Origin of the sequence: Streptomyces sp. NPDC018026 (genome assembly GCF_044327745.1) — a bacterium.
Lineage (GTDB): Bacteria > Actinomycetota > Actinomycetes > Streptomycetales > Streptomycetaceae > Streptomyces > Streptomyces rubrogriseus.
Genome location: NZ_JBIRFY010000011.1, coordinates 222908 through 276641, shown reverse-complemented (window position 1 = coordinate 276641; position 53734 = coordinate 222908). Strand labels below are relative to the sequence as shown.

The following is a 53734-nucleotide window of genomic DNA, read 5'->3' as shown; positions in this document are numbered from 1 at the left end:
ATCAGATCTTTCCGATCCGATTTCCTCGGTGCTTTCCAGGTTCCCGCTTTCGCGTTTCCCTTTCCGGCGGTTCCGACTCTATCAGATCCTTTCGGCCCTGATTCCCCGTCAGAGGGGGTTGTCTCCGCGGCCGTTGGGCCGTTTCAACGAGGTGAGACTCTAGCGGACTCCCGGCTCCCGAGCTAATCGGGGGCCGCGTTCTTTCGAACGTGGATTCCTCATTCCGTTGATACGCGCACCGACAGAACGACGACGCCGACAACGCGACTCTCGTCGAAGAGTGGTGAGTACTTGCGGAATCGCTGTCCGGGGACCGACCGGGGTCGGCGCTCACGTCGGACAACTCGGAGAACACTAGGAGGGTGGGAGGGCCGTGTCAAATCCCGGGTCGTACGGCCTCCCGGGGCGTAGTGTGGGGTGCGTGATGACGCGTACGTGTACCCAGCTCTGGTGGGCCGCCTGACGGCGGCCGTACACACGTATGCACTCGACGGCCGCCGCTTCGGCGGCCGTTCTCGTATCTCCCTCCAGGAGGGGCGGCCGGCGGGTGGCGGCGGCCCTGACCAGGAGGTGGAGAGATGACACGGGTCTTCAGTGGGGTCAAGCCGACCGGGCACCTGACGCTGGGGAACTACCTGGGCGCCATGCGGCGGTGGGCCGCGGTGGACCAGCACCGGTCCGACGCGCTGTTCTGCGTCGTCGACCTGCACGCGCTGACCGTGGACCACGATCCGGCGCGGGTGCGCAGACTCAGCCGGCAGGCGGCGTCGCTGTTGCTGGCGGCGGGGCTGGATCCCGAGCTGTGCACCGTGTTCGTGCAGAGTCACGTGGACGAGCACGCCCGGCTGTCGTACGTACTGGAGTGCGTGGCGACCGACGGGGAGATGCGGCGGATGATCCAGTACAAGGAGAAGGCCGCGCGGGAACGGGTCCGGGGCGGGAGTGTGCGGCTGTCGCTGCTCACGTATCCCGTGCTGATGGCGGCCGACATCCTGGCCTACGGGACGGACGAGGTGCCGGTCGGGGAGGACCAGACGCAGCATGTCGAGCTGGCGCGGGATCTCGCGGTGCGGTTCAACCAGCGCTACGGGCACACGTTCGTGGTGCCGCGGGCGACCAGTCCGGCGGTGGCGGCGCGGGTGATGAACTTGCAGGAGCCCGGGTCGAAGATGGGGAAGAGTGACGACACCGGGCCGGGGATCGTCTATCTGCTGGACGAGCCGGACGTGGTGCGGAAGAAGGTCATGCGGGCCGTGACCGACAGCGGGCGCGACGTTGTGTACGACCCGGAGGAGCGGGCCGGGCTCGCCAACCTGCTGGAGATTCTCGCCGCCTGCACGGGTGGGGAGCCTGCGGAGCTGGCCGGCGGGTACGACTCGTACGGCGCGCTGAAGAAGGACACGGCGGAGGCGGTCGTCGAGATGCTGCGGCCCGTGCGGGAGCGGCACAGGGAACTGTCCGCCGATCCCGGGTACGTGGACGGTGTGCTCCGGGACGGGGCCGAGAAGGCCCGGGCCATGGCACGGCCGACCGTGGACGCGGCCTACCGGGCGATCGGGCTGCTGCCCCCGGTGAACGCGGCCCGGTAGGCGCGGGGGCTGGTGGCGAGGCGTGCTGCGAAGTGCTGGCGCATCATGACCTCGCTGCCGAACCCCGCCCGGCGGGCGACCTCGGGCATGGGCAGGTCGGTGCGTTCGAGGAGCTTCTGGGCCGCGGCGATGCGCTGGTCCAGGAGCCAGCGCAGCGGTGTGGTGCCGGTGGCCGCCGCGAAGTGGCGGGCGAAGGAACGCGGGGACATACCGGCGCGGGCGGCCAGGTCGGCGACCGTAAAGGGCTCGTCGAGATGGCGCAGGGCGTGTTCGCGGACGCCGGCGAGGGCGTCGGCGTCGCGGTCCGCGTGGTGGGTGGGGTGCTCGATGAACTGGGCCTGGTTGCCGGTGCGGAAAGGTGCGGTGACCATCGAGCGGGCGATGGTGGCGGCGGCTTCGGCGCCATGGGCCAGGCGTACCAGGTGCAGGCAGAGGTCGATGCCGGCTGCCGTGCCGGCGGCGGTCCAGATGTTGTCGTCCTCGATGAAGAGGGCGTCCGGGACGACCGTGACCCGGGGGTGGTGGGTCCGCAGGAGGTCGAGCAGGCGCCAGTGCGTGATGGCGCGGCGGCCGTCGAGCAGCCCGGCCTGGGCGAGGGTGAAGGCGCCTCCGCACAGGGCGGCGACGGTGGTGCCGCGGTCGTGGGCGCGGCGGAGGGCGGCGAGGACCGGGGCGGGGGCCGGGGTGAGGTGGTCGTCGAGGCCGGGGACGACGACGAGGTCGGCTTCCGCCAGCCAGTCGAGGGGACGGTCGGGGTGGAGGGCGAGGCCGCCGCGCATCGGGACGGCGGTGGTGCCGTCGGCGGCGACGCGGCGCAGGTCGAAGGCGGGGGCACCGCGGTCGGTGCGGTCGGTGTCCCAGACCTCGGTGATGACGGCAACGTCGAAGGCCCGGATGCCGGGGAAGGCGACGAGGGCTACGCGGTAGGGCGCCGCCGGCGCACTTGCTGCTGCTCCTGCCATGGCTGGCAGTAAACCATCGATCGCCGACATTCAGACCTCTGGGGTGTGGCGGGCCCGGGCGGCACGATCGGGGCATGGACATCGCTGAGAACGCAGCACTGGTGGTCGTGGACGTGCAGAAGGGCTTCGAGGAGGTCGACTTCTGGGGTACGCGCAACAATCCGGCGGCGGACGACAACATCGCCGCGCTCATCGACGCGTGGCAGTCGGCCGGGCGGCCGGTCGTCTTCGTGCGGCACGACTCGGTGAAGGCCGGGTCGCCGTTGCGGGAGGGGTACGAGGGCAACGGCTTCAAGGAGTACGTGGAGCGGCGGCGCGGGAAGGGGAGCGGGGCCGAGCTGCTGGTCACGAAGAGCGTGAACTCGGCGTTCCTCGGCGCGCCGGACCTGGGCGACTGGCTGCGGGCGGCGGGGATCCGGCAGCTCGTGCTGGTCGGCATCCAGACGAACATGTGCGTCGAGACGACGGCGCGGATGGGCGGGAACCTCGGGTACGAGGTGGTGGTCCCGTTGGACGCGACGTACACCTTCGACCTGGAGGGGCCGTTCGGCTGGCGGCAGAGCGCGGACGAGCTGGCGCGGGCGTCGGCGGTGTCGCTGCACGGGGGCGGGTTCGCCCGGGTGGTGACGACGGAGGAGGTCCTGGCCGGGTGCTCACCCCGGGTGCGGTGAGCACCCGGCGGTCCGTCGCGGTGTCAGTCAGTCCTTGGTGCCGGAGGCCAGCTCGCGGCTGCGGTCGCGGGCGGCCTCCAGGGCGGCGATGAGGGCGGCGCGGACGCCGTGGTTCTCCAGTTCGCGGATGGCGTTGATGGTGGTGCCGGCCGGGGACGTGACGTTCTCGCGGAGCTTGACCGGGTGTTCGCCGCTGTCGCGGAGCATCTTCGCCGCGCCGATCGCCGACTGCACGATCAGGTCGTGGGCCTTGTCGCGGGGCAGGCCGAGGAGGATGCCGGCGTCGGTCATGGCCTCGACCAGGTAGAAGAAGTACGCCGGTCCCGACCCGGAGAGGGCGGTGCAGGCGTCCTGCTGGGACTCGGGGACGCGGAGGGTCTTGCCGACGGCGCCGAAGATCTCCTCGGTGTGGGTCAGGTGGGCCGCGGTCGCGTGGGTGCCGGCCGAGATGACGGACATGGCCTCGTCGACGAGGGCCGGGGTGTTGGTCATGACGCGGACGACCGGGGTGCCGGGGGCGAGGCGTTCCTCGAAGAAGGCGGTGGGGATGCCGGCCGCGCCGCTGATGACCAGGCGGTCGGCCGGGACGTGCGGGGCGAGTTCGTCGAGGAGGGTGCCCATGTCCTGGGGCTTGACCGTGAGGATCAGCGTGTCGGCGGTCTTGGCGGCCTCGGCGTTGGTGACGGGGGTGACTCCGTGGCGGGCGCGGAGTTCGTCGGCCCGTTCCCGGCGGCGGGCGGTGACCAGGAGGTCGGCGGGCGCCCAGCCGGCTCCGATCATGCCGCTGAGCAGGGCTTCGCCGATCTTGCCGGTGCCGAGGACTGCGACTTTCTGGGTCATGGGTGCGGTGCCCTCCGGAGTGTGCGCGTGGTCCGGGGTCATCCTCGCACTGCGGGTGCGGGTGGGGGTTGCGCGTCCAGTCCGCGGGATGCGGGATGGGTCCCTGGGGGCTGCCGCCCCCAGACCCCTGCCTTCCCCAGACCCCCGCTCTGACTATGCCGTTCGGCGTTTCAGGGTTGCCGCTCCCAGAGCGAGGACCAGGAGGGCGCAACCGGCGACGATCAGGGCGTCGCGGACGAAGGTGGCGGTCATGTCGGTGTGGCGCAGGACCTCGTTCATGCCGTCGACGGCGTAGGACATGGGCAGGACGTCGGAGACGGCCTCCAGAGCCGGGTGCATGTTGTCGCGCGGGGTGAAGAGGCCGCAGAGGAGGAGCTGGGGGAAGATCACTGCCGGCATGAACTGGACCGCCTGGAATTCCGAGGCCGCGAAGGCCGAGACGAAGAGGCCGAGTGCGGTGCCCAGAAGGGCGTCGAGCAGGGCGACCAGGAGGAGCAGCCAGGGGCTCCCCGTCACGTCCAGGCCCAGGAACCAGACCGCCAGGCCGGTGGCGAGGGCCGACTGGACGATGGCGAGGGCGCCGAAGGCGAGGGCGTATCCCGCGATGAGGTCGCCTTTGCCGAGGGGCATGGCGAGGAGGCGTTCGAGGGTGCCCGAGGTGCGCTCGCGCAGCGTCGCGATGGACGTGACCAGGAACATCGTGATCAGCGGGAAGATGCCGAGGAGGGAGGCGCCGATGTTGTCGAAGGTGCGCGGGCTGCCGTCGAAGACGTAGCGCAGCAGGAAGAGCATCACGCAGGGGATCAGCATCAGGAGCGCGATGGTGCGGGGGTCGTGGCTCAGCTGACGCAGGACGCGGGTCGCCGTGGCCGTGGTACGGGAGAGGCTCAGGGGACGGGTGGGGGCCGGGGTGAGGGCGGGTGCGGGGGCCGCGGGGGCCGTGGGGGTGGTCATCGGGTGCTCTCCTTCGTGCGGGCCGCCGCCTTGGCCTTCGCCTCGTCGACCAGGTGGAGGAAGGCTTCCTCCACCGTCTCGGAGCCGGTACGGGTGCGCAGGGCGTCGGGGGTGTCGTCGGCGAGGACCTCGCCCTCGCGCATCAGGAGCAGCCGGTGGCAGCGCTCGGCCTCGTCCATCACGTGGGAGGAGACGAGGAGGGTGGCGCCGCGGTCGGCGGCGATGGAGTGGAAGAGGGTCCACAGGTCGCGGCGGAGTACCGGGTCGAGGCCGACCGTCGGTTCGTCGAGGACGAGGAGTTCGGGGGCGCCCAGGAGAGCCACGCCGAGGGAGACCCGGCTGCGCTGGCCGCCGGAGAGGTTCCCGGCCAGGGCGTCGGCGTGGGTGGTGAGGTCGACGTCGGCGATGACCCGGGTGACGTCCTCGCGGCGGCGGTCGGAGGCCGCCCGGCCGGGGTCGAGGATCTCGGCGAAGTAGTCCAGGTTCTGGCGGACGCTGAGGTCGTCGAAGACGGACGGGGCCTGGGTGACGTAGCCGATGCGGGTGCGCAGGGCCGGGTGGCCTGCCGGGCGGCCGAGGACGTCCAGGGTGCCGGTGACCTTGGCCTGGGTGCCGACGATCGCCCGCATCAGCGTCGACTTGCCGCAGCCGGAGGGGCCGAGGAGACCGGTGATCCGGCCGCGCGGAACGGTGAAGCCGAGGCCTCGCAGGACGGTGCGGGGGCCGCGGACGACGGTGAGGTCTGCGGCGTGGACGGCGGGCGGGGCGGGGTCGCCGCCTTGCCCTTCGGGCGGCCGGGAGGAGTGTTCCGTCGAGTAATTCATCATGTGATGAATACTCCTCCCGGGCGCCCGCGGCGTCAAGCACCCGGCAGGCCGCAGAGCCGTCAGGCCGTCAGGCCGTCGGCTCGGGGGCACCGGGCGTCGTCGGGGTGCTGCCGAGGAGGAGATGGACGTCGTACGTCTCCTCGACGAGACCGTCCGGGAACACGGCGAGCAGGTGGCGGCGCTCCTCGGCGAAGAAGGCCGCGGTGCGTTCCTCGGTGTCGGTCAGGAAGACCGAGTGGCTGCCGAGGTTGGCCAGGTGGGTGTCGAGGGGGACGCGACGGCTCCAGCGGATCTCGCGGTGGACGAAGTCGAGGCTGCCGGTCGGGTCGGCGAAGCGGGCCTCGAACTTCCGTTTCTCGGCGGAGAGGTTCTGGCCGGCGAAGTGCTCGTCGATGCGCCGGGCCGACTCCGCGTTCCACGGCACGTCGAGGGCGTCGGTGTTCCACCACAACGCCAGCGCGCCGCCCGGACGCAGTACGCGCAGCGCCTCCGGGACGGCCCGGCGGGGGTCGGTCCAGTGCCAGGACTGGGCGTAGGTGAGCAGGTCGGCGCAGTGGGCGGCTAGGGGGAGGGCGTTTCCGTTGCCGCGCACCACGGGGACGCCGGGGAGGGTCCGGCGGAACTCGGTGGCCATGCCGGCGCCGGGTTCGACGGCGATCACGTCCGCGCCGCGCTCGTGCAGGCGGGCGGTGGCGAGGCCCGTGCCCGCACCGACGTCCACGACGCGGGAGTCCTTGAGGGGACGGCCGGTCAGCTCCTCCAGCGCGTCGAAGAGGGCGGGCGGGTAGGAGGGGCGGTTGGCGCCGTACTGGGCCGCCGCCGCGTTGAAGGAGTGCGCCCGGACGCCGCGGTCGGCGGCCTGCACGGGCGTGGTGGGGGTGACCGGGGCGTCCGAGGTGGGTGGTGTCGTCATACGGCCATGGTGGCCGGGCGGTCCGGCGCGGGCGCAGGGGGTTCGCCGGAGCGGGCAGGGCGGGGCGGGACGGAGGGAAGGCTCCCCGGAGTCCCGAAGCGGGGAGTTGCGAGTCAGGGAGTCCCGGGTCAGGGAGTCGCGGGTCCCGGTGTCCCCTTCCGGGGTGCCCTCTCCGTGCCCGCGGTTCCCACTTCCGGCCGCCCCGAGCCCGTGCGCCCGCGTGCCTCCGGGCGCGCGTATCCGGACCCGGGTGTGCGGGTTCCGTTACTTGCGGCGGCGCTTCTTCATCGGGTTGCCCGAGCGGCGGATGGTGCGCTTCTCGTACTCCTCGCGGGCCTTGTCGTACTCCGCGCGGTGCAGCTTCTCGCCCGGCGCCTCGGTGAAGGTGCGGAAGAAGTAGGCGAGGAGGGAGCCGACGAAGCCGATGGCGAGCAGGCCGCGCATGGAGGCCTGGCGGTCGGGGTCGGGGCGGCTGGTGAAGCCGGACCAGGTGTGGCGGAAGGCCAGGGCGCTGCAGATCGCGAACATCACGATCATCAGCAGCGACACGAAGCTGCCGATGTCGGCGATCTGGAGGCCCTGGTAGGCGACGCGGAGCACCAAGCAGGCGGCGGCCGCCAGGGCGAGGGAGCCCACGGAGAGGCCCGCCCGGCGGGCGGCGTAGCCGTCGTCGTGGTTCACCCAGGTCGTGCCGTAGAACCGGAGGGGTTCGGGGCGGGGGCCCGCCTGGGTGTCCGGGATGCCGTTCTTGCCGTTCTCTGCGCTCACGCGTCGATTATGGCCCGCGCCTCCCGGGGCGTGCGGCGCGGTCAGCCGCCCTGGCCGGCGCTGCCGAGCGGGCCGACCCGCACCGAGGTGCCGGAGCCGTCCGTGACGGGCAGCGAGGCACCGCCCGGCCAGTCGAGGGTGACCGACTTGGTCTCGTCGGGCGGGGTCACCACCAGGCCGGTGATGCGGACGCCGGAGCCGCCCGTGTCGTTGATCGGGTAGGTGATGCCGAAGGTCACCGTCTCCCCGTCCTTGAGGACGATCCTGGGGGCCGGGTCGCCCGTGCGCTCGGCGGACACGGTGCCGTAGTTCGTCTTCAGGTCGACGCCCGCGTAGCCCGCCATGGAGCAGTCGCGGCCGCCGCCGTTCTTCAGGTCGACCGCGACGGTCCCCTCGGTGTCGCCGCCGACGGTGGCGTCGATCGCCGTGATCTCCAGCTCGTCGGTGCTGCACTTGGCGGCCGTCTTGCCGTCCTCGCCCGCCCCGCCGGTGCCGCCGGAGCCGCCCGTCCCGTCGGTGCCGCCGGTCCCGTTGGGGGACTCCCCCGCGGAGTCCGAACCCGCGGAGTCCGAGCCCGCCGAGCCCGAGCCGCCGCCCGAGGAGGCCTCGGTGGAGGCGGCCGGCGGAGCGGTGCTCTGGCCCGCGGCGTCGTCGTCGTTCTGGCAGGCCGTGAGCGAGAGACCGGCGGCGAGGGCCATGGCGGCGATGGTCAGCTTGCGAACGCGCATCGTTGTCTACCTCAGGATCGGTTGGCGTGCCGGTCCGCCCGTACCCATCGGTGCGAGCGGGCGCTTCTGACCACCAAGAGCCGCTCGGTCCGGCACACCGTTCCCCCCGGCAACCTCCTAGTACGTCCTCAAGACATCCCTGTTACAAGGTCAGCAGCGCGGGGCCACCCAGCCGTCGCTGCCGGTGAGGATGTACGCGTCGGAGACGTACTGACCGCTGCCGATGTTGTCCCAGATGTTCGAGGTGCCGTAGGGGCCGGAGACCCACTGCCCCGTGCGCTGGCAGTTGATCGTGACGCTGGAGCCCTCGGCCAGGACCCGCACCACGGAGTAGTTGGTGCCCGGGCCGCTGCGCACGTTCAGGCGGTAGCCCGGCGCGACCGGGTAGGAGCGCAGGGCCGCCGCCGCGACGACTCCCTCGTCCCCCGTCTTCTCGCCCTCTTCCCCGCCGCCGATGTTCTGGACCTGGTCGACAGACATGAAGAAACTCCCCCCGTTGAACACCCCGCGACTTTCGCGGGGCACCGTTGATACCCCAAGAACAAGCCATGAAACGCCAGTTCGCAAGTCGCACACGCGGGTCGGCAGGCCGCCTCTGTCCCGTACGTCCCATCGACTAGGCTCCGAGCATCGCTCGCGCGAACGAACAGCACGGGGGTGGTTCCATGGCGCCGCAGCGGGATGCCGGAGCGGATGCGGAAGCGGAACTTCCGGAGTACGCCGGCCACTACCGGCTGGAGACCCGCCTCGGCTCGGGCGGCATGGGCGTCGTGCACCTGGCCCGCAGCACCTCCGGGATGCGCGTCGCGGTCAAGGTCGTGCACGCGACGTATGCCAGGGACCCCGAGTTCAGAGGGCGTTTCCGGCAGGAGGTGGCGGCGGCCCGGCGGGTCAGCGGGGCCTTCACGGCGCCGGTCGTGGACGCCGATCCGGAGGCCGGACGACCCTGGATGGCGACGCTGTTCATCCCCGGTCCGACGCTCGCGGAGCAGGTGAAGCGGAACGGGCCGATGGACGAGCCCCAGCTGCGGCGGCTGATGGCCGGACTCGCCGAGGCGCTGCGCGACATCCACCGCGTCGGTGTCGTGCACCGGGACCTCAAACCGAGCAACGTCCTGCTCGCCGAGGACGGACCGAAGGTCATCGACTTCGGCATCTCCCGGCCAAAGGACAGCGAACTGCGCACCGAGACCGGGAAGTTGATCGGTACGCCGCCGTACATGGCGCCCGAGCAGTTCCGGCGGCCCCGGGAGGTGGGGCCCGCGGCCGACGTCTTCACCCTCGGTTCGCTGATGGTGCACGCGGCGACCGGGCGGGGACCCTTCGACTCCGACAGCCCCTACGTCGTCGCCTACCAGGTCGTGCACGACGAGCCCGACCTGACCGGCGTGCCGGACTCGCTGGCGCCGCTGGTGCTGCGGTGCCTCGCCAAGGAGCCGGAGGACCGGCCGACGCCGGACGAGTTGATGCGGGAGCTGCGGTCGGTCGCGGCGGCCTACGACACACAGGTGTTCATACCGGGACCGCGGGCTTCCTCCGAGCCGTCCGGGCTGTCCGGGCCGTCTGAGCCGTCTGAGCCGTCTGAGCCGTCCGTACGGTCTGAGCCGCCCGGGCGGTCCGGGCGGGTCGTGCGGCGGCTGGGGAAGCGGTCGGCGCTCGTCGCCGGGGCGGTGGGTCTCGCCGTGATCGGGAGCCTCGTCGCCGTGCAGGCGTTCGGCGGTTCCGAGCCCGCGGGCACGCCCACCGCGCAGAGTGCGCCGGGCGGGTTCGGGGCGTGGGAGGCGGTGCCCGCGGCGAAGGGCGGCGGGATGCCGCAGTGCTCGTACGCGGGGCGGCGGCTGCTGTGCGCCCGGCCCGGCGTGGTCTTCGCCCTCGATCCGGCCGACGGGAGCACGCTGTGGCGGCACTCCGTCGAGGAGACCGTGCGCAGCGAACCGCCGGTCGTGTCGGGCGGGCTCGTACAGCCCGAGGTCGGCCTGCTGGGCCCGCTGGAGGCGCTCGACCCCGCGACGGGCGAGCCGGCGTGGCAGGAGGACATGCCCGCGTACGACGGACTGCGCACCGTCGGCGACATGCTGCTGCTCACCCGTGCCGACGGGACGGTCACCGGCGTGGACAGCGCCTCGGGGCGGACGAAGTGGACGCACCGGATCCCGGGGCAGGCGGTGCCGTACTTCACCTCGTTCGCCGGGGAGCGGCATCCGGCGGCGTACGCGGCGAGCCGGAGCGCGGACGAGCGCCGGACCCATGTCACCGCGGTGGACCCGGCCGACGGGGACGTGCGCTGGGACGCGGAGCTGGCGGGGGCGCTGACGCCAGTGGGGGCGGCGGACGGTTCCGTGTTCCTCGTCGCCGAGGGGGCGGCCTACGGCGACGTCAAGGCCGTGGTCCGCTACACGCCCGCCACCGGGGCGACCCGGCGGGTGACGCTGCCGATCCCGGTCGAGCAGGCGTCCGCGTCGGCGGGTGTGCGCGAGGACACCGTGTACCTCATGGGCGCGGGCGGGTCGCTGGTCGCCGTCGACATGGCGGCGGGGAAGCAGGCCTGGCGGCTGGAGACGGGCGTCAGCCGGGGCTCGGCGCCGGTCTCCGACGGGCGGCACGTGTACGTCACCGCGCCCGACGGGCGGCTCCTCGGGGTCGACGCCCGCAAGGGCAAGCTCCTCGGGCAGACCCGGCCCCGGCTCGGCGCCGACTCCGACACGGTGCCCGCGTCACTGCCCGCGCCGCTGCTCGCGGGCGGGCACGTGTACGCCGGGGCGCCCGACGGGACGGTGTTCGGGGTGGCGGGGCGGGACCCGGGGGCCTGGTAGGCCGCCGCCCCGGGTCCCCGGTGGGCGTCAGCCCAGCTTGCTGATGTCGCGGACCGCGCCCTTGTCGGCGCTGGTGGCCATCGCGGCGTACGCCTTGAGGGCCGCGGAGACCTTGCGGTCGCGGTTCTTCGGGGCGTACACGCCGTTCAGGGCCTGCTCGCGGCGGGTCAGCTCGGCGTCGTCCACGAGCAGCTCGATGGAGCGGTTCGGGATGTCGATGCGGATGCGGTCGCCGTCCTCGACCAGGGCGATGGTGCCGCCGGCCGCCGCCTCCGGGGAGGCGTGGCCGATGGACAGGCCCGAGGTGCCGCCGGAGAAGCGGCCGTCGGTGACCAGCGCGCAGGCCTTTCCGAGGCCCCGGCCCTTGAGGTACGAGGTCGGGTAGAGCATCTCCTGCATGCCGGGGCCGCCCTTGGGGCCCTCGTAGCGGATGACGACGACGTCGCCCTCCTTGACCTGCTGGGTGAGGATCTTCTGGACGGCCTCCTCCTGCGACTCGCAGACGACGGCCGGGCCCTCGAAGGTCCAGATGGACTCGTCGACCCCGGCCGTCTTGACCACGCAGCCGTCGACGGCCAGGTTGCCCCGCAGGACCGCGAGGCCGCCGTCCTTGGAGTAGGCGTGCTCGACGGAGCGGATGCAGCCGCCCTCGGCGTCCTCGTCCAGGGAGTCCCAGCGCTCGGACTGGGAGAAGGCCTCGGCGGAGCGGACGCAGCCGGGGGCCGCGTGCCACAGCTCGACCGCCTCCTTGGAGGGGGAGCCGCCGCGCACGTCCCAGGTCTTCAGCCAGTCGGCCAGGGACGGGCTGTGGACGGAGTGGACGTCCTCGTTGAGCAGGCCGCCGCGGTGCAGTTCGCCGAGGAGGGCGGGGATGCCGCCCGCGCGGTGCACGTCCTCCATGTAGTACGTGCGGTCCTTGGCGACGTTCGGCGCGACCTTGGCCAGGCAGGGGACGCTGCGCGAGAGGGCGTCCATCTCGGCCAGGCCGTAGGAGACCTCCGCCTCCTGGGCGGCGGCCAGCAGGTGCAGGATCGTGTTGGTGGAGCCGCCCATCGCGATGTCGAGCGCCATGGCGTTGCCGAAGGCGGCGGGGGTGGCGATGTTGCGGGGCAGGACCGAGTCGTCGTCCTGCTCGTAGTAGCGGCGGGTCAGGTCGAGGACCGTGCGGGCGGCGTTCTCGTAGAGCGCCCTGCGGGCGGTGTGGGTGGCCAGGACCGAGCCGTTGCCGGGCAGGGAGAGGCCGATGGCCTCGGTCAGGCAGTTCATCGAGTTGGCGGTGAACATGCCGGAACAGGAGCCGCAGGTCGGACAGGCGTTCTCCTCGATGCGGAGGATGTCCGCGTCGGAGATCTTGTCGTTGACCGCCTCCGACATCGCGTCGACCAGGTCGAGGGTGCGCACCGTGCCGTCGACCAGGGTGGCGCGGCCGGACTCCATCGGGCCGCCGGAGACGAAGACCGTCGGGATGTTCAGGCGGAGCGCCGCGTTGAGCATGCCCGGGGTGATCTTGTCGCAGTTGGAGATGCAGATCAGGGCGTCGGCGCAGTGCGCCTCGACCATGTACTCCACGCTGTCCGCGATCAGGTCGCGGGAGGGGAGGGAGTAGAGCATGCCGCCGTGGCCCATCGCGATGCCGTCGTCCACGGCGATCGTGTTGAACTCGCGCGGGATGCCGCCGGCCGCGGTGACCGCCTCGCTGACGATGCGGCCGACGGGGGCCAGGTGCGTGTGGCCCGGCACGAACTCCGTGAAGCTGTTGGCGACGGCGATGACCGGCTTCCGCCCGATGTCCGCGCCGGGTACACCGGAGGCACGCATAAGGGCGCGGGCGCCCGCCATGTTGCGGCCGTGGGTGACTGTGCGGGACCTCAGTTCGGGCATCGTCGCTCGCTCCTTCGGAGAGTTATGACTGCCGTCGAGCGTACGCCGGTCATCCAGGGGTCGGGACGGGGTGTCCGGAATGCGGGACGCGAGTCTCGTCGTACGCCGTCGTCGGGTGGCCTCCGGGCGGCCTCAGGGGCCGGTGAGGTGGCCCTGTACGACCGGTGCCAGGTGGGCGACGATCTGCTCCGGGTCGGCTGAGGCCAAGGGCTCCACCTTGATCACGTAGCGGAGCATCGCGCACCCCACCAGCTGCGCCGCCGCCAGCTCGACGCGCAGCTCCGCGTCCGGCCGCTGCAGCCGGGCCGCCACGCGCCGCATCAGCTGCGCGGCGATCAGGCGGCGGAAAACGGCGGCGGCGGTTTCGTTGTTGACGGCGGAACGGACGATGGCCAGCACCGGCTTGCGGGTCGTGGGGTTCTCCCACACCCCCATGATGAACCGGGTGAGCTGCTCCCCGATCCCGTCCAGGGGGCCGTCGCCGATCGCGTCGGGGGCCTTCAGGGCGGGTGCGAAGGCGACCTCGATGGCCGCCTCGAAGACCTGCTCCTTGGTTCCGAAGTAGTGGTGCACCAGCGCCGGGTCCACGCCCGCGGCCTTGGCGATGCCGCGCACGGACGTCTTCTCGTAGCCACGCTCGGAGAACTCCTCGCGGGCCGTGATGAGGATGCGCTCGCGGGTGTCCCCGGACTCCGCACGGGGCGGACGGCCGCGGCGGCGAGTGGCCCCCTTCCCGTTGGCGTCGCTCACCGGAGGTCCGTCCGTGCCCCGTGGGCGGCACCCGGTGCCGGGGACACGGTCTGCGCCAGGTGCAGGCGGGTGAAGGCCAGCGCCTCGGCGAGGTCGGCCTCGCGTTCGGCGCCGGACATCGCGCGCCTGGTGTTGACCTCGATGACGACGTGGCCGTCGAAGCCGGTGTGCGCGAGGCGCTCCAGCACCTCGGCGCAGGGCTGGTTGCCGCGGCCGGGGACGAGGTGCTCGTCCTTGGCGGAGCCCTTGCCGTCGGCCAGGTGGACGTGACCGAGGCGGTCGCTCATGCGGTCGATCATGTCGAGGGTGTCGGTGCGGGAGGTCGCGGCGTGGCTGAGGTCGATCGTGAAGTGCCGGTAGTCGTCCTTCGTCACGTCCCAGTCCGGGGCGTAGGCCTGCATCTCGCGGTCGCGGTAGCGCCAGGGGTACATGTTCTCGACGGCGAAGCGGACGTCCGTCTCGTCGGCCATCCGCCAGATGCCGTCGACGAAGTCCCGCGCGTACTGGCGCTGCCAGCGGAACGGGGGGTGCACGACGACGGTGGACGCGCCGAGCTTCTCGGCGGCGGCGCGGGCGCGCTGGAGCTTGACCCAGGGGTCGGTGGACCAGACGCGCTGGGTGATGAGCAGACACGGTGCGTGCACGGCGAGTATCGGCATGCGGTGGTAGTCGCTGAGCCTGCGCAGCGCCTCGATGTCCTGGCTGACCGGGTCCGTCCAGACCATCACCTCCACGCCGTCGTAACCGAGGCGGGCGGCGATCTCGAAGGCCGTCGCCGTCGACTCCGGGTAGACGGAAGCCGTCGACAGGGCGACCTTCGTGTCCTGGATGCGGACGGCGTCGCTTGGTTTTGCCACGGGGGTCAGGTTACGGGGTGGGGTTGGGTGGGTGCGGGGTGCCCGTTCGGCGTTGTGGTGAGTGCCATAGGTGGCATAGGTGCCATAGGTGTGGGCGGCGGGGGGCGGGTCGCGTGGTGGGGGCTCGCGCCTCATCCCTGGCCCATGTGATCCAGCCTGCGCAGGATCACGCCCTCCCGGAGCGCCCACGGGCAGATCTCCAGGCTCTCCACGCGGAAGAGGTCCATCGCGGCCTCGGCCACCAGGGCGCCGGCCAGGAGCTGGTGCGCCCGGCCCTCGGAGACGCCGGGGAGCTCGGCGCGCTCGGTGCTGGTCATGGCGGCCAGGCGGGGCACCCAGGCCTCCAGCGAGGCACGCTTCAGCTCGCGCTGGACGTAGAGGCCCTCGGCGGAGCGGGCGGCGCCGGTGATGCGGGCCAGCTGCCGGAAGGTCTTCGAGGTGGCGACCACGTGGTCGGGGTCGCCGAGGCGGCTGAACTCGCCGACCGTCCGGGCGATCTCCGTACGGACGTGGCGGCGCAGCGCCCTGACGTCGTCCGGGTGGGGCGGGTCGTCGGGCAGCCGGGCCGCGGTGAGCCGGCCGGCGCCGAGCGGCAGCGACACGGCGGCGTCCGGTTCCTCGTCCATGCCGTACGCGATCTCCAGGGAGCCGCCGCCGATGTCGAGGACCAGCAGCCTGCCCGCGGACCAGCCGTACCAGCGGCGGGCGGCGAGGAAGGTGAGCCGGGCCTCCTCGGCTCCGGTGAGGACGCTCAGCTCGACGCCGGTCTCGGCGTGCACGCGCGCGAGGACGTCGTCGGCGTTGCTCGCCTCGCGCACGGCCGAGGTGGCGAACGGCAGGAGGTCCTCGACGCCCTTGTCCTCGGCCGCCTGGAGCGCCTCCCGGACGACCGCGGCCAGCTGGTCGACGCCGTCGGGGCCGATCGCCCCGTCCTCGTCGAGGAGCTGGGCGAGGCGCAGTTCCACCTTGTGCGAGTGGGCGGGCAGCGGGCGGGCGCCGGGGTGCGCGTCCACCACCAGCAGATGCACCGTGTTCGAACCCACGTCGAGGACACCGAGTCTCATGTACGGAACGCTACTGCCGACGGCGCCCGCCGTGGTCCCGTCCTTCCGGTCCGGCGTCTTACCCTGGAGCCGTGCCAAAGACGAAAAAGGCGAAGGACGAAAAGTCGGCCAAGAAGGACAAGAAGCACATCGCGGGCGATGAGAAGGGGCTCGACTTCGCGCGCGCGTGGGTGGAGTTCCCGGATCCGGCGGACGACGAGCAGGTCTTCCGGTGCGATCTGACATGGCTGACCTCCCGCTGGAACTGCATCTTCGGCAGCGGCTGCCAGGGCATCCAGGCGGGCCGCGCGGACGACGGGTGCTGCTCGCTGGGCGCGCACTTCTCCGACGAGGACGACGAGAAGCGGGTCGCCGGGCATGTGGCGCGGCTCACGCCGGACATCTGGCAGCACCACGCCGAGGGCACGCGGAACGGCTGGACCTCCGAGGACGACGAGGGTTCCCGGCAGACCCGGCCCTTCCAGGGCTCATGCATCTTCCAGAACCGGCCCGGGTTCGCGGGCGGTGCGGGATGCTCGCTGCACATCCTGGCGCTCAAGGAGGGCCGGGAGCCGCTGGAGACCAAGCCGGACGTGTGCTGGCAGCTGCCGGTCCGGCGGACGTACGAGTGGATCGACCGGCCCGACGACACGCGCGTGCTACAGGTGTCGATCGGTGAGTACGACCGGCGGGGGTGGGGTCCCGGCGGGCACGACCTGCACTGGTGGTGCACGTCGGCGACCTCGGCGCACGGCGCGGGCGACCCGGTGTACGTCTCCTACCGGCCGGAGCTGGTCGAGCTGATGGGCAAGGCGGGGTACGACCGGCTGGTCGAGCTGTGCGAGGAGCGGCTGGCCTCGCAGCTGCCGTTGCTGGCGCCGCATCCGGCGGACCCCACCGCCGGTCGGTGACACCGGCCGCCCCTTCCGAGCCGGGCTACGAGTCCGACGGGCTCGGGGCGCCGCTGTCACTGCTGCTCGGTGGTGGGGACGAGCCGTCCGTGCCGCCGGTCGGGGACGGTTCGTTCGTCGTCGGGTCCGGGTCGGGCGGCGTCGGCGACGGGTCGTCGGTGGGCGTGGGGGCGGGTGGCTGCGACGTGGACGGGTCCGGGTCCGGGCCCGAGTCGTCGCCCGGGTGGGACGGGGACGACGTGTCGTCCGGCTGGCCGGGGCGCGGGCCCGGGCGGGACGGGGCGGGCGCGGTGCCGTAGCCGTCGATCGCCACTGCGGCGCCGGCGGGTGAGACGGCCACCCGTGCGCTCCACCGGCCGGACGGCTCGCGCAGGTGGTCGACGTACACCCGGACCGTCACGGACTCGCCGGGGCGCAGGGTCCCCGAGGACTGGCTCAGGTAGAGCCAGGAGGCGCCGACGGACGCGGACCAGTGCACCGGGGCGTCGCCGGTCGCGGTCAGGGTGACCAGCGTGGTGTCGCCGTCGTGGCCGGCCGTCACCTCCAGGTGGCCGGCGCCCTTCCCACCGGTGCCGGAGACGCCGACGACCTCCACGGAGACGTCGGCCCCGCCCTTCTCGCCGAAGCCGGTGCCCGGGGTGGTGCTCGTGTTCCCGGCGTTCTCGTAGCCGTAGGCGCCGCCCGCCGACTCGCCTTCCAGGGCGTCCGGGGCGTCCGGGTCCTGCGTCTCGCTGGCGCTGGCCGAGCGGCCCTCCTCGCCCTCGACCACGGGGGTCCCCCGGTAGGCCGCCCACAGGGCGAGCACCGGGGCGGCCACGACGGTGGCGACGACGGTGGTGGTGACGGCACGCGCGCGCAGACGGTCCCGCCGGGCCGCGCGATCCTTGGGGTCCATGGGGAAGCCGCGCCGGTCGAAGCGGGGGGCGGCGCTCCGTGCGCGGGGGGTGTGGGCCAGGGCGACGTGCAGCGCGGTGCGGGGGGCCTCCAGGACGGGCAGTTCGGCTGGGGTGACGCTGGTGCCGGGCCAGCGGCCGGGGATCGCGCGCTCGGCGGTCCGGCGGCAGCGCGGGCAGTCGTCGACGTGCCGGACCAGCTCGCGGCGCAGGGCGCTGCTGAGGACGTAGCGGTTGTCGCCGGTGAGGCGGGCGACGCCGGCGCAGGTGCCGGTCTCCACGACGGCCAGGGCGGCTCGGGTGCGTTCCACCTCGCAGGCGGCCGAGGCGAGCAGTTCCCTGGTGGCGGGGAGGTCCGTGCCGAGGACGGCGGCGACCTCGTGGGGGGCGAGGTGGTGGCGCACGGCGAGTTCGAGGGCCTCGCGCTGCTCGGGGGTGGTGCCGGCGGCCTCCGGCCAGGCGAGGAGGGCGAGTTCGCTGCGGTGTCGCTGGGGGGACTCGTCGTGTGCGGGGGTGGTGGGCGTGGGGCGGCCTGCCGCGTGGCTGCTCGGACGTTTCTGCTTGGCCTCGGCCAGCTTGCGCAGGCAGGCCCAGCGGGCCAGCGCGTACAGCCACGCCCTGCGGTCGGCCGCGGGGCCCGGGCCGCGGTGGCCGCGGCGCTCGGCGATGGCGAGGACGTCGGCCAGGGCGGCGGTCGCGGCGTCGTGGTCGCAGAGCACGGACAGGCAGTACGTGAACAGGCCGTCCAGATACGCGTCGTACGCGGCGTAACGCGCGGGTGGGCGCTGCGCCGGCGGCTGCGCCAGGGGCCTCGCCGCGGTGCGGTCACGCGCTTCCCGGTGCGCCCGGTGTGCGCCGGTCGTGCGGGTCGTGGTTTCCGGACTGCTCCTCATCACTCGGCGACCGTAGGGGGCTATGGGTGGCGCGAACTGGCGCGTTGGGCACTTTTAATCCGTACGGGTGAAACGATCCCTCATAAGGGGACAGGAAGCCGTCCTTCCGTGGCCGGGGCGGGGTGGGAGTCGTCCGTTCGGGGTGCCTGCGGCGGCCTGCGCGGGTTCAGTGGGGGTGCGCGTGGCGCGGTACGTGCGGTGGGTGGGTCGGGGCCGCGCCGGGGGGTGTCCGTCCTCGGAACGGCGCGGAATCGGTCACTTGAAAAGGCTCGGGGCGTTGACGCGCCAACCGCTGCGGGCGGACACCCCCCGACCCGACCCCTTCGCGCCGTACCTACCTGGCTGCGGGCAGTCGTGCCGCTGGGGCGGCACGGGTGGGCGCAGCGGCACCCCGCAACGCCGGGCCGCGTCCCCCTCGCGCCCGCACCCGCCCCGGGTGCCAAGAGCACGCCGGGCCGCGCGACCCACGCCCCCGGGGTGCCGGGGAACGGACCGCGAGGTCGGCTGTCAGTGGGGGCGGTTACCGTTCGTGCATGGCTGCCCGTACGAAGTCCGCCAAGGAACGGCCGTCCTACCGCTGCACCGAGTGCGGCTGGCAGACGGCCAAGTGGCTCGGCCGCTGCCCCGAATGCCAGGCCTGGGGCACGGTCGAGGAGTACGGCGCGCCCGCCGTGCGTACGACCGCGCCGGGGCGGGTGACCACGTCCGCCGTGCCGATCGGCCAGGTCGACGGGCGTCAGGCGACCGCCCGCTCCACCGGCGTGCCCGAGCTGGACCGGGTGCTGGGGGGCGGGCTGGTGCCCGGGGCCGTGGTGCTGGTCGCCGGTGAGCCGGGCGTTGGGAAGTCCACGCTGCTGCTGGACGTCGCGGCCAAGTCGGCGAGCGACGAGCACCGGACGCTGTACGTCACCGGTGAGGAGTCGGCCAGTCAGGTGCGGCTGCGGGCCGACCGGATCCATGCCATCGACGACCATCTGTATCTCGCCGCCGAGACGGACCTCGCGGCGGTGCTCGGGCACCTGGACGCCGTGAAGCCGTCGCTGCTGATCCTGGACTCCGTACAGACCGTCGCCTCGCCCGAGATCGACGGCGCCCCGGGCGGCATGGCGCAGGTGCGGGAGGTGGCGGGGGCGCTGATCCGGGCCTCCAAGGAACGCGGTATGTCCACGCTGCTGGTGGGCCACGTCACCAAGGACGGGGCCATCGCGGGCCCGCGGCTGCTGGAGCACCTCGTGGACGTCGTGCTGCATTTCGAGGGCGACCGGCATGCGCGGCTGCGGCTGGTGCGGGGTGTGAAGAACCGGTACGGGACGACGGATGAGGTCGGCTGCTTCGAGTTGCACGATGAAGGGATCACGGGGCTTGCCGATCCCAGTGGGCTGTTCCTCACGCGGCGGGCCGAGCCGGTGCCCGGGACCTGTCTGACCGTCACCCTGGAAGGGCGGCGGCCGCTGGTCGCCGAGGTGCAGGCGCTGACCGTGGACTCGCAGATCCCGTCGCCGCGGCGTACGACCTCGGGGCTCGAGACCTCGCGGGTGTCGATGATGCTGGCCGTGCTGGAGCAGCGCGGGCGCATCAGCGCGCTGGGGAAGAGGGACATCTACAGTGCGACGGTGGGCGGGGTGAAGCTCTCCGAGCCGGCCGCCGACCTCGCCGTGGCGCTGGCGTTGGCGAGCGCGGCCAGTGACACCCCGCTGCCCAAGAACCTCGTCGCGATCGGCGAGGTCGGGCTCGCGGGAGAGGTGAGACGGGTCACGGGGGTGCAGCGCAGGCTCTCCGAAGCGCACCGGCTGGGCTTCACGCACGCCCTGGTCCCGGCCGATCCGGGCAGAGTCCCCGAAGGCATGAAGGTCCTGGAAGTCGCGGACATGGGGGACGCCCTGCGGGTGCTTCCGCGCTCGCGTCGGCGAGAGGCCACACGGGAGGAGGAGGACCGCCGGTAGACTTTGCCCTGGTCTCGCCCGTCCGTACGACCGAGTGTGCGACACGGGAGCGCCAGAAGAACCTGCGACCGGAGGAGTGCAGTGGCAGCCAACGACCGGGCAGCAGCTCCCGGAAAGTCCGGTGGGAGTGCCGGTGCCGATGGCCTGATGCGCGCCTCACTGAGCGCCGTGGCGCCCGGTACCTCCCTGCGCGACGGCCTGGAGCGGGTCCTGCGCGGCAATACCGGCGGTCTGATCGTGCTGGGTTCCGACAAGACCGTCGAGTCGATGTGCACGGGCGGTTTCGTGCTGGACGTCGAGTTCACCGCGACCCGGCTGCGCGAGCTGTGCAAGCTCGACGGCGGCATCGTGCTGTCCTCGGACCTGTCGAAGATCCTGCGGGCGGGGGTGCAGCTCCTTCCCGATCCGACCATTCCGACGGAGGAGACCGGCACGCGGCACCGGACTGCCGACCGGGTGAGCAAGCAGGTCGGCTTTCCCGTCGTGTCGGTGTCGCAGTCGATGCGACTGATCGCCCTGTACGTGGACGGGCAGCGGCGGGTGCTGGAGGATTCGGCCGCGATTCTGTCGCGGGCCAATCAGGCGCTGGCGACCCTGGAGCGGTACAAGCTGCGCCTCGACGAGGTCGCGGGCACGCTGTCTGCCTTGGAGATCGAGGACCTGGTGACGGTGCGGGACGTCTCCGCGGTCGCGCAGCGGCTGGAGATGGTGCGCCGGATCGCCACCGAGATCGCCGAGTACGTGGTGGAGCTGGGGACGGACGGGCGGCTGCTGGCGCTGCAGTTGGACGAGTTGATCGCCGGTGTGGAGCCGGAGCGTGAGCTGGTCGTGCGGGACTACGTGCCCGAGCCGACCGCCAAGCGGTCCCGTACCGTCGACGAGGCGCTCGCCGAGCTGGACAAGCTCAGCCATGCCGAGCTGTTGGAACTCTCCACGGTGGCGCGGGCCCTGGGGTACACCGGGTCGCCCGAGACGCTGGACTCCGCGGTGTCGCCGCGCGGGTTCCGGCTGCTGGCCAAGGTGCCGCGGCTGCCGGGCGCGATCATCGACCGGCTGGTGGAGCACTTCGGCGGCCTGCAGAAGCTGCTCGCGGCGAGTGTGGACGACCTCCAGACCGTGGACGGTGTCGGCGAGGCGCGGGCGCGCAGCGTGCGGGAGGGGCTGTCGCGGCTGGCGGAGTCGTCGATCCTGGAGCGTTACGTCTGACGCCCGCGGCGGACCCCGGGGGCGCGGCCGCGCCCCCGGTCAGTCGTTCTTCAGGACGAAGGACGTCTGGACCTTTTCGAAGCCCGGCGCCTTGGCCTCGACCAGGTAGGTGCCCGCCTTGGCCGAACCCGCCGGCGGCGTACCGCACTCGGGGGCGCTGGGCTTGCGGTCCCACTTGGTGGTGTAGGTGATGCCGCTGCCCGCGGCGACCCGGTAGCGCAGGCTGCCCGTGCCCTTGACGCAGTCGTCCGAGGCCCAGTAGGCGTCGTCGCCGTCGGCCGGGGTGATGGTGAACACCGCGTGCTTCGGGCCGAGATCGACCTCGCAGTCGCTGCCGGACGTGTTCCGCGCGGTCAGTTCGAACGCGGGGGTCTGTCCGGGCGAGTAGCTGTTGCGGACGCTGCGCAGGCTGAACTTCACCGCGCCGGGGGTGCAGTTGGGCAGGTTCGACCCGGCCGGCAGCGCGTCGCCCGCGCCGACGCCGGTCACGGCGCCGCCCCCGCCGCCTCCGGCGCTTCCCGACCCGGCCGATCCGCCGCCGCCGGACTCGCCGTCGCCGGATCCGGAACCGTCCCCGGAGCCGTCGCCGCCGGAACCCGACCCGGAACCCGAGCCGGAGCCCGACCCGTTGGAGTCGCCGCTCCCCGACTCGTCGCGTCCGCCCGGCGCCTGGCTGATCGCCGGGCCGGACCCCGAGGGGCCCGGAGTGATCGACGGTGCCGGGTTCTTGCCGTTGGCCCCGGCCTCGCGGCCCTTGCCGCCGTCCCCGCCGCCGGAGACCACGATCCACGTGATCAATAGCGCCAACAGGGCGAAAAGAGACAGCAGTACGGCCCTCCGTCGCCAGTAGATGGTGGAGGGAAGCGGCCCGACCGGATTGCGCAGAGATCCCACGGCGCAAACTGTACGAGAGATCGGCGCGTTCCCTTGTCCCACCCGCCGTTTGGGCCGCATCTTTTACGGATCATCATTCCGGAGACCGTCCCGGACCCCGGTCGGCGGGCCGGTGACGGCCGTGGCGGTCTCCGGGTGGCGGTGTTCCCGTGCGGCGGTCCTCCCGTGGCAGGATCGGAGGGACATGACTGCGCCCACGAAGCCCTCGCCAGGCGGACCCTCCGACCCCGCCGCGTCCGGTGTGCCGCTGCACGCCCCCGTCATCGACTGGTTCGACGAGCACGCCCGCGATCTGCCGTGGCGGCGCCCCGAGGCCGGCGCCTGGGGCGTGATGGTCAGCGAGTTCATGCTCCAGCAGACGCCGGTCAGCCGCGTCCAGCCCGTCTACGAGCAGTGGCTGGCCCGCTGGCCGCGCCCCGCCGACCTCGCCGCGGAGGCGCCCGGCGAGGCCGTGCGCGCCTGGGGCCGGCTCGGCTACCCGCGCCGCGCCCTGCGCCTGCACGGCGCCGCGGCGGCCATAACGGAGCGGCACGGCGGCGACGTACCCGCCGACCATGCCCAACTGCTGGCACTGCCCGGCATCGGCGAGTACACGGCCGCGGCGGTCGCCTCCTTCGCCTACGGCCAGCGGCACGCCGTGCTGGACACCAACGTCCGCCGGGTCCTCGCCCGCGCGGTCAGCGGTGTGCAGTACCCGCCGAACGCCACCACCGCCGCCGAGCGGAAGCTGGCGCGGGCGCTGCTGCCCGAGGAGCAGGCGAATGCCGCCCGCTGGGCCGCCGCCTCGATGGAGCTGGGTGCGCTGGTCTGCACGGCGAAGAACGAGTCGTGCCACCGCTGCCCGATCGCGGCCCAGTGCGCCTGGCGGCTGGCCGGCAAGCCCGCCCACGACGGTCCGCCGCGGCGCGGCCAGACGTACGCGGGCACCGACCGGCAGGTGCGCGGGCGGCTGCTCGCGGTGCTGCGGGACGCGGCCGGGCCGGTGCCGCAGGCTGCCCTCGACCAGGTGTGGCAGGAGCCGGTCCAGCGTGCCCGCGCCCTGGACGGCCTGGTGGCCGACGGCCTGGTGGAGCCGCTGGCGGACGGTCTGTACCGGCTGCCGCTGAGCTGACGCGGAGTCCGGCCGGCTATCTGACGGTTCCCCCGGTGGTTCTGTGACGGTTCCCCCGGTGGTTCTGTGACGGCTCCTCCGCCCGACAAATCGCCTGATGTCGCTATCAAGTGGGCTACCGACTTACCCGGTTCCTACTTCCGTTACACAACCGACGGACAGCCGAGGGTTTGCCGCAGGCTGCATCGCACAGCGCCGTGACAACGCTTCCCTACCTTCGTTTGTGTGCCCCCCGGGCACAGCACGACTACGGACCACAGGCAGTGGGCCGGCGGTGACCACCGTCGGAGTACGGGGATCGGAAGGCGGTTGACATGGGCGAGGTGCTCGAGTTCGAGGAGTACGTCCGCACCCGGCAGGACGCGCTGCTGCGCAGCGCCAGGCGCCTGGTCCCCGACCCCGTCGACGCCCAGGACCTGTTGCAGACCGCGCTGGCGCGGACGTACGGGCGCTGGGAGACCATCGAGGACAAGCGGCTCGCGGACGCCTACCTGCGCCGGGTGATGATCAACACCCGGACCGAGTGGTGGCGGGCGCGGAAGCTGGAGGAGGTGCCGACCGAGCAGCTCCCCGAGTCCCCCATGGACGACGCCACCGAGCAGCACGCGGACCGCGCCCTGCTGATGGACGTCCTGAAGGTGCTCGCCCCGAAGCAGCGCAGCGTCGTCGTGCTGCGACACTGGGAGCAGATGTCAACGGAGGAGACCGCCGCCGCCCTCGGTATGTCGGCGGGAACGGTCAAGAGCACGCTGCACCGGGCGCTCGCCCGGCTCCGCGAGGAGCTGGTCGCCCGCGATCTGGACGCACGGGCGCTGGAGCGTGAGGAGCGGGAGCGTTGCGCGGCCTGACCGACGGTCGGACACCCGGGGGGACCCGGAGAACCACGCAGGCGGCGAGTACGGCGGTGGCCGTGTTCGTCGCCCTCGGCGTTTCCCTGGCCGGCTGCGGGACCGGGGGCACCGGCGCCCGGGACGAGGGGCCGGCCCACGCGGACACGGCGGGCGCGGGCTCCCCGTCCCCCGCGCCCGCGGCGAAGGCGTCCCCCTCCAAGGCCCCCGACCGTGTCGACGCGGTGCGGCTCGTCAAGGCCGATCCCAAGGTGTCCCCCGAGGTCAAGCGCGAGCTGAAGCCCTGCGTCGCCGACGAGTACCCGATCGACGTGTCGTACGGGAAGCTGACGGACGGCTCGGCGGACGACGTCGTCGTCAACGTGCTGACGTGCGGTGACGCGGTGGGTGTGGGCAGTTACGTGTACCGCGAGGAGGACGGCGCGTACCAGAATGTGTTCAAGGCCGAGGAGCCTCCGGTCTACGCGGAGATCGACCGCGGGGACCTGGTGGTGACCAAGCAGGTGTACGACAAGGGCGACCCGGTGTCGAGTCCGTCCGGCGAGAACGTGATCACGTACCGCTGGGCGTCGGACCGGTTCACCGAGGAGTACCGCACCCACAACGACTACAGCAAGGCCGCGGGCAACGCGCCCACCCCGGTTCCGGAGCCGGACGGCTGAACCGCCGGCCGTCCCGGGCGGCGTGAACCGACCGGGCCGCTCGCACCGATGACCCAGTGAGCGTGGTACGCGTACCGGCGGCCCGTTCGACCGTTCGACCGACCACACCATGAGGACTGAGAGCACCGGGATGGCAGATCAGACCCACGTCCTGTTCGTCGAGGACGACGATGTCATCCGCGAGGCCACCCAGCTCGCCCTCGAGCGGGACGGCTTCGCGGTCACCGCGATGCCCGACGGACTCTCCGGCCTGGAGTCCTTCCGGGCCGACCGTCCCGACATCGCCCTGCTCGACGTCATGCTCCCCGGCCTCGACGGCGTCAGCCTGTGCCGGCGGATCCGGGACGAGTCCACAGTGCCGGTGATCATGCTGTCGGCGCGGGCGGACTCCATCGACGTCGTGCTGGGCCTGGAGGCGGGCGCCGACGACTACGTCACCAAGCCGTTCGACGGGGCCGTGCTGGTCGCCCGGATCCGGGCGGTGCTGCGGCGCTTCGGGCACGCCGGGGGCGGCGACCGTTCGGAGGGCGCCGGTGCGGCGGCGACCGGGGGCGTGCTCACCTTCGGCGACCTGGAGGTGGACACCGACGGCATGGAGGTGCGCCGGGCCGGGCGGCCGGTGGGGCTCACTCCTACCGAGATGCGGCTGCTGCTGGAGTTCTCCACCGCGCCGGGCACCGTCCTCTCGCGCGACAAGCTGTTGGAACGGGTGTGGGACTACGGCTGGGGCGGGGACACCCGGGTCGTCGACGTGCACGTGCAGCGGCTGCGCACCAAGATCGGCCAGGACCGGATCGAGACGGTCCGCGGCTTCGGCTACAAGTTGAAGGCCTGAGCGGGGATACAGGGACAAGGGATATGCGGGGGTTCTTCCGACAACGACGGAGCGTCTCGCCGCCGGGGCACCCGTACGACCGCACGGGGCCGGGCGAGCACGCGGGGTCCGGCGCGCAGGCCGGGTCCGGCGCGCAGACCGGGCCGGGCGAGCACGCGGAACCGGGCGGGCGTACGCGGGTGTTCGGTGCGCGCCGTCTGCGGGCCCGCGGTATCCGCACCGGGCTGCGCTGGAAGCTGAGCGCGGCCATCGCGCTGGTCGGCGCGCTGGTGGCGGTCGCGCTGAGCCTGGTCGTGCACAACGCCGCCCGGGTGTCGATGCTCGACAACGCCCGTGACCTCGCCGACGACCGGGTCCTGATCGCCCAGCGCAACTACGAGCTGTCCGGGCGGCAGAACTTCCCCAACGCCCAGATCGACGACCCCGCCCTGCCGCCAGAGCTGCGCCGCAAGATCGACGCGGGGCGGCGGGCCACCTACGTCTCCGAGCGGCCGGACGGTGTGACGGACATCTGGGCGGCCGTGCCGCTCAAGGACGGGCACGTGATGTCCCTGCACTCCGGTTTCACCGACCGCAGCGCGGACATCCTCAGCGACCTCGACCAGGCCCTGGTCATCGGTTCCATCGCGGTCGTCCTCGGCGGCAGCGCGCTGGGCGTGCTCATCGGCGGTCAGCTGTCGCGCCGGCTGCGCGAGGCCGCCGCCGCCGCGAACCGGGTCGCGAGCGGTGAGGCGGACGTCCGGGTACGGGACGCCATCGGCGGCGTCGTGCGGGACGAGACGGACGACGTCGCGCGCGCCGTGGACGCGATGGCGGACGCCCTGCAGCAGCGCATCGAGGCCGAGCGCCGGGTCACCGCGGACATCGCGCACGAGCTGCGCACCCCGGTCACCGGTCTGCTCACGGCCGCCGAGCTGCTGCCGCCGGGCCGGCCGACCGAGCTGGTCCTCGACCGGGCGAAGGCGATGCGCACCCTCGTCGAGGACGTCCTGGAGGTGGCCCGGCTCGACGGGGCCTCGGAGCGGGCCGAGTTGCAGGACATCATGCTGGGCGACTTCGTGTCCCGGCGGGTCGCCGCCAAGGATCCCGCCGTCGAGGTGCGGGTGATCCACGAGTCGGAGGTCACCACCGACCCGCGCCGCCTGGAGCGCGTGCTGTTCAACCTGCTGGCCAATGCCGCCCGGCACGGCCGTTCCCCCGTCGAGGTCAGCGTCGAGGGCCGGGTGATACGGGTCCGCGACCACGGGCCGGGCTTCCCCGAGGACCTGCTGGCCGAGGGCCCGAGCCGGTTCCGCACCGGCAGCACGGACCGGGCCGGCCGCGGACACGGCCTCGGCCTGACCATCGCGGCCGGTCAGGCCCGCGTCCTGGGCGCCCGGCTCACCTTCCGCAACGTACGCCCGGCCGGCGCCCCCGCGCACATACCGGCCGAGGGCGCGGTCGCCGTCCTGTGGCTCCCGGAACACGCGCCGACCAACACGGGGAGCTACCCGATGCTGCCGGACCGGCCGAAGGGCGGGGCGACGTCGGCCCGGGAGACGTCCCCGAAGCGCTGAAGTCCTGGGTGGGAGGGTGCCGGACGCCCTTGGCGGCTCGAAAAAACCAGGGGCCGGTTCGGGTCCTGTCGTGGAATGCTTCCCGCCGGGTCAGGAGTGGCCCCGCCGACATTGAGGAGGGCCACGTGGAGCCTTCGGAACTCCGCCGCGCGATCGAGGCGGGCCGGGCGACCGCTGAAGAGCTGGGTCTCGAGGCCACCGACGTGGCCGTCGTCCACGACTCGGACCGGGTCGTGCTGCGTCTGCTCCCCTGCGACGTCCTGGCCCGGGTCGCACCCGTGGGTCATCTGGCCGACTCCGCGTTCGAGGTGGAGGTCGCCCGCCGCCTCGCCGACGTCGACGCTCCGGTGGCCGGGCTCGACCCCCGGGTCGCTCCCCGGGTCCACGTGCGGGACGCCTTCGCCGTCTCGCTCTGGACCTACTACGAGCCGTTGCCCTCAAAGATCGCGCCGACCGACTATGCGGACGCCTTCCGGCGCCACCACACCGCCCTGCGCGGGATCGATCTGACCGCCCCGCACTTCACCGATCGAGTCGCCGCGGCGCTGAGAGAGGTGAGTGACCCGGAGCGGTCTCCCGAGCTGTCCGACGCCGACCGGGCCTTCCTCGGCGACACCCTCGGCGGTCTGGGCGCGGAGATCGGCGCCGACCGGGCCGGTGACCAGCTGCTGCACGGCGAGCCGCATCCGGGCAACCTCCTCAATACGAGGAGAGGACCGCTCTTCGTGGACCTCGCCACCTGCTGCCGCGGGCCGGTCGAGTTCGACCTCGCGCACGCCCCCGAAGACGTGGGACAGCACTACGCGGGGGCCGACCAGGGTCTGATCGGCCGGTGCCGGGCCCTGAACTGGGCGATGTTCTCGGCCTGGCGCTGGCGCCGGAACGACCAGATGCCCGAGCGGGACCACTGGCGGGCGGAAGGGCTCAACCGGGTGCGGGCCTCCCTCCGCGGAGGGTCCGCACCGACATGACCGGATCCACGGGCGGCACCAGCCGCACGGCGGCGACCGCCACGAGGTGCGCCGGGGCGGCGCCCGTTTTCAGGGCGGCCACGTAGTCGACGGCCTGGGCGGGGGTCAGTTCGGGAACCCTTTGCCGAAGAACGCGCGAGGCGTGCACCCGTCCCCGTTCGGCCGTTGCGGCCCGCACTTCGTCGTGCAGATCGTCCACCGCGGTCCGCACGGTCTGTCCCCGGACCCGGACGCGATAGTCGTCCTCCCACGCCCCGGCCATGGCGGAGAGGACGCCGATGGTGTGCAGGCTTCCGTCGCCGCGGTCGACCAGGTAGGGCCCGTTGCCGACCGGCAGGAACCGGCGGTCCCCGGTCCGCAGGTACTCCTCGGTCGTCCAGCCGACGATCCACACCAGTTCGTGCGCCTCCACATCCGCCACAGCCGTCCGCATCGGGTCGAGACCGGCCGCCAGCTCCTTCTGGTAGGTGCGCTCCAGCTCTTCTTCGACGATCCGAATCGCCACATCCCGCTCGATCACGCGTGCGGTACCTCCCACATCTTCCGACGACTCGGGTGTCACAGGGGCAGCGGGCGGGCCTCGACCAGGTTGGCCATGACGAGGGTGGAGCTGAGGCGCTGCACGCCGGGGAGCGAGGCGAGGCGTTCGTCGTAGAGCCGCCGGTACGCCTCCAGGTCGCGGGTGACGACGCGCAGCAGGTAGTCGGGGTCGCCGAACAGCCGCTGGGCCTGGAGGACGTGCGGGATCTCGGCCACGGCCGCTTCGAAGGCGGCCACGGTCTGGCGGTCCTCGTAGCGCATGGTGACGAAGACCAGTGCCTCGAAGCCCAGGCCGAGCGCGGGGGCGTTCAGTGCGGCGTGGTAGCCGGTGATCGCCCCGGAGCGCTCCAGCGCGCGCAGGCGCCGGTGGCAGGGGGAGACGCTGAGGCGGACCCGCTCGGCGAGTTCGGTCAGGGTCTGCCGACCGTCCCGCTGCAGCTCGGCAAGGATCTTCCGGTCCACGTCGTCCATGGGGGAAATTCTTCCACCGTCGCGGCCTGGACGGGGTCATCTTGGAAGCACCTTTCGGACAATCTTCCCTAATCTTCCTCAGGAGGAGCTGGAAGAAGTGTGAGGTGGAGACGGTGGAGATGGCCGGCATCGGGGCCTTCTGGTCGGTGTCCTTCCTGCTGGTGCTCGTCCCGGGAGCGGACTGGGCCTACGCGATCACGGCGGGCCTGCGGCACCGGTCGGTACTGCCCGCCGTCGGCGGCATGCTGAGCGGATACGTCCTGCTGACCGCCGTGGTCGCCGCGGGCCTGGCGACGGCGGTCGCCGGTTCACCGACGGTGCTGACCGCACTGACGGCCGCCGGTGCGGCGTATCTGATCTGGCTCGGCGCCACGACCCTGGCCCGCCCCGCGGCGCCCCGGGCCGAGGAGGGCGGCGAGGCAGGCGGCTCCGGCTCGTGGGTGGGGCGTGCGGCCAGAGGGGCGGGCATCAGCGGCCTCAACCCCAAGGCGTTGCTGCTGTTCCTCGCCCTCCTGCCGCAGTTCGCCGCCCGGGACTCCGACTGGCCCTTCGCCGCGCAGATCGTCGCCCTCGGCCTGGTGCACACCGCCAACTGCGCCGTCGTCTACACGGGCGTCGGCACCACGGCACGCCGGGTCCTGGGCGCCCGCCCGGCCGTCGCCACGGCGGTGTCCCGCTTCTCGGGCGCGGCGATGATCCTCGTCGGTGCGCTGCTGCTGGTGGAGCGGCTGGTCTAGGCCCCGGGGCGTGCCCGTAGCCTGAGGCGCCATGGGGATACAGATCAACGCGAAGGTCGGCTTCCCGGTCAACGACGAGGTGGAGCGGGTGCTCGGGCTCGCCGAGGCGGTGGGCGAGCCCATCACCGTCACGTTCATGTGGGAGGGAGACCGGCCGTCGCAGCGGGCGGTGCTGGTGCCCGCTGCGACGCTGGCGCTCTGGGAGCACTGGGCACCCGCCGCCTACGCGCCGGGAGACCGGGCCCCGATGGAGGAGCCCGAGCTGGCCCACCCCGAGGAGTTCGGCCCGTTCACGCTCTTCCGGCGCCGTGCGGGAGGACGTACGGCGGTGGCCCGCGACGGCGTGGTGGTCGCGGAGCTGCTCGACCCCGGCGAGGCGCACTGGCTTGAGGAACAGGCCCGCAGTGTCCAGCAGGGCTTCATGGATCCGAAGCAGCGGGCGGCGTTCGAGGACTTCCTCGCCCGGCAGGCGGCGCGGGGTGAGCAGTAGCGGGCGGGCGGTTACCGCAGGCCGTCGACGAACACCTGCCAGGCACCGGCTCCGACGGTGACGACCGGCCCGGCCGGGTTCTTGCTGTCCCGGACGGGGACGGCACCGGTGGGACAGCCATCGGCCACTTCGAGGCAGTCGCCACCGGTGTTTCCGCTGTAACTGGACTTACGCCACTGGGTGTTCCTCGGGCTGGGAGCAGTGTCCATAGCGTTCCTCCATCACACGGATGATCAGTTCCGCCGAATCCTCCACGGAGAGGGCGGCGGCCTGCAAGCGAGCGAGCTGCCGGTCCCGGCTGCCGGGGACGCGCTGGGCGAGGGCGGGCGGGGGCTCGTGATCGTCGCGGCGGTGACCGACCGGTGGGGCGTCACGCCGTACCCGGACGGGCGGGGCAAGACGGTGTGGTTCGAGTGCGCCGGCGAGGCGGCTCCGTCGCATCCGGCCCGGCGAAACCGGGTTGTCTCCGGGTGAGTGATCGGCTTGGGTTCGTGGTCGTGACCGACTTGAGTGAACTCGTACGTCCCGACCGCTATCCGCGTTCCTCCCGCTACGACCCCGCGTGGCTGCTGGACCTCGACATGGGGCCCCATCCGCTGTGGCTGCTGGAGGATCTCGCCCGGGATCTGGAGCTGCGGCCGGGGATGCGGGTTCTCGACCTCGGGTCCGGGAAGGGCGCGACGGCGGTGTTCCTGGCCCGGGAGTACGGCGTCGAGGTCGTCGCGGCGGACTGGTGGATCGCGGCCGAGGAGGCGGCGGCCGTGTTCGCGGCGGCGGGGGTCGGGGACCGGGTGGAGGCCGTGCGGGCGGAGGCGCACTCGCTGCCGTTCGAGGAGGGGAGCTTCGACGCGATCGTCAGCGTCGACGCGTTCGAGTACTTCGGGACGGCGGACGGCTATCTGCCGTATCTCGTCCGATTCCTGCGGCCCTGGGGGCAGTTGGGGGTGGCGACGCCTGCTCTCACGCGGGAGGTGCGTGAGCTGGGGGCGGTCCCGCCGCACATCAAGGAGGTGGTGGGCTGGGAGGCGATGGCCTGGCACACCGCCGAGTGGTGGCGTTTCCAGTGGGAGACCACCGAGTTGGTGGACGTCACCTCGGCGCGGCTGCAACCGGATGCCTGGCGGGACTGGCTGCTGTGGGCCAGGGCGGGGGCCGCGTACCGGAGCGCGGACGGCGCGAGTAAGGACACCGCTCGCGCCGAGGGCGACCGGGCCGTCGTCGGCATGCTCACCGCCGACCACGGCGAGTACCTCTCCTTTGCCCTGCTCGCCGCGCGCAGGCGGTGAGCAGGGCAGAGGCCCCCCCGGGGGCCGAAGCCGCCCGGGGGCCCGGGGAGGGGGAAGGCGGCGGGTCGCCGCGAGGTCAGACGGCCTCGGTCACCGGGGCCTTCGCCGTGGCCGGGTCGCCGTCGCCGTCGGCCGGGGCGTCGGCCGGCTTCGGGCCCGCGCCCTTCAGCGGGACCTCCTTGACGAAGAACGCCGCGACCAGTGCGAGCACGGCCACCGCGGAGCCGAGCAGGAACGCGCCGTGGGTGCCGGAGGACACCGCGTGCTGGTAGGCGTCGCGGATGCCGGCCGGCAGTGCCTTCAGCGCGTCCGCGGTGAGTGTCGCGGACTGCTCCGTCGCCTTGGCGCCCGAGCCCGCGGCCCGCTCGGCCATGACGTCCTGGACCCGGTTGTTGAACAGGGCGCCCATGATCGCGACGCCGAAGGAGGAGCCGAGGGTGCGGAAGAGGGTGGTGGAGGAGGACGCGACGCCCATGTCCTTCATCTCCACGCTGTTCTGCGCCACCAGCATGGTGATCTGCATCAGGCAGCCCATGCCGAGACCGACGACGGCCATGTACAGGCCGGAGGTGAAGCGGGTGGTGTCGGTGTCCATGGTCGACAGCAGGTACAGGCCGACCGTCATCAGCGCGCCGCCCGCCACCGGGAAGATCTTGTAGCGGCCGGTGTTGGTGGTGACGCGACCGGCGACCATCGACGTGACGAGCATCGCGCCCAGCATGGGCAGGAGCAGCAGCCCGGAGTTGGTGGCGGACGCGCCCTGCACCGACTGCTGGTACAGCGGCAGGAAGAGGGTGGCGCCGAACATCACGAAGCCGACGATGAAGCCGATGATCGACATGAGGGTGAAGTTGCGGCTGCGGAAGATGTGCAGCGGCATGATCGGCTCGGCGGCCTTCGTCTGCCAGAACACGAACCCGACCAGCGCGGCGACGCCGATGCCGATCAGCTCCATGATCCGCGCCGAGGTCCAGGCGTACTCGGTGCCGCCCCAGGTGGTGACGAGCACGATGGCCGTGATGCCGATGGTCAGCAGCGCGGCACCCGGATAGTCGATCCGCGCCTTGCTGCGCTTCTTCGGCAGGTGCAGCACGGCGCTGATGGCGACGAGCGCGATCACGCCGAGCGGGATGTTGATGTAGAAGGACCAGCGCCAGCCCCAGTTGTCGGTGATGGTGCCGCCGACCAGCGGTCCGCCGATCATCGAGAGCGCCATGACACCGGCGATCATGCCCTGGTACTTGCCGCGCTCGCGGGGCGGTATCAGGTCGCCGATGATCGCCATGACGCCGACCATCAGACCACCGGCGCCCAGGCCCTGGATCGCGCGGAAGCCGATGAGCTGGCCCATGTCCTGGGCCATGCCGCTGAGCGCGGAGCCGATCAGGAAGATCACGATCGACGTCATGAACGAGCCCTTGCGCCCGTACATGTCACCGAGCTTGCCCCACAGCGGGGTGGAGGCCGCGGTGGCCAGGGTGTAGGCGGTGACGACCCAGGACAGGTGCTCCAGGCCGCCCAGCTCGCCCACGATCGTCGGCATCGCGGTGCCGATGATCATGTTGTCGAGCATCGCGAGCATCATCGCGATCATGAGGGCGAGCAGGACGACCCGCACGCTCCTCGGCTGCTTTCCGGCGTCGGCCCCGGCCGTCGCCTCCGTTTTCTCGGCCATCTCTCCTACTCCCCCAGCTACCGCTGTGCCACTTGCCACTTACTTGCCGCCCGGCAAGTTGTCTACACTGGGAAAGGTAGGCGCGTAACTAGCCGGGCGTCAAGTAAGTTTTTCGGAAAGTGCGCGGGGCAGGAGGTGCGTAGGAGGATGGGCGGCACAATGAACGGCACCAAGCAGCAGCGACGCCGCGGGGACACCCGCCAGCGCATCCAGGACGTGGCGCTCGAGCTCTTCGCGGAGCAGGGGTACGAGAAGACCTCCCTGCGCGAGATCGCCGAGCGCCTGGACGTCACCAAGGCCGCGCTCTACTACCACTTCAAGACCAAGGAAGAGATCCTCGTCAGCATCTTCGAGGACCTCTCACGGCCGCTGGAGCACCTGATCGAGTGGGGGCGGGAGCAGCCGCACACCCTGGAGACGAAGCAGGAGATCATCCGGCGCTACAGCGAGGCGCTGGCGGGCGCGGCGCCGCTGTTCCGCTTCATGCAGGAGAACCAGGCCACGGTGCGTGACCTGCGGATCGGTGAGCTGTTCAAGCACCGGATGTTCGGCCTGCGCGACATCCTCATGGACCCCGAGGCGGACATGGTCGACCAGGTCCGCTGCGTCACCGCGCTGTTCACGCTGCACGCCGGGATGTTCGTGCTCCGGGACCTCGAAGGCGACCCCGAGGAACAGCGCGCTGCCGTTCTCGAGGTCGCCATCGATCTGGTGACCCAGGCCCACCGGGGAGCCGCGGGCGGGTAGCCCCGGCCCTTAGACGGTCACGCCCTTGCCGCGCAGGAAGGCGACCGGGTCCACGGCCGAGCCGTAGTTCGGCGTGGTCCGGATCTCGAAGTGCAGGTGCGGACCGCTGGAGTTGCCGGTGTTGCCGGACTTGGCGATCGACTGGCCCGTCTTCACGATCTGGCCGATCTTCACATTGATCTTGGACAGGTGCGCGTACTGGGAGTACGTGCCGTTGCCGTGCTTGATGACGATCGCGTTGCCGTAGGCGGGGCCGTCACCGGCGCCGTTGCCGCCGGCCTTGACCACGGTGCCGCCGTGGGTGGCGACGACGTTGGTGCCGATCGGCACGGCGAAGTCCTGGCCGCTGTGCTTGCTGGCCCACATGCCGCCGTTCTGGGCGAAGCTGGCGCTCAGCTCGTACTTCTTGACCGGGTCGACCCAGGAGGCGGCCTTCTTCTTGGTGGCCGTCTTCTTGGCGGTGGTGCTCTTCTTGGCGCTCGCGGCGGCCTTCTCGGCCTTCGCCGCCTTGGCCTGCGCCGCGGCCTGGGCCTCTACGGCGCTCGCGGCGGCGGTGGTGCTGGAGGCCGCCGTGGTGCCGGTGGCGGCCGCGACCCCGGCTCCCAGTGCGACCGAGGCTCCGAGGCCTGCGGCCATCACCGCGGCGCGGGTGCGGATGGTCGTACGGGAAGAACGGGACGTGACACGCGGGAACATTCGAACCTCATGGGGACGGGTGCAGAGGAATGCCCACCGGCGGGACGCACAAGGCGCTCACCGGGCGGGCTCAACCTTGGTAACCCGGCGACCCCGAACCGCACAAAGGTGTGACCTACGACCCTATTTAGTACTTCAGAGTGAAACTTCACGACTCACACCAGAGCGGCCATTTTGGACAAAACCAGCTCAGGGCCCCGGAAAGGCTCCCGTCGGGCGCTCCGGTATGTCCGGTTTCGTCGTTCTTGCGGCGGCCACTATTCCCCGTAGTACACGGCAATCGGCCTGTGCGGCACATCACCGGCGGCCATGATCGAAGACCCGGTGAATGTGACGGGGGCTACTCCCGTCCCGGCTAACCCGCCCCCCGCACAAGGGCGTTCACCTAGGCTCGGAGCATGGTCGACGTCACAGCACTCGGGGCCCGTGTCGCGTCCAGCGCGGTCGTACCGCTGGTCCGGCGGCTCTTCGTCCGGAACGGGCCGGGAGCGGGGCTCGTGGACCGGCCGGTGCGGATATCGGCGCTGGTGTCCTTCCGGGGCGAGAAGCGGAACGTCACGCCCAAGGACGTCGACAAGATCGCCGAAGAGCTGGTCCGCAGGGCGCTGACCTCGGCCGGACCCGGCGAGGAGCCCGTGGACGCCGCGGAGGCGGCGGCCGTCAAGGACGCGCTGGCCCGCACGCTCGCCCGGCTCGGCGAGATCACCGTCGAGGACTACGAGGCCGTCGGGCTCGGCCCGGAGCGCTTCGCCCGCGAGCTGGGCGCCGGCGTGCCCCTGGCCCCGTACGGGCTCGGCGAGGGCGGCACGCTGCTGTACGAGCGGCTGCTGCACACCGCCTCGCTGCACATCCTGAACTTCCTCACCCAGCGCTCCACCTACGTCGCCCGCCAGCAGACCGTCCAGACGCAGCAGCTGGCCCGGCTGGTCCAGGCCGTCGACGTCCTGCTGGAACGGCTGCCGTCCCAGTCGGCCGAGGACGCCGGGTTCGAGGAGCGCTACGCGGACCACGTCGCCGCCCGGTACGGCACGCTCACCATCTACGGGCTGGACGCCGGGACCCGGGAGTGGCCGCTGGACACGGCGTACCTGAGCCTGGAGGCGACCCGGCCGCAGCACGGGCGGCAGACCCTCGCGGGGGCCGGTCAGCTGCGCGTCTCCGCCGAGCAGGTGCTCGCCGGACACGACCAGGTGTTCCTGCGCGGCGTCGCCGGCTCCGGCAAGACGACCCTCGTGCAGTGGCTCGCGGTGACCACGGCCGGCCGCGTCTACGACCACGGGCTGACCCATCTCATCGGGCGCGTGCCGTTCGTGCTGCCGATGCGCCGGATCGTGCGGCCGGGCGCCGAGCTGCCGCTGCCCGGGGACTTCCTGCGGGCGGTCGGCGCACCCGTCGCGGGCGAGCAGCCGCCCGGCTGGGCCGAGCGGGTGCTGCGGGCCCGGCGCGGGGTACTGCTGATCGACGGCATCGACGAGATCGCGGACGAGCGCCGGGCCACCGTCCGCCGCTGGCTGCGCGAGCTGGTGCGGACCTTCCCGGGCAACCTGTGGCTGGTCACCTCGCGCCCCTCGGCCGTACCGCAGGACTGGCTGGCCGCCGAGGGCTTCCACGAACTGGACCTCGCCCGGATGGGACGCACGGAGGTCGACACGTTCGTACGGCGCTGGCACCGCGCGGCCGGCGCCGAGGAGGCGGTGGGCGAGGCGCTGCGGCGGTCCGTGCGGACCACGCCCGAACTGAACCGCCTGGCCACCAACCCCCTCATGTGCGGCATGCTGTGCGCCCTGCACCGCGACCGGCGCGGCTTCCTCCCGCAGGACCGGCGGTCCCTGTACGAGGCCGCCCTGACCATGCTCCTGGAACGCCGGGACCGCGAGCGCGAGCTGCACGACCCCGCCGGGGCCGCCCTGCCGTACGCGACCCAGGTACAGCTGCTGCAGAAACTGGCGTGGTGGCTGATCCGCAACGGCCGGGCGGAGATGGACCGGTCCGAGGCACTCCAGATCATCGGCCGGGCCGCGCCGGCCCTGAACCTCGCCGGTGTCGGCGACGAGGAGGTCTACGCCGCGCTGCTGCTGCGCTCCGGGCTGCTGCGCGAGCCCGCCGAGGGCCGGGTGGACTTCCTGCACCGCACCTTCCAGGACTATCTGGGCTCCCGGCTGGCCGTGCAGGAGATGGACTTCGACCTGCTGGTCGACCACGCCGACCGGGACGAGTGGGAGGACGTGATCCTGCTCGCCCTCGCGCACGCCCGGCCCAAGGAGGCGGAGCACATGCTGCGCCGGCTCACGGAGCCGGGCACCCCGCGCGGCTCACTGCTCGCGGCGGCCGGGCTGCACTACGCGGCGGAGGTGGAGCCGGGGGTCCGCGAACGGGTGGAGCGGGGGCTGGCCGCCCATGTCCCGCCGACCGGCCTGGCGGCGGCCCAGGAGGTGGCGCGGGCCGGGGGCGATCTGGTGCTGGGCATGCTGCCCGGCCCGGACGGCATCGACGAACGGACGGCGTACATGACCGTGCAGACCGCGATCGAGGTCGGCAGCGAGGCGGCGCTGCACTTTCTGCGCCGCTACCGGGACCACCCGAGCGAGGAGGTCCAGCGGGCCCTGGCCGCCGCCTGGGACCGCTTCGACCGGACCCGGTACGCGCACGAGATCCTCGCCCATCTGTCCTACCAGTCGTATCTCATGGTGACCACGCCCGAGGACCTCCGCACGCTCGGCGCACTGGGCGGCTGGCAGCGCCTCATGATCCACGGCTCCTACCGGGTCGAGGACCTGACGGCCCTGATCGTGCCGGACCGGCTCACCCACCTGGCGCTCGACGCACCGCATCCGGTGGAGGGGCTGTCCTGGCTGTCGGCCTTCCCCCGCCTGTCGTCCGTCTACGTGGGCACGGACGTGGACGGGTCGGTGGCCGGGCAGGTACCGGCCTGGGTGGCGGAGTTCGAGACACCGTCGTCCGCAGAGCGCACCCACCTCGGGGAGTAACCACCTTCATGGATGCCGTCGTCCGCACGCCCTCCCGTCTCGCCGCCCCCCTCGTCCACCGGCTCTTCCGCGACCCGGCCCGCCCACCGGTGTTCTCCGAACCGGTCCCCGGCCTCGTCTCCTGGCGCGGCGCCCGGGCCACGGCCACCCCGGACGAGGTCCACCGCACCGCCGCCGACCTGGTGCACCTCGCCGCCGAGCGGCATGCCGCGCCCACCGCCGAACTGGCCCCGGTCGTCGACGTCCTGGCCCGCACCCTGCTCGCCATCGCCGAGGTCGACGTCACCGACGCCGACGCCGTACGGCTGGGACCGCAGGACTACGCGCGGCGGCTGCGGGGCGCGGTGCAGGGCGCCGACCGGGAACTGTCGCCGGACGCGGCCTGGTTCCACGACGCGCTGCTGGTGTCGGTGTGCCTGCACGTCCTGCACCACCTGGTGCGGCGCTCCGCCTACCTCCAGCGGCAACTGCCGGGACGGGCGAGCCGGATCGCCCAGCTGGTCGACCTGGGCGACGCCGAGGCGGCGGCCCGGCATGCCGAACGGCCCCAGGAGGATGTGGCGTTCGAGGCCGAGTACGCCGAGTGGGTGGCCCGGCGGCACGGCTGGCTGACCATCGTCGGCGTGGACTTCCCCAACGCGCCCGACCGTTGGCCGCTGGAGGAGACCTACCTGAGCCTGGAGGCGGAGGAGCGCAGCGGCGGGGTGGGCGAGACCGAGGACGAGCAGCGCACCGTGCTGCTCGCGGACCGCGCCCTGGAGGACCACGACCGGGTGCTGCTGCGCGGCGGCGCGGGCTCCGGCAAGACGACCCTGGTGCAGTGGCTGGCCGTGGCCGCCGCCCGGGAGGGCTCCCGGATCCCCTTCGTGCTGCCCGTGCGGCGTTTCGCCCGCGAGGGCTTCCCGGCCCCGGACGACTTCCTGCACGCGGTCCGGCACCCGCTCGCCGACCGGGCTCCGGAGGGGTGGGTGGTGCGCACCCTGCTCGCGGGCCGGGCGCTGCTGCTGGTCGACGGCATCGACGAGGCGCCGGAGAAGACCCGCGGCGAGCTGCGCGACCGGCTGCGCCGGCTGCTGCGCGTCTTCTCCGGCAACGGCTGCCTGGTCACCTCCCGGCCCTCCGCCGTCTCCGACGGCTGGCTGTCGGGCGGCGGGCTGGCCGAGGAGGACTTCGTCGAGCTGTCGCTGGCACCCATGTCCCGGGACCGGGTGACCCGGTTCATCCGGGACTGGCACTCGGCGGCCCGCCTCGACGAGCAGAGCCGCTCCCCCGGACCGCGGGAACGCGAGCGGGAGCGCAGCACGCTGGACGAGTACGAGCAGCGGCTGCTGCACTCCGTACGGATCTACCGCGAACTGCGCCAGCTCGCCACCAACCCCCTGATGTGCGGCCTGATATGCGCCCTCAACCGGGACCGGGCGGGCTCCCTGCCCAGCGGCCGCAAGGAGCTGTACGACGCCGCCCTGGAGATGCTGCTCCAGCGCCGCGACCCCGAACGGGACGTGCTGTACGCCGACGACGTGCGGCTCCAGCAGAGCACCAGGGAACGGCTGCTGCAGAAGCTGGCCCACGCCATGCTGGAGGAGGACGCCTCCGAGCTGACCCGGGAGCGGGCGGTCGGCATCCTGGACGCCGCGCTGCCCGCGATGCCCGCCGCCCGCGCGCAGGGGGACGGCGCGAAGATCTTCCGGCATCTGCTGCACCGTACGGGCCTGTTGCGCGAACGGTCGGGCGAGTCGGTCGACTTCGTCCACCGCACCTTCCAGGACTACCTGGCCGCCAAGGAGATCGTGGCCCGCGGCCGCTTCCCCACGCTGGTGGACCACGCCCACCAGTCCGAGTGGGAGGAGGTCATCCGCATGGCCGCCGCCCACGCCCGCCCCGAGGAGTGCGCCCAGTTCCTGGAACGGCTGCTGGCGCCCGCGCCGGGACTGCGCCGTCCGCAGATCAACCACCGCAGGCTGATGGCCGCGGCCTGCCTGGACCACGTCACCGAACTCGACCCGGCCGTCCAACGGCTCGTCCACGACCGCACGAAGAACCTGGTACGCCCGACGACCGAGCTGGCCGCCCGGGGACTCGGCTGGGTCGGCCCCATCGTGCTCGAACTGCTGCCCGACCCGGGCCAGGTGCCCGACGACCGGCAGGCCCTGCTGCTCGCCTACACCGCGACCCGCGTCCAGGACGACGCGGCCATCGACTACCTGGTCCGGCTGCGCTCCCGTGCCGCCCTGCCGGTGCGCGCCGAACTGGCCCGTGGCTGGCGGCACTTCGACACCGAACGGTACGCCCAGGAGATCATCGCCCACCTGGACCCGGACGGCCTCTACTTCCCGGTCGCCGACACCGCCGAACTGGCGGCGCTGCGCGAACTCGGGGGGCGGCCGCGCATCCAGGTGGCCGGGGTGATGCGGGCCGAGGAACTCCTGGCGGGGCTGCTCCCCGGCCAGCTGACCCACCTGTGGCTCAACGCGGAACTGCCCGACACGGACCTCTCGTGGCTCTCCGGCTTTCCCCGGCTGCGGGTGCTGCGGGTCAATCCCCGGCTGCCGCGGGTGCGGAACGTGCCGGACGGGGTGGAGATCACGGCGTAGGCGCAGGCTCGCAGGTCGGGGGACTGACTACTGCTCAGTAACCCAATCGTTGCCGTCCGGCCACTTGCTGGGGCAAGCATGCACGCGACAACTTTGCCGTCAGGCATCCGCGCAGGCAGGCATGAGAGGACCCCACCCCCCATGACCGTTCAGAACGGACAGACCAGACAGAACCGGCGCCGCACCTGGACGCGTGTCGCCGCGTCGTCCGCCGTCACCGTGGCGGCGCTCACCGCGACGGTCACGCCGTCGGTCGCCGCCCCCGCCGGGGCGCCCCGCACGGCGGCGCCCGCCGCGGCCGCCGCCGACGTCGACTACGACACCTGGCAGCGGGACTGCCGGGCCGTCATGGACGCGGCGCTGCCGTACCTGAAGGAGCGGATCGCCGACGCCGCCCCCGGTGAGAAGCAGGCCGTCGTCCTCGACATCGACAACACCTCCCTGGAGACGGACTTCGGCTTCAGCTACCCCCAGCCCGCCAACCGGCCGGTCCTGGAGGTCGCCGAGTACGCCCAGGAGCACGGCGTCGCCCTGTTCTTCGTGACCGCCCGCCCCGGCATCATCGAGGCGCCCACCGAGTGGAACCTCGCCCACGCCGGGTACGAGTCCTCGGGGCTGTACGTCCGCGGCTTCCTGGACCTGTTCAAGGACGTCGCCGAGTACAAGACCGAGCAGCGCGCCGAGATCGAGTCGAACGGCTACACGATCATCGCGAACATCGGCAACAGCGCCACCGACCTGTCGGGCGGCCACGCCGAGAAGACGTTCAAGCTGCCGGACTACGACGGCCAGTTGTCCTGACGGTCGTTATGCTCCCCTCGTCGACCGACCACGGGGGTGGCGCATGGAACCGGCGGTGCTCGGCGGGAAGTTGGCGTCCGGTCTGGTCGCCCCGCTGGTGAAGAAGCTGTTCGTGACGGGCGGCCCCGGCGCCGGACTGGTCGACCGGCCGGTCCGGCTGGACCGGCTGGTGTCCTTCCGCGGCGAGCGGCGCACCTTGGGCGAGAGGGAGGTGCGGCTGCTCGCCGGGAAGCTGGTCGGGGCCGCCCTGGACTCTCCCGGCGAGCCGCCCTTCCCGCGCGACGAGAAGGAGGCCGTGGCCGACGCCCTGGCCGCGCGGCTCCTCGCCCTCGGCGACCTGGACATGGACGACGTGCAGGCGGTGCGCCTCGGACACGGTGAGCTGGCCGCCCGGCTGCGGCGGCGGGCGGCCGGCTCCGGAGACGGGCTCTCCACCGACGCCCGCCACTTCCTCGACTCGGCGACCGAATGGGCCTGCCTGCACGTCCTGGAGTTCTTCACCCGGCGGTCGACGTTCGTCGCCCGCACGCTGGTCGCGCAGACACGGGGCCAGGCCGAGCTGATCGCCAAGGTCGACGAGCTGATCGCCCGCGTCCCCAGGCCCGACGCCCGGGACACGGCGTTCGAGCGCCGCTACCTGCCCTACGTCGCGGACCGGCACAACCGCATCACCATCTACGGCATCGACCTGCGCGACTCGCCGGACCGGTGGCCGTTGGAGGTCGCCTACCTGAGCCTGGAGGCGACCGCCGAGGAGGAGCACGCCGCGCTCCCCGGGGAGGACGCCGAGCCGGAACGCACCGTCCGCCTCCCCGCCGAGGCGGCGCTGACCACCCGCGACCGCGTACTGCTGCGCGGCGACGCGGGCTCCGGCAAGACGACGCTGGTGCAGTGGCTGGCGGTGACCGCCGCGCGGGACGGGGACCGGGTCCCGTACGTCCTGCCGCTGCGCACACTGACCCGGGCGGGCGCGCTGCCCTCCCCCGCGGCCTTCCTCACCGCCGTGGGCTGCCCGCTCACCCCTCCGGAGGGCTGGGCCGAACGGGTGCTGGGCGCCGGCCGGGGCCTGGTCCTCGTCGACGGCCTGGACGAGATCCCCGCCGCGGAACGGCACCGTACCCGCGACTGGCTCCTCGGCCTCGTCCGTGCCTTCCCGGGCAACCGCTGGCTGCTCACCTCCCGCCCCACCGCCGTACGCCCCGACTGGCTGGCCGCCGAGGGCTTCCGGGAGCTTGCCCTCACCCCGATGCGCCGGGACGACGTGACGACCTTCGTACGGCGCTGGCACGCGGCCGCCGAGGCACCCGAGTTCGAGGCCCGGCTGCTGGACTCGCTGCGCACCAAGCGCGACCTGGCCCGGCTCGCCACCAACCCCCTGATGTGCGGCCTGATCTGCGCCCTGCACCGGGAGCGCCGGGGCTACCTCCCCACCGGCCGCAAGGAGCTGTACGACGCCGCCCTCACCATGCTGCTGGCCCGCCGGGACCGAGAGCGGGGCATGGACGCGGTGGAGCTGGGCGAGGAGGCCCAGCTGGAGCTGGTCCAGCGGCTGGCGTACGCGCTGGTGCTGAGCGGGCGCACGGAGATGTCGGTGGAGACCGCCGAGGGCATCGTGGAGCGCGCCCTGCCATCGGTGGCCTCGGCGGCGGGGCAGGGCGACGCGGCGACGGTCCTGCGGGCGCTGGTCCTGCGCAGCGGGCTCCTCCGGCAGCCCGGCGAGGGTTCACTGGACTTCGTCCACCGCACCTTCCAGGACTACCTGGGCGCGCGGTACGCGGTCGAGGAGGGCCATCTCGACGTTCTCGCGGGCCGGGCGGGCGACACCCAGTGGGAGGACGTCATCCGCATGGCGGTGGCCCACGCCCGTCCGGGCGAGCGGACGATGCTGCTGCGCCGGCTGCTGAAGGAGGACGTCCCCCGGCTGACCCTGCTGGCCCTGGCCTGCCTGGAGCACGCGACGGCCCTGGACCCGGCGGTACGGGCGGAGGTGGAGGCGCGGGCGGGGGCGCTGATCCCGCCGGGCTCGAAGGAGGACGCGAAGGCCCTGGCGGATGCCGGTCCGCTGGTACTGGAGCTGCTGCCGGGCCCGGAGGGGCTGACGGACGCCGAGGCGCACGGGGTCGCGGTCGCCGCCTCCCTGCTGGCCGTGCACGAGCCGACCGGGGCCCTGGCCGTACTGCGCCGGTACCGGGAGCACCCCTCGCTCGATGTGCGGCGGCAGCTGGTGGGGACGTGGGACCGGTTCGAGGCGCGGGAGTACGCGACGGAGGTGCTGGACCACCTGGACCGGACGGCCCTGTTCCTGACGTGCCGGACCAAGGCCCAGCGCGAGGCGCTCCCCGTGATGGGACCGTGGACCCACCTCACGTTCCTCGGGGCACACCCGACGACCGAGATCATCGACTGTGTGGCGGAGCCGGGGGCGGTCGAAGAACTACAGCTCGTCAACAACTCCGAGGTGACCGAGCTGGGTGCCCTGTCGGCCTTCACGTCCCTGCGGCTCCTGCTGATCGACTGCGATCGGGCCCGGGACCTGGGACCGCTCACGCGTCTGTCGCTCACGGCTCTCCTGATCAACCGGACCGCCGGTCTCACCGGCCTCTCGGACCTGTCCTCGGTCACCCATCTGACGGTGGCGCGACGGCTCCCCGGCACGCGGCTGACGGCTTCCCTCCCCGCGGACGCACCCTTGCAGTACCTCTACCTCGGCGACGACGCCATCGCCGGTACCGGTCTTCGGGGTCTTTCCCGCTGGAAGACTCTTCAGGCCCTGTACCTGTCCCCGGCCACGCAGCTCACCGCCGAGGACTGGGCGGAGATCCGGCGACTGCCGCAGCTCGCTCTCCTCTACCTGCACGGCTCCCTCTTCCCCGACAGCATCGAGGTGATGCCCACGCTGCCGGGCGTCGAGGAACTCGGCCTCATAGCCCTGGACGGGGGTCAGGACATCTCGGTCCTCGCGCCGCGTCTCCCCGACATGCGGACAGTGACCCTTCAGGCCGCCCCCGGCGCCTCACTCGACGGCGCCCGCCTCGCCGCCCTCTTCCCCGACGCCGACGTGACCCTGCAGTGAGGGACGCGGGCATGACGAAAGGGGCTGCCCGGGACCTCGGTCCCAGGCAGCCCCTTTCTCGGCTCACCCCCGGAGGGCTACGCCTCCTTGCTCAGGTTCGGGCCCGCGCCGCCGCCCGCCGCCTGCTCGATCGGCGGGACGTCGGGGAGGGGCGACTTCTCCTCACCCCGGAAGGTGAAGGTCGCCGCGTCGCCCTCGCCCTCGGTGTCCACGACCACGATGTGACCGGGACGCAGCTCGCCGAAGAGGATCTTCTCCGACAGCGAGTCCTCGACCTCGCGCTGGATCGTGCGGCGCAGCGGACGCGCGCCCAGCACCGGGTCGTAGCCCCGCTTGGACAGCAGCTCCTTGGCGGACTGGGAGAGCTCGATGCCCATGTCCCGGTCCTTGAGGCGCTCGTCCACCTTGTCGATCATCAGGTCGACGATCCGCAGGATGTCGTCCTGGCTGAGCTGCGGGAAGACGACCACGTCGTCGACACGGTTGAGGAACTCGGGCCGGAAGTGCTGCTTGAGCTCGTCCTGGACCTTGTTCTTCATGCGCTCGTAGTTGGACTTCTTGTCACCCGCGGCGGCGAAGCCGAGGTTGAAGCCCTTGGAGATGTCCCGGGTGCCGAGGTTGGTCGTCATGATGATGACCGTGTTCTTGAAGTCCACGACCCGGCCCTGGGAGTCGGTCAGGCGACCGTCCTCCAGGATCTGGAGAAGGCTGTTGAAGATGTCCGGGTGGGCCTTCTCGACCTCGTCGAAGAGGACGACCGAGAACGGCTTGCGGCGGACCTTCTCCGTCAGCTGACCGCCCTCCTCGTAGCCCACGTATCCGGGGGGCGAACCGAAGAGGCGCGAGACCGTGTGCTTCTCGCTGAACTCCGACATGTCGAGGGAGATCAGCGCGTCCTCGTCACCGAAGAGGAACTCCGCCAGGGCCTTGGACAGCTCGGTCTTACCGACGCCGGACGGGCCGGCGAAGATGAACGAGCCACCGGGACGCTTCGGGTCCTTCAGGCCGGCACGGGTACGGCGGATCGCCTTCGAGAGCGCCTTGACGGCGTCCTTCTGGCCGATGACCCGCTTGTGGAGCTCGTCCTCCATGCGCAGCAGGCGGGAGGACTCCTCCTCCGTGAGCTTGAAGACCGGGATGCCCGTCGCCGTGGCGAGGACCTCGGCGATCAGCTCGCCGTCGACCTCGGCGACGACGTCCATGTCGCCGGCCTTCCACTCCTTCTCCCGCTTGGCCTTCGCGGCGAGGAGCTGCTTCTCCTTGTCGCGCAGGGAGGCGGCCTTCTCGAAGTCCTGCGAGTCGATCGCGGACTCCTTGTCGCGGCGGACGCCGGCGATCTTCTCGTCGAACTCGCGGAGGTCCGGCGGCGCGGTCATCCGGCGGATGCGCATCCGGGATCCGGCCTCGTCGATCAGGTCGATCGCCTTGTCCGGCAGGAAGCGGTCCGAGATGTAGCGGTCGGCGAGCGTCGCCGCCTGGACGAGGGCCTCGTCCGTGATGGAGACGCGGTGGTGGGCCTCGTAGCGGTCGCGCAGGCCCTTGAGGATCTCGATCGTGTGCGGCAGCGACGGCTCCGCGACCTGGATCGGCTGGAAGCGGCGCTCGAGGGCCGCGTCCTTCTCCAGGTGCTTGCGGTACTCGTCCAGCGTGGTCGCACCGATGGTCTGCAGCTCACCGCGGGCCAGCATCGGCTTGAGGATCGACGCGGCGTCGATGGCGCCCTCGGCGGCACCCGCACCGACCAGCGTGTGCAGCTCGTCGATGAACAGGATGATGTCGCCGCGGGTGCGGATCTCCTTGAGCACCTTCTTCAGGCGCTCCTCGAAGTCACCGCGGTAGCGGGAGCCGGCGACCAGGGCGCCGAGGTCCAGGGTGTAGAGGTGCTTGTCCTTGAGGGTCTCGGGCACCTCGCCCTTGACGATGGCCTGCGCGAGGCCCTCGACGACGGCGGTCTTGCCGACGCCGGGCTCACCGATGAGCACCGGGTTGTTCTTCGTACGGCGGGACAGCACCTGCATGACCCGCTCGATCTCCTTCTCGCGCCCGATGACCGGGTCGAGCTTGGACTCACGAGCGGCCTGGGTGAGGTTCCGGCCGAACTGGTCGAGGACCAGGGACGTGGAGGGGGTGCCCTCCGCAGGACCGCCGGCGGTGGCGGTCTCCTTGCCCTGGTAGCCGGAGAGCAGCTGGATGACCTGCTGCCGCACCCGGTTCAGATCTGCGCCCAGCTTGACCAGGACCTGGGCGGCGACGCCCTCGCCCTCGCGGATCAGGCCGAGCAGGATGTGCTCCGTGCCGATGTAGTTGTGGCCCAGCTGGAGGGCCTCGCGGAGCGACAGCTCCAGAACCTTCTTGGCACGGGGGGTGAAGGGGATGTGGCCGGACGGGGCCTGCTGGCCCTGGCCGATGATCTCCTCCACCTGCTGGCGGACCGCCTCGAGCGAAATCCCGAGGCTCTCAAGGGCCTTGGCGGCGACACCCTCACCCTCGTGGATCAGGCCCAGGAGGATGTGCTCGGTGCCGATGTAGTTGTGGTTGAGCATCCGGGCTTCTTCCTGAGCCAGGACGACAACCCGCCGCGCGCGGTCGGTGAACCTCTCGAACATCGTTAATCGCTCCTCAGAGCGGTCAGGCAGTAAGGGGAACTTCCCCTCCCTGTCCTTCCGCAGCTTAGTCCCGCAAGCGGGGACCGCTCATTCCAACTGCCGACACCGTCGATGGCCTCCTGACCCCTGACGCCGACATCTGCCACAACCCGATGGTGCGAGACGATGTTCCCGCAGGCCAGGCACTTACCCCACTCGCCAGTACGCCGATGGCGAACGCGAGACGGCCCGATCTGCATGTCGCCCCCTCCCACTAGGGATGTCTTACCCGCGGGGACTGACACTCCATGCCGCGCGCACCGGTTCCCTCCGCTACGGGCGAACAACCTTGCGCCTCCCCGCACCCCCGCACGCCCCCTCTTGCCGCCCTGCTTCAGCACTCTGTGCATTCGTTTCGCCACCCAGCGTAACCCGAGTGCTCTTTCGACTGTTGCACTTGGCATGGTTGGCGCCTCGCACCCGGACCCGGACCCGGCCCCTGTCGCTCCCGCGTCCGCCGTTGTGCCGTCGCCCCGCCGGCCCACCGGGAACGGCGGCTCGGTCCGGGAGCGGACACGGTGGTGGTACGAGAGCGTGCTCGGGTGGCCGACGGCGCCCGGGGAGCCGCTGCGGCTGCGCACGGGCGTCCGCTTCGACGTCCTGGACGTGCCGGCCGCCGCGGGGTACGCGACGCTGGAGCGGCTCGGGTGGTCCGGACGGGGTCCGCAGGGATTCCCGGTGGCCGTCCGGGGCGAGCGGATGCTGCTGCTCGTGGCGGCGGGCGGCGCGGAGGAGCTGCCCGGGCTGCTGGAGTGGCTGGAGTGGGGCTCGCTGGCGCTCGACCTGACGGCGGTGGGGGCGGACGGCCTCGTGGAGGCGCCCCTCGTCCCGGTCGTCCCGGAGCCCCGCGCGGTCGTCCCGGTGCCCCGCCCGGCCGGGCCGCCGCCGCGTCCCCCGGAGCGCGACGGCGTGCGGGGGGCCGCCGTCTGGCTGCGGCCCCCGGAGCCGGGGTGCGAGGTGGGGGCCTCGCTGCCGACGCTGTCGGCCCTCGGCCGCGCCGGAACCGCCCTGGATCTCGTCCGGCTGGTGCGCACGCTGGCCACGCAGTGCCACCGGGTCCGGCTCACCACCGACTGCCCGCCGCGGGCGTGGCCGGTGGCGCGGGTCGGGTGATCAGCCGTTGGCCTGCTCGTACGCCTCGCGGACCTTCGCGGGGACGCGGCCGCGGTCGTTGACGTCCCAGCCGTTCTCCTTGGCCCAGGCGCGGATCGCCGCGGTGTCCTGGCTGCCCCCGGAAGCGGCGCGCGCCTTGCCGCGGCCGCCAGAGGCACGGCCACCGGTACGGCGGCCACCCTTCAGGTACGGATCGAGAAGACCACGGAGCTTGTCCGCGTTGGCGGTGGTGAGGTCGATCTCGTAGGTCTTGCCGTCCAGTGCGAACGTCACGGTCTCGTCTGCCTCGCCGCCGTCGAGGTCGTCGACAAGAAGGACCTGAACCTTCTGTGCCACCGGATTTCCTTTCATCGATAACTTGAGGGCCGGGGTCCGTCGGCGTCCGCCGTATCGCCGTCCCTTGTTATATGCAGTACAGCAGTACGCCGGAAAGCAAACCGCTTTTGCCGGAAAAACACAAACCCCCGGCAGAGACCGGTAGCTCGACTCCGGGCCGGAAACATGCGCGTTTCGGACATAGGGAACCCATGAAGGGCACGTGGGTGGAATAAACCTCGAACGGCTGCGAACGACTGCGAAGGACTCGCGAACGGCTCGCGAAGGACTGTCCGGGGCGGCGGATGCCTACCGTCGGGCGGCGATCACAGATGCAGAAGCATCCGGCTGTTGCCCAAGGTGTTCGGTTTCACTCGTTCGAGCCCCAGGAACTCCGCAACGCCCTCGTCATAGGAACGCAGCAGCTCCGCGTACACATCGGCGTCGACCGGCGTCTCCCCGATCTCCACGAAGCCGTGCTTGCCGAAGAAGTCCACTTCGAAGGTCAGACAGAAAACGCGGCGAACACCGAGCCGGCGTGCCGTGTCCAGCAACTTCTCCAGCAGCTTGTGGCCGACGCCCGCGCCCTTCAGGCCGGGCTTCACCGCGAGAGTCCGCACTTCCGCGAGGTCTTCCCACATCACGTGCAGCGCGCCGCAGCCGACCACCTCGGCGTTGTCGTCCCGTTCCGCGACCCAGAACTCCTGGATGCTCTCGTAAAGCGTCACCATCGCTTTGTCGAGCAGGATACGGTCACGGACGTAGGTGTCGAGGAGCCGGCGTACGTCCGGGACATCCCTGGTGCGGGCCCGCCGGACGCTGATGGCATTTGACATGTGGGGACGCTATCGCTCGCCGCCGTCCGCTACCGCGCCGGGTCCCGGCGCGGGGGTTTCGGGTCCCTGCACGATGCGGATGGCGTCTCCGAGCGCCTGGCGCTGTTCCTCGCTCATCATGCCGAAGAAGGCGACGAGGGCGGCGGCGGGGTTGTCGCTCTGGGACCAGGCGTCGTTCATGAGGGCGGCGGCGTAGGCGGCGCGAGTGGAGACCGCCTCATATCGATAGGCCCGGCCTTCGGACTCGCGGCGCACCCAGCCCTTCTGATGGAGATTGTCCAAAACGGTCATCACGGTGGTGTACGCGATGGACCGTTCCTGTTGCAGGTCTTCCAGGACTTCTCGAACGGTCACGGGGCGGTTCCACTTCCACACCCTCGTCATGACCGTGTCTTCGAGTTCTCCCAATGGGCGAGGCACGCTTCGAACGATAGTGGGAGATCGGATCGATCGCGTGCCGGACGTGCGCCTTCGCCGGAAAACGGCACAAAAGGGGCGTACGGCTCCTCGGAAGAGGGAGCCGTACGCGGGAGCCGTACGCGGGTCCGGGGTAGGTCAGGCCTCGGGGTGGGGGGACTGCTGGCGGGCGCCCTCCGCCCGTGCGAGGGCGGCGTCGACGACCGCGTCCTCCTTGGCCTTGTTGGCGCCGCCCTGGGTCTTCACGATCACCCGGATCAAGCCGATGAAGAAGACGGCCATGACGGCCGGGGGCAGGAGCGCGGAGACGTAGTCCATGGGACCAGGGTAGCCAGGGGCCGTCAGCCGGCGGCCAGGTGGTGCCGGGAGTCCGGGGCGGGCGGGGCCGGCGGGGCGGGCTTGCGGGGCGGGAAGACCTCGCCGGGGGTGGGGACGGGGCGCTTGGGGGTCGCGGGGGCGGGGGCGGGGGCCGGACGGGGGGCCGGTTTCTCGGCGGGCTTCTGCGGGGGCTCCTTGCCGGACTGGCGGCCGCCGGGGACGGCGTGGAGGCGGGTGCGGGCGGCGGGGAGGGTGACGGTGGCGGTGGCGGACGTGGCCTCGGTGGACGCGGCGGCCGTCCCGGGGGCGCAGCGGGCCAGGAGGGCGGCTGCGGCGGGGTTGCCGCGCAGGGCGCCCAGGGCAGCCAGGTCGTCCGCGCCGGGACGGTGGCCGGCGCCCAGCGCCTCGTCCAGGAGCGCGAGGTAGCCGGTGGCGGTGCCGGGGAGGGCGGCCCTGTACCGGGCCAGGTCGGCCGTCAGGAAGGCGCGCAGCCTGGCGCCCTCCCGCATCGCCTCGTCGAGCGAGTCTGCGAGGTGGAGGCAGTCCTGGGCCTCCTGGGCCGAGACCGGGCTGGGGTTCAGGGCGAGGGCGAGGGCTCGGCGGAGCACGCGAAGCTCCTGAGCACCGAACGCCATGCCGCCGCGGGGTCCGTAGGGCGTGGGCATGCGGCGACGATACGCGCTAATCAGACAAACCCCGCATAGGGTGCGCGGGTGTGGCGCACACCCCCACCCGGATGCGGGTGCCTGCGGCGGCCTGCGCGGGTTCGGTGGGGGTGCGCCGTGCGCGGTGCGTGCGGTGGGTGGGTCGGGGCCGCGCCGGGGGGTGTCCGTCCTCGGAACGGCGCGAAATCGGTCACTTGAAAAGGCTCGGGGCGTTGACGCGCCAACCACTGCGGGCGGACACCCCCCGACCCGACCCCTTCTCGCCGTACCTACCTGGCTGCGGGCAGTCGTGCCGCTGGGGCGGCACGGGTGGGCGCAGCGGCACCCCGCAACGCCGGGCCGCGTCCCCCTCGCGCCCGCACCCACCCCGGGGGCGCCTACATGCGCGACACGTTGCGCTCGTACACCAGGCGCAGACCCATCAGCGTCAGCCACGGCTCGTGCTCGTCGATGACCGAGGACTCGCCCAGCACCATCGGCGCCAGCCCGCCCGTCGCGATGACCGTCACGTCGTCCGGGTCGTCGGCCAGCTCCCGCGCCATGCGGTTGACGACGCCGTCGACCTGGCCGGCGAAGCCGTACACGATGCCGGACTGCATCGCCTCGACCGTGTTCTTGCCGATCACGCTGCGCGGACGGGCCACCTCGATCTTGCGGAGCTGGGCGCCCTTGACGCCCAGCGCCTCGACCGAGATCTCGATGCCGGGCGCGATGACGCCACCGATGTACTCCCCGCGCGCGCTGACCGCGTCGAACGTCGTCGCCGTGCCGAAGTCGACGACGATCGCCGGGCCGCCGTACAGCTCGACCGCGGCGACCGCGTTGATGATGCGGTCGGCGCCGACCTCCTTGGGGTGGTCGGTGAGGATCGGGACGCCGGTCTTGACGCCCGGTTCGACGAGGACCGCGGGGACGTCGCCGTAGTAGCGGCGGGTGACCTCGCGGAGTTCGTGGAGGACGGAGGGGACCGTCGCGCAGATGGCGATGCCGTCGATGCCGTCGCCCAGCTCGTCGCCGAGGAGGGGATGCATGCCCATGAGGCCCTGGAGGAGCACCGCCAGTTCGTCGGCCGTGCGGCGCGAGTCCGTGGAGATGCGCCAGTGCTCGACGATGTCCTCGCCGTCGAAGAGGCCGAGGACGGTGTGCGTGTTGCCTACGTCGATCGTCAGCAGCATGGCGTCTACTCCGCAGCTCGCAGGTCCAGGCCGATGTCCAGGATCGGGGAGCTGTGGGTCAGGGCGCCCACGGCGAGGTAGTCGACGCCCGTGGCCGCGTACGCCTTGGCATTGGTGAGGGTCAGGCGGCCCGAGGCCTCCAGTGCGGCCCGGCCGGCGACCAGGGCCACCGCCTCCTCGCACTCGGCGGGGGTGAAGTTGTCCAGGAGGATCAGGTCGGCGCCCGCGTCCACCACCTCGCGCAGTTGGTGCAGGGTGTCGACCTCGACCTCGATGGGCACCTCGGGGAAGCTCTCGCGCACCGCGTTGAAGGCCTCGGCGACGCCGCCCGCGGCGACCACGTGGTTGTCCTTGACCAGGGCCGCGTCCGAGAGGGACATGCGGTGGTTGACGCCGCCGCCGCAGCGGACCGCGAACTTCTCCAGGCCGCGCAGGCCCGGCGTCGTCTTGCGGGTGTCGCGGACCTTGGCCTTCGTGCCGTCCAGGGCGTCCGCCCACGCGCGCGTGGCCGACGCGATGCCCGACATGCGGCACAGGAGGTTCAGCGCGCTGCGCTCGGCGGTCAGGATGTCGCGGGTGCGGGTGGTGACGGAGAGGAGCTTCTGGCCCTCCTGGACGCGGTCGCCGTCCTCTACGTGGCGCTCCACCTCGAACTCGTCCGTGCAGACGACCGACAGCACCGCCTCGGCGACCCTGAGGCCCGCCACGACGCCCGCCTCGCGGGCGGTGAAGTCGGCCGTGGCCACGGCGTCCTCGGGGATGGTCGCCACCGTCGTCACGTCCACGCCGCCGGCCAGGTCCTCCTGGATGGCGACGTTCGCGATGTCCTCGACCTCGACGGGGTCGAGTCCGGAGTCCAGCAGGAGGGCGGCGAGGGACGGGTCGAGGCCGCACTCCATGTAGGCGTCTTCTTCGGTGTCCGCGCCGCAGGCGCAGCCGTCGCCGCAGCCTCCGCCGGAGGCGAGGGGGAGTTCGGTGGGGTCGGAGGGGTTCACTGCTGTCACTGCTCCTGGGGACGGTGCGTCGGCTGGGCGCCGTGGACGGTCGGGGGGAATTCTGGCGTGTCCGTGGTGTGCACGGCGAGGGTGCGATCCGGGTTCAGCCGTACGACGACGTGGCGGCGCCATGTGGTGTCGTCGCGGTCCGCGTGGTCCTCGCGCCAGTGGCAGCCGCGGGTCTCCTCGCGCCGTGCCGCCGCGGCGACCAGGACGCGGGCCACGCACAGGAGGTTGGTGGCCTCCCAGGTGTCGACACCGGGTTCGGCGGTCTTGCCGTGCTCGTGCAGGGCCTCGCGGGCCTCGGCGTGGAGGCCCTGCAGCCGGTCGGCCGCGCGCGTGAGGGAGTCCGCCGAGCGCAGGACTCCGGCGCCCTCCGTCATGATCCGCTGGATGGTGAGGCGCGCCTCGGGAGGGAGGAGCGGGTGCTGCGGGTGCCGCGGGTGGTCCGGGTGCGGGAGGGGGGCCGGTACGCGCGCGTGCAGGGTGCCGGCCGTGTGGGCGGCCGCTATGTCGGCCGCGATGCGTTCGGCGTAGACCAGGCCCTCGAGGAGGGAGTTGGAGGCCAGGCGGTTGGCGCCGTGCACGCCCGTGCAGGCGACCTCGCCGCAGGCGTACAGGCCGGGGACCGTCGTACGGCCGCGGGCGTCGGTGCGGACGCCGCCCGAGGCGTAGTGGGCGGCCGGGGCGACGGGGACCGGTTCGGTGACCGGGTCGATGCCGTGTGCGCGGCAGGCGGCCAGGATCGTGGGGAAGCGGTGCTCCCACATCGTCCTGCCGAAGTGGCGGGCGTCCAGGTACATGTGGTCGGCGCCGTGCTCCTGCATACGGCGTGTGAT

The 53734-nt window shown here is 72.3% G+C and carries 49 protein-coding genes and 1 pseudogene (1 of these 50 only partly in view); 21 read left to right on the top strand and 29 right to left on the bottom strand.

The window, feature by feature from the left end; genetic code table 11:
* Window positions 1-578 precede the first annotated feature (578 nt).
* Complete coding sequence (gene trpS, locus ACH4D3_RS30195) at window positions 579-1589, top strand: tryptophan--tRNA ligase (RefSeq protein ID WP_398328430.1); 1011 nt, start codon at window positions 579-581, stop codon at window positions 1587-1589.
* Here the strand turns inward: trpS and ACH4D3_RS30190 are convergent.
* The gene (locus tag ACH4D3_RS30190; protein WP_398328428.1) at window positions 1544-2551 is read right to left on the bottom strand and encodes a GlxA family transcriptional regulator; all 1008 of its coding nucleotides are present in this window, start codon (window positions 2549-2551) and stop codon (window positions 1544-1546) included. The two genes, trpS and ACH4D3_RS30190, sit on opposite strands and share 46 nt — an antisense overlap.
* 74 nt (window positions 2552-2625) lie before the next feature.
* Between ACH4D3_RS30190 and ACH4D3_RS30185 the strand changes: the two genes are divergently transcribed.
* A complete protein-coding gene (locus tag ACH4D3_RS30185) occupies window positions 2626-3222 on the top strand; it encodes a cysteine hydrolase family protein (RefSeq protein ID WP_398328425.1) in 597 nt (198 codons plus the stop codon).
* Window positions 3223-3249: 27 nt separating this feature from the next.
* Here the strand turns inward: ACH4D3_RS30185 and proC are convergent, their stop codons facing one another.
* From proC to ACH4D3_RS30150, 7 genes are all read right to left on the bottom strand, one after another.
* A complete protein-coding gene (proC, locus tag ACH4D3_RS30180) occupies window positions 3250-4062 on the bottom strand; it encodes a pyrroline-5-carboxylate reductase (RefSeq protein WP_385363060.1) in 813 nt (270 codons plus the stop codon).
* A gap of 153 nt (window positions 4063-4215) precedes the next feature.
* Window positions 4216-5016, bottom strand: a complete 801-nt coding sequence (locus tag ACH4D3_RS30175) for an ABC transporter permease (protein ID WP_398328422.1) — start codon at window positions 5014-5016, stop codon at window positions 4216-4218.
* The gene (locus ACH4D3_RS30170; RefSeq protein ID WP_398328419.1) at window positions 5013-5843 is read right to left on the bottom strand and encodes an ABC transporter ATP-binding protein; all 831 of its coding nucleotides are present in this window, start codon (window positions 5841-5843) and stop codon (window positions 5013-5015) included. Before ACH4D3_RS30170 ends, ACH4D3_RS30175 begins: the two co-directional genes overlap by 4 nt.
* 67 nt (window positions 5844-5910) lie before the next feature.
* Window positions 5911-6756: a class I SAM-dependent methyltransferase gene (locus ACH4D3_RS30165; protein WP_398328416.1), complete on the bottom strand. Its 846-nt coding sequence runs from the start codon at window positions 6754-6756 to the stop codon at window positions 5911-5913.
* A gap of 264 nt (window positions 6757-7020) precedes the next feature.
* The gene (locus ACH4D3_RS30160) at window positions 7021-7524 is read right to left on the bottom strand and encodes an EamA/RhaT family transporter (RefSeq protein ID WP_398328413.1); all 504 of its coding nucleotides are present in this window, start codon (window positions 7522-7524) and stop codon (window positions 7021-7023) included.
* A 41-nt stretch (window positions 7525-7565) separates the two neighbouring features.
* Complete coding sequence (locus ACH4D3_RS30155) at window positions 7566-8252, bottom strand: DUF4232 domain-containing protein (protein ID WP_398328410.1); 687 nt, start codon at window positions 8250-8252, stop codon at window positions 7566-7568.
* A gap of 150 nt (window positions 8253-8402) precedes the next feature.
* The gene (locus ACH4D3_RS30150) at window positions 8403-8732 is read right to left on the bottom strand and encodes an SH3 domain-containing protein (protein ID WP_398328408.1); all 330 of its coding nucleotides are present in this window, start codon (window positions 8730-8732) and stop codon (window positions 8403-8405) included.
* 185 nt (window positions 8733-8917) lie between these two features.
* On the opposite strand from ACH4D3_RS30150, the gene ACH4D3_RS30145 reads away from it, so the two are divergent.
* The gene (locus tag ACH4D3_RS30145) at window positions 8918-11065 is read left to right on the top strand and encodes a serine/threonine-protein kinase (RefSeq protein ID WP_398328405.1); all 2148 of its coding nucleotides are present in this window, start codon (window positions 8918-8920) and stop codon (window positions 11063-11065) included.
* A gap of 27 nt (window positions 11066-11092) precedes the next feature.
* Here ACH4D3_RS30145 and ilvD read toward each other — a convergent pair whose 3' ends face one another.
* From ilvD to ACH4D3_RS30125, 4 genes are all read right to left on the bottom strand, one after another.
* On the bottom strand, window positions 11093-12946 hold the full coding sequence (ilvD, locus tag ACH4D3_RS30140) for a dihydroxy-acid dehydratase (protein WP_398328402.1): 1854 nt from the start codon (window positions 12944-12946) through the stop codon (window positions 11093-11095).
* A 132-nt stretch (window positions 12947-13078) separates the two neighbouring features.
* Window positions 13079-13696, bottom strand: coding sequence for a TetR family transcriptional regulator (locus tag ACH4D3_RS30135; protein ID WP_398328399.1), 618 nt, complete (start codon window positions 13694-13696; stop codon window positions 13079-13081).
* Entirely contained in the window at window positions 13693-14553 is an 861-nt protein-coding gene (locus tag ACH4D3_RS30130) for a sugar phosphate isomerase/epimerase family protein (protein ID WP_398328396.1), read from the bottom strand. Before ACH4D3_RS30130 ends, ACH4D3_RS30135 begins: the two co-directional genes overlap by 4 nt.
* A 131-nt stretch (window positions 14554-14684) precedes the next feature.
* Window positions 14685-15617, bottom strand: coding sequence for a Ppx/GppA family phosphatase (locus ACH4D3_RS30125; RefSeq protein WP_398328394.1), 933 nt, complete (start codon window positions 15615-15617; stop codon window positions 14685-14687).
* A 71-nt stretch (window positions 15618-15688) separates the two neighbouring features.
* On the opposite strand from ACH4D3_RS30125, the gene ACH4D3_RS30120 reads away from it, so the two are divergent.
* A complete protein-coding gene (locus tag ACH4D3_RS30120) occupies window positions 15689-16507 on the top strand; it encodes a hypothetical protein (protein WP_398328391.1) in 819 nt (272 codons plus the stop codon).
* Between the two features lie 25 nt (window positions 16508-16532).
* Here ACH4D3_RS30120 and ACH4D3_RS30115 read toward each other — a convergent pair whose 3' ends face one another.
* On the bottom strand, window positions 16533-18293 hold the full coding sequence (locus ACH4D3_RS30115) for a hypothetical protein (RefSeq protein WP_398328388.1): 1761 nt from the start codon (window positions 18291-18293) through the stop codon (window positions 16533-16535).
* Between the two features lie 533 nt (window positions 18294-18826).
* Between ACH4D3_RS30115 and radA the strand changes: the two genes are divergently transcribed.
* Together radA and disA are read left to right on the top strand one after the other, a co-directional pair.
* The gene (gene radA, locus ACH4D3_RS30110; RefSeq protein WP_398328385.1) at window positions 18827-20236 is read left to right on the top strand and encodes a DNA repair protein RadA; all 1410 of its coding nucleotides are present in this window, start codon (window positions 18827-18829) and stop codon (window positions 20234-20236) included.
* 81 nt (window positions 20237-20317) lie between these two features.
* A complete protein-coding gene (gene disA / locus ACH4D3_RS30105) occupies window positions 20318-21442 on the top strand; it encodes a DNA integrity scanning diadenylate cyclase DisA (RefSeq protein WP_003975482.1) in 1125 nt (374 codons plus the stop codon).
* Between the two features lie 39 nt (window positions 21443-21481).
* On the opposite strand, the gene ACH4D3_RS30100 is transcribed toward disA, so the two are convergent.
* A complete protein-coding gene (locus ACH4D3_RS30100) occupies window positions 21482-22336 on the bottom strand; it encodes a hypothetical protein (RefSeq protein ID WP_398328382.1) in 855 nt (284 codons plus the stop codon).
* A gap of 184 nt (window positions 22337-22520) precedes the next feature.
* Here ACH4D3_RS30100 and ACH4D3_RS30095 point away from each other — a divergent pair, with 184 nt between their 5' ends.
* The 6 genes from ACH4D3_RS30095 to ACH4D3_RS30070 all read left to right on the top strand — a co-directional run bounded on the left by ACH4D3_RS30095 (window position 22521) and on the right by ACH4D3_RS30070 (window position 28319).
* A complete protein-coding gene (locus ACH4D3_RS30095) occupies window positions 22521-23447 on the top strand; it encodes an A/G-specific adenine glycosylase (protein ID WP_398328379.1) in 927 nt (308 codons plus the stop codon).
* 314 nt (window positions 23448-23761) lie between these two features.
* Window positions 23762-24295 carry a SigE family RNA polymerase sigma factor gene (locus ACH4D3_RS30090; protein WP_003975479.1) on the top strand — a complete coding sequence of 178 codons (534 nt, stop codon included), beginning with the start codon at window positions 23762-23764 and terminating at the stop codon, window positions 24293-24295.
* Window positions 24283-24957 (top strand): hypothetical protein, encoded by a 675-nt coding sequence (locus tag ACH4D3_RS30085; RefSeq protein ID WP_398328376.1) that lies wholly within the window; start codon window positions 24283-24285, stop codon window positions 24955-24957. The genes ACH4D3_RS30090 and ACH4D3_RS30085 overlap by 13 nt, the downstream gene beginning before the upstream one ends.
* 130 nt (window positions 24958-25087) lie before the next feature.
* Entirely contained in the window at window positions 25088-25792 is a 705-nt protein-coding gene (cseB, locus tag ACH4D3_RS30080) for a two-component system response regulator CseB (protein WP_398328373.1), read from the top strand.
* Window positions 25793-25815: 23 nt separating this feature from the next.
* Window positions 25816-27348 carry a two-component system sensor histidine kinase CseC gene (gene cseC / locus ACH4D3_RS30075; protein ID WP_398328370.1) on the top strand — a complete coding sequence of 511 codons (1533 nt, stop codon included), beginning with the start codon at window positions 25816-25818 and terminating at the stop codon, window positions 27346-27348.
* Between the two features lie 125 nt (window positions 27349-27473).
* On the top strand, window positions 27474-28319 hold the full coding sequence (locus ACH4D3_RS30070; protein ID WP_398328367.1) for a phosphotransferase: 846 nt from the start codon (window positions 27474-27476) through the stop codon (window positions 28317-28319).
* Here the strand turns inward: ACH4D3_RS30070 and ACH4D3_RS30065 are convergent.
* Both ACH4D3_RS30065 and ACH4D3_RS30060 read right to left on the bottom strand, forming a co-directional pair.
* Window positions 28273-28839, bottom strand: coding sequence for a YrhB domain-containing protein (locus ACH4D3_RS30065; RefSeq protein ID WP_398328364.1), 567 nt, complete (start codon window positions 28837-28839; stop codon window positions 28273-28275). The genes ACH4D3_RS30070 and ACH4D3_RS30065 overlap by 47 nt on opposite strands.
* A 38-nt stretch (window positions 28840-28877) precedes the next feature.
* Window positions 28878-29330, bottom strand: a complete 453-nt coding sequence (locus ACH4D3_RS30060; RefSeq protein ID WP_398328361.1) for an Lrp/AsnC family transcriptional regulator — start codon at window positions 29328-29330, stop codon at window positions 28878-28880.
* Window positions 29331-29449: 119 nt separating this feature from the next.
* On the opposite strand from ACH4D3_RS30060, the gene ACH4D3_RS30055 reads away from it, so the two are divergent.
* The gene (locus ACH4D3_RS30055; RefSeq protein WP_398328475.1) at window positions 29450-30067 is read left to right on the top strand and encodes a LysE family translocator; all 618 of its coding nucleotides are present in this window, start codon (window positions 29450-29452) and stop codon (window positions 30065-30067) included.
* Between the two features lie 31 nt (window positions 30068-30098).
* Window positions 30099-30557: a hypothetical protein gene (locus ACH4D3_RS30050; RefSeq protein ID WP_398328358.1), complete on the top strand. Its 459-nt coding sequence runs from the start codon at window positions 30099-30101 to the stop codon at window positions 30555-30557.
* 11 nt (window positions 30558-30568) lie between these two features.
* On the opposite strand, the gene ACH4D3_RS30045 is transcribed toward ACH4D3_RS30050, so the two are convergent.
* Window positions 30569-30766: a DUF397 domain-containing protein gene (locus tag ACH4D3_RS30045; protein WP_398328355.1), complete on the bottom strand. Its 198-nt coding sequence runs from the start codon at window positions 30764-30766 to the stop codon at window positions 30569-30571.
* Window positions 30726-30839: pseudogene (locus tag ACH4D3_RS30040) on the bottom strand (XRE family transcriptional regulator); the annotation flags it as partial. The gene ACH4D3_RS30045 and the pseudogene ACH4D3_RS30040, both read right to left, overlap by 41 nt.
* Before the next feature lie 215 nt (window positions 30840-31054).
* Between ACH4D3_RS30040 and ACH4D3_RS30035 the strand changes: the two are divergent.
* On the top strand, window positions 31055-31843 hold the full coding sequence (locus ACH4D3_RS30035; RefSeq protein ID WP_398328352.1) for an SAM-dependent methyltransferase: 789 nt from the start codon (window positions 31055-31057) through the stop codon (window positions 31841-31843).
* A 76-nt stretch (window positions 31844-31919) separates the two neighbouring features.
* On the opposite strand, the gene ACH4D3_RS30030 is transcribed toward ACH4D3_RS30035, so the two are convergent.
* Window positions 31920-33518 carry an MDR family MFS transporter gene (locus tag ACH4D3_RS30030; RefSeq protein ID WP_398328349.1) on the bottom strand — a complete coding sequence of 533 codons (1599 nt, stop codon included), beginning with the start codon at window positions 33516-33518 and terminating at the stop codon, window positions 31920-31922.
* 147 nt (window positions 33519-33665) lie between these two features.
* On the opposite strand from ACH4D3_RS30030, the gene ACH4D3_RS30025 reads away from it, so the two are divergent.
* Window positions 33666-34265, top strand: a complete 600-nt coding sequence (locus ACH4D3_RS30025) for a TetR/AcrR family transcriptional regulator (RefSeq protein ID WP_398328346.1) — start codon at window positions 33666-33668, stop codon at window positions 34263-34265.
* A gap of 9 nt (window positions 34266-34274) precedes the next feature.
* On the opposite strand, the gene ACH4D3_RS30020 is transcribed toward ACH4D3_RS30025, so the two are convergent.
* On the bottom strand, window positions 34275-34961 hold the full coding sequence (locus ACH4D3_RS30020; protein ID WP_398328343.1) for a M23 family metallopeptidase: 687 nt from the start codon (window positions 34959-34961) through the stop codon (window positions 34275-34277).
* Window positions 34962-35359: 398 nt separating this feature from the next.
* Here ACH4D3_RS30020 and ACH4D3_RS30015 point away from each other — a divergent pair, with 398 nt between their 5' ends.
* From ACH4D3_RS30015 to ACH4D3_RS30000, 4 genes are all read left to right on the top strand, one after another.
* Complete coding sequence (locus ACH4D3_RS30015; RefSeq protein WP_398328340.1) at window positions 35360-37948, top strand: NACHT domain-containing protein; 2589 nt, start codon at window positions 35360-35362, stop codon at window positions 37946-37948.
* 8 nt (window positions 37949-37956) lie between these two features.
* Entirely contained in the window at window positions 37957-40542 is a 2586-nt protein-coding gene (locus ACH4D3_RS30010; RefSeq protein ID WP_398328337.1) for an NACHT domain-containing protein, read from the top strand.
* A gap of 141 nt (window positions 40543-40683) precedes the next feature.
* Window positions 40684-41343, top strand: a complete 660-nt coding sequence (locus ACH4D3_RS30005) for an HAD family acid phosphatase (RefSeq protein WP_398328334.1) — start codon at window positions 40684-40686, stop codon at window positions 41341-41343.
* Window positions 41344-41386: 43 nt separating this feature from the next.
* Entirely contained in the window at window positions 41387-44416 is a 3030-nt protein-coding gene (locus ACH4D3_RS30000; RefSeq protein ID WP_398328331.1) for an NACHT domain-containing protein, read from the top strand.
* 77 nt (window positions 44417-44493) lie between these two features.
* Here the strand turns inward: ACH4D3_RS30000 and ACH4D3_RS29995 are convergent, their stop codons facing one another.
* Window positions 44494-47022, bottom strand: coding sequence for an ATP-dependent Clp protease ATP-binding subunit (locus ACH4D3_RS29995; protein WP_398328328.1), 2529 nt, complete (start codon window positions 47020-47022; stop codon window positions 44494-44496).
* 441 nt (window positions 47023-47463) lie between these two features.
* On the opposite strand from ACH4D3_RS29995, the gene ACH4D3_RS29990 reads away from it, so the two are divergent.
* Window positions 47464-48174 (top strand): SCO3374 family protein, encoded by a 711-nt coding sequence (locus ACH4D3_RS29990; RefSeq protein WP_398328325.1) that lies wholly within the window; start codon window positions 47464-47466, stop codon window positions 48172-48174.
* Here the strand turns inward: ACH4D3_RS29990 and ACH4D3_RS29985 are convergent, their stop codons facing one another.
* The 8 genes from ACH4D3_RS29985 to ACH4D3_RS29950 all read right to left on the bottom strand — a co-directional run.
* On the bottom strand, window positions 48175-48510 hold the full coding sequence (locus tag ACH4D3_RS29985; protein WP_003975458.1) for an Lsr2 family protein: 336 nt from the start codon (window positions 48508-48510) through the stop codon (window positions 48175-48177).
* Between the two features lie 305 nt (window positions 48511-48815).
* The gene (locus ACH4D3_RS29980; protein ID WP_398328322.1) at window positions 48816-49325 is read right to left on the bottom strand and encodes an amino-acid N-acetyltransferase; all 510 of its coding nucleotides are present in this window, start codon (window positions 49323-49325) and stop codon (window positions 48816-48818) included.
* Window positions 49326-49334: 9 nt separating this feature from the next.
* Complete coding sequence (locus tag ACH4D3_RS29975) at window positions 49335-49733, bottom strand: BlaI/MecI/CopY family transcriptional regulator (protein ID WP_398328472.1); 399 nt, start codon at window positions 49731-49733, stop codon at window positions 49335-49337.
* A 147-nt stretch (window positions 49734-49880) separates the two neighbouring features.
* Window positions 49881-50060, bottom strand: a complete 180-nt coding sequence (locus ACH4D3_RS29970; RefSeq protein ID WP_011028944.1) for a membrane protein — start codon at window positions 50058-50060, stop codon at window positions 49881-49883.
* A gap of 23 nt (window positions 50061-50083) precedes the next feature.
* A complete protein-coding gene (locus ACH4D3_RS29965) occupies window positions 50084-50725 on the bottom strand; it encodes a hypothetical protein (protein WP_398328319.1) in 642 nt (213 codons plus the stop codon).
* 377 nt (window positions 50726-51102) lie between these two features.
* Window positions 51103-51900, bottom strand: a complete 798-nt coding sequence (locus ACH4D3_RS29960; protein WP_003975453.1) for a type III pantothenate kinase — start codon at window positions 51898-51900, stop codon at window positions 51103-51105.
* A gap of 5 nt (window positions 51901-51905) precedes the next feature.
* Window positions 51906-52895: a carboxylating nicotinate-nucleotide diphosphorylase gene (gene nadC, locus ACH4D3_RS29955; protein ID WP_398328469.1), complete on the bottom strand. Its 990-nt coding sequence runs from the start codon at window positions 52893-52895 to the stop codon at window positions 51906-51908.
* Window positions 52896-52900: 5 nt separating this feature from the next.
* On the bottom strand, window positions 52901-53734 hold the 3' portion of the coding sequence (locus ACH4D3_RS29950) for an L-aspartate oxidase (RefSeq protein ID WP_398328316.1). Its footprint extends 909 nt past the window's final position; the window shows 834 of its 1743 coding nt (coding positions 910-1743); its start codon lies off the right edge, out of view — the gene reads right to left on this strand; its stop codon occupies window positions 52901-52903.

What these genes read in the sequence shown, in the direction of transcription:
- ACH4D3_RS30125 (WP_398328394.1), bottom strand. Translation starts at nt 15,617, where the DNA reads ATGAGACTCGGTGTCCTCGACGTGGGTTCGAACACGGTGCATCTGCTG.
- ACH4D3_RS30170 (WP_398328419.1), bottom strand. Translation starts at nt 5,843, where the DNA reads ATGATGAATTACTCGACGGAACACTCCTCCCGGCCGCCCGAAGGGCAA.
- ACH4D3_RS30190 (WP_398328428.1), bottom strand. Translation starts at nt 2,551, where the DNA reads ATGGCAGGAGCAGCAGCAAGTGCGCCGGCGGCGCCCTACCGCGTAGCC.
- ACH4D3_RS30030 (WP_398328349.1), bottom strand. Translation starts at nt 33,518, where the DNA reads ATGGCCGAGAAAACGGAGGCGACGGCCGGGGCCGACGCCGGAAAGCAG.
- ACH4D3_RS30150 (WP_398328408.1), bottom strand. Translation starts at nt 8,732, where the DNA reads ATGTCTGTCGACCAGGTCCAGAACATCGGCGGCGGGGAAGAGGGCGAG.
- ACH4D3_RS30015 (WP_398328340.1), top strand. Translation starts at nt 35,360, where the DNA reads ATGGTCGACGTCACAGCACTCGGGGCCCGTGTCGCGTCCAGCGCGGTC.
- ACH4D3_RS29960 (WP_003975453.1), bottom strand. Translation starts at nt 51,900, where the DNA reads ATGCTGCTGACGATCGACGTAGGCAACACGCACACCGTCCTCGGCCTC.
- ACH4D3_RS30175 (WP_398328422.1), bottom strand. Translation starts at nt 5,016, where the DNA reads ATGACCACCCCCACGGCCCCCGCGGCCCCCGCACCCGCCCTCACCCCG.
- trpS (WP_398328430.1), top strand. Translation starts at nt 579, where the DNA reads ATGACACGGGTCTTCAGTGGGGTCAAGCCGACCGGGCACCTGACGCTG.
- ACH4D3_RS30155 (WP_398328410.1), bottom strand. Translation starts at nt 8,252, where the DNA reads ATGCGCGTTCGCAAGCTGACCATCGCCGCCATGGCCCTCGCCGCCGGT.
- ACH4D3_RS30095 (WP_398328379.1), top strand. Translation starts at nt 22,521, where the DNA reads ATGACTGCGCCCACGAAGCCCTCGCCAGGCGGACCCTCCGACCCCGCC.
- ACH4D3_RS29970 (WP_011028944.1), bottom strand. Translation starts at nt 50,060, where the DNA reads ATGGACTACGTCTCCGCGCTCCTGCCCCCGGCCGTCATGGCCGTCTTC.
- ACH4D3_RS30010 (WP_398328337.1), top strand. Translation starts at nt 37,957, where the DNA reads ATGGATGCCGTCGTCCGCACGCCCTCCCGTCTCGCCGCCCCCCTCGTC.
- ilvD (WP_398328402.1), bottom strand. Translation starts at nt 12,946, where the DNA reads ATGCCCGAACTGAGGTCCCGCACAGTCACCCACGGCCGCAACATGGCG.
- ACH4D3_RS30045 (WP_398328355.1), bottom strand. Translation starts at nt 30,766, where the DNA reads ATGGACACTGCTCCCAGCCCGAGGAACACCCAGTGGCGTAAGTCCAGT.
- ACH4D3_RS30025 (WP_398328346.1), top strand. Translation starts at nt 33,666, where the DNA reads ATGGGCGGCACAATGAACGGCACCAAGCAGCAGCGACGCCGCGGGGAC.
- proC (WP_385363060.1), bottom strand. Translation starts at nt 4,062, where the DNA reads ATGACCCAGAAAGTCGCAGTCCTCGGCACCGGCAAGATCGGCGAAGCC.
- ACH4D3_RS29980 (WP_398328322.1), bottom strand. Translation starts at nt 49,325, where the DNA reads ATGTCAAATGCCATCAGCGTCCGGCGGGCCCGCACCAGGGATGTCCCG.
- ACH4D3_RS30165 (WP_398328416.1), bottom strand. Translation starts at nt 6,756, where the DNA reads ATGACGACACCACCCACCTCGGACGCCCCGGTCACCCCCACCACGCCC.
- ACH4D3_RS30185 (WP_398328425.1), top strand. Translation starts at nt 2,626, where the DNA reads ATGGACATCGCTGAGAACGCAGCACTGGTGGTCGTGGACGTGCAGAAG.
- ACH4D3_RS30145 (WP_398328405.1), top strand. Translation starts at nt 8,918, where the DNA reads ATGGCGCCGCAGCGGGATGCCGGAGCGGATGCGGAAGCGGAACTTCCG.
- ACH4D3_RS30115 (WP_398328388.1), bottom strand. Translation starts at nt 18,293, where the DNA reads ATGAGGAGCAGTCCGGAAACCACGACCCGCACGACCGGCGCACACCGG.
- ACH4D3_RS30060 (WP_398328361.1), bottom strand. Translation starts at nt 29,330, where the DNA reads ATGGACGACGTGGACCGGAAGATCCTTGCCGAGCTGCAGCGGGACGGT.
- ACH4D3_RS30005 (WP_398328334.1), top strand. Translation starts at nt 40,684, where the DNA reads ATGACCGTTCAGAACGGACAGACCAGACAGAACCGGCGCCGCACCTGG.
- radA (WP_398328385.1), top strand. Translation starts at nt 18,827, where the DNA reads ATGGCTGCCCGTACGAAGTCCGCCAAGGAACGGCCGTCCTACCGCTGC.
- ACH4D3_RS29995 (WP_398328328.1), bottom strand. Translation starts at nt 47,022, where the DNA reads ATGTTCGAGAGGTTCACCGACCGCGCGCGGCGGGTTGTCGTCCTGGCT.
- ACH4D3_RS29965 (WP_398328319.1), bottom strand. Translation starts at nt 50,725, where the DNA reads ATGCCCACGCCCTACGGACCCCGCGGCGGCATGGCGTTCGGTGCTCAG.
- ACH4D3_RS30020 (WP_398328343.1), bottom strand. Translation starts at nt 34,961, where the DNA reads ATGTTCCCGCGTGTCACGTCCCGTTCTTCCCGTACGACCATCCGCACC.
- ACH4D3_RS29990 (WP_398328325.1), top strand. Translation starts at nt 47,464, where the DNA reads ATGGTTGGCGCCTCGCACCCGGACCCGGACCCGGCCCCTGTCGCTCCC.
- cseB (WP_398328373.1), top strand. Translation starts at nt 25,088, where the DNA reads ATGGCAGATCAGACCCACGTCCTGTTCGTCGAGGACGACGATGTCATC.
- ACH4D3_RS30000 (WP_398328331.1), top strand. Translation starts at nt 41,387, where the DNA reads ATGGAACCGGCGGTGCTCGGCGGGAAGTTGGCGTCCGGTCTGGTCGCC.
- cseC (WP_398328370.1), top strand. Translation starts at nt 25,816, where the DNA reads ATGCGGGGGTTCTTCCGACAACGACGGAGCGTCTCGCCGCCGGGGCAC.
- ACH4D3_RS30090 (WP_003975479.1), top strand. Translation starts at nt 23,762, where the DNA reads ATGGGCGAGGTGCTCGAGTTCGAGGAGTACGTCCGCACCCGGCAGGAC.
- ACH4D3_RS30050 (WP_398328358.1), top strand. Translation starts at nt 30,099, where the DNA reads ATGGGGATACAGATCAACGCGAAGGTCGGCTTCCCGGTCAACGACGAG.
- ACH4D3_RS30055 (WP_398328475.1), top strand. Translation starts at nt 29,450, where the DNA reads ATGGCCGGCATCGGGGCCTTCTGGTCGGTGTCCTTCCTGCTGGTGCTC.